The 54684-nt window shown below is 73.9% G+C and carries 57 protein-coding genes (2 of these 57 only partly in view); 31 read left to right on the top strand and 26 right to left on the bottom strand.

The window, feature by feature from the left end; genetic code table 11:
• Positions 1 to 120, bottom strand: the start of a protein-coding gene (locus tag KBB57_RS01795; RefSeq protein WP_290745861.1) for a choice-of-anchor Q domain-containing protein. 1908 nt of this gene lie to the left of the window's left edge; the window shows 120 of its 2028 coding nt (coding positions 1–120); its start codon is at positions 118 to 120; its stop codon lies beyond the left edge, outside the window.
• A gap of 178 nt (positions 121 to 298) precedes the next feature.
• On the opposite strand from KBB57_RS01795, the gene KBB57_RS01790 reads away from it, so the two are divergent.
• From KBB57_RS01790 to KBB57_RS01780, 3 genes are all read left to right on the top strand, one after another.
• Positions 299 to 2710 (top strand): circularly permuted type 2 ATP-grasp protein, encoded by a 2412-nt coding sequence (locus tag KBB57_RS01790; RefSeq protein WP_290745858.1) that lies wholly within the window; start codon positions 299 to 301, stop codon positions 2708 to 2710.
• Between the two features lie 119 nt (positions 2711 to 2829).
• Positions 2830 to 3717 carry a transglutaminase family protein gene (locus tag KBB57_RS01785; protein ID WP_290745855.1) on the top strand — a complete coding sequence of 296 codons (888 nt, stop codon included), beginning with the start codon at positions 2830 to 2832 and terminating at the stop codon, positions 3715 to 3717.
• A 561-nt stretch (positions 3718 to 4278) separates the two neighbouring features.
• Positions 4279 to 4524, top strand: coding sequence for a hypothetical protein (locus KBB57_RS01780; RefSeq protein WP_290745852.1), 246 nt, complete (start codon positions 4279 to 4281; stop codon positions 4522 to 4524).
• A gap of 365 nt (positions 4525 to 4889) precedes the next feature.
• On the opposite strand, the gene aroQ is transcribed toward KBB57_RS01780, so the two are convergent.
• From aroQ to KBB57_RS01755, 5 genes are all read right to left on the bottom strand, one after another.
• Complete coding sequence (gene aroQ, locus KBB57_RS01775) at positions 4890 to 5339, bottom strand: type II 3-dehydroquinate dehydratase (RefSeq protein ID WP_290745849.1); 450 nt, start codon at positions 5337 to 5339, stop codon at positions 4890 to 4892.
• 79 nt (positions 5340 to 5418) lie between these two features.
• Positions 5419 to 5847 (bottom strand): VOC family protein, encoded by a 429-nt coding sequence (locus tag KBB57_RS01770; RefSeq protein WP_290745846.1) that lies wholly within the window; start codon positions 5845 to 5847, stop codon positions 5419 to 5421.
• Between the two features lie 56 nt (positions 5848 to 5903).
• The gene (locus KBB57_RS01765; protein WP_290745843.1) at positions 5904 to 6728 is read right to left on the bottom strand and encodes a 1-acyl-sn-glycerol-3-phosphate acyltransferase; all 825 of its coding nucleotides are present in this window, start codon (positions 6726 to 6728) and stop codon (positions 5904 to 5906) included.
• 10 nt (positions 6729 to 6738) lie between these two features.
• Positions 6739 to 7533 carry a GNAT family N-acyltransferase gene (locus tag KBB57_RS01760; RefSeq protein WP_290745841.1) on the bottom strand — a complete coding sequence of 265 codons (795 nt, stop codon included), beginning with the start codon at positions 7531 to 7533 and terminating at the stop codon, positions 6739 to 6741.
• A 127-nt stretch (positions 7534 to 7660) separates the two neighbouring features.
• Complete coding sequence (locus KBB57_RS01755) at positions 7661 to 7849, bottom strand: DUF3553 domain-containing protein (RefSeq protein ID WP_290745838.1); 189 nt, start codon at positions 7847 to 7849, stop codon at positions 7661 to 7663.
• 24 nt (positions 7850 to 7873) lie between these two features.
• On the opposite strand from KBB57_RS01755, the gene KBB57_RS01750 reads away from it, so the two are divergent.
• The gene (locus tag KBB57_RS01750) at positions 7874 to 8491 is read left to right on the top strand and encodes a histidine phosphotransferase family protein (protein WP_290745836.1); all 618 of its coding nucleotides are present in this window, start codon (positions 7874 to 7876) and stop codon (positions 8489 to 8491) included.
• Positions 8492 to 8563: 72 nt separating this feature from the next.
• On the opposite strand, the gene KBB57_RS01745 is transcribed toward KBB57_RS01750, so the two are convergent.
• The 3 genes from KBB57_RS01745 to KBB57_RS01735 are packed head-to-tail and all read right to left on the bottom strand — an operon-like array spanning position 8564 to position 10666.
• Positions 8564 to 9112, bottom strand: coding sequence for a gamma carbonic anhydrase family protein (locus tag KBB57_RS01745; protein ID WP_290745939.1), 549 nt, complete (start codon positions 9110 to 9112; stop codon positions 8564 to 8566).
• 8 nt (positions 9113 to 9120) lie between these two features.
• Entirely contained in the window at positions 9121 to 9762 is a 642-nt protein-coding gene (gmk, locus tag KBB57_RS01740; protein ID WP_290745937.1) for a guanylate kinase, read from the bottom strand.
• A gap of 4 nt (positions 9763 to 9766) precedes the next feature.
• Entirely contained in the window at positions 9767 to 10666 is a 900-nt protein-coding gene (locus KBB57_RS01735; RefSeq protein WP_290745833.1) for a YicC/YloC family endoribonuclease, read from the bottom strand.
• A 193-nt stretch (positions 10667 to 10859) separates the two neighbouring features.
• On the opposite strand from KBB57_RS01735, the gene KBB57_RS01730 reads away from it, so the two are divergent.
• On the top strand, positions 10860 to 11501 hold the full coding sequence (locus KBB57_RS01730; RefSeq protein WP_290745829.1) for a PAS domain-containing protein: 642 nt from the start codon (positions 10860 to 10862) through the stop codon (positions 11499 to 11501).
• 316 nt (positions 11502 to 11817) lie between these two features.
• On the opposite strand, the gene KBB57_RS01725 is transcribed toward KBB57_RS01730, so the two are convergent.
• Positions 11818 to 12225, bottom strand: coding sequence for a hypothetical protein (locus KBB57_RS01725; protein WP_290745827.1), 408 nt, complete (start codon positions 12223 to 12225; stop codon positions 11818 to 11820).
• Between the two features lie 96 nt (positions 12226 to 12321).
• Between KBB57_RS01725 and argS the strand changes: the two genes are divergently transcribed.
• The 7 genes from argS to KBB57_RS01690 all read left to right on the top strand — a co-directional run bounded on the left by argS (position 12322) and on the right by KBB57_RS01690 (position 19742).
• Positions 12322 to 14067 (top strand): arginine--tRNA ligase, encoded by a 1746-nt coding sequence (argS, locus tag KBB57_RS01720; protein ID WP_290745824.1) that lies wholly within the window; start codon positions 12322 to 12324, stop codon positions 14065 to 14067.
• Positions 14068 to 14242: 175 nt separating this feature from the next.
• Positions 14243 to 15226, top strand: coding sequence for an SPOR domain-containing protein (locus KBB57_RS01715; RefSeq protein ID WP_290745821.1), 984 nt, complete (start codon positions 14243 to 14245; stop codon positions 15224 to 15226).
• Position 15227: 1 nt separating this feature from the next.
• Positions 15228 to 16235, top strand: a complete 1008-nt coding sequence (gene nagZ, locus KBB57_RS01710) for a beta-N-acetylhexosaminidase (RefSeq protein ID WP_290745817.1) — start codon at positions 15228 to 15230, stop codon at positions 16233 to 16235.
• Positions 16228 to 17007 carry a ScpA family protein gene (locus KBB57_RS01705; RefSeq protein WP_290745815.1) on the top strand — a complete coding sequence of 260 codons (780 nt, stop codon included), beginning with the start codon at positions 16228 to 16230 and terminating at the stop codon, positions 17005 to 17007. The genes nagZ and KBB57_RS01705 overlap by 8 nt, the downstream gene beginning before the upstream one ends.
• On the top strand, positions 17004 to 17627 hold the full coding sequence (scpB, locus tag KBB57_RS01700; RefSeq protein ID WP_290745811.1) for an SMC-Scp complex subunit ScpB: 624 nt from the start codon (positions 17004 to 17006) through the stop codon (positions 17625 to 17627). The genes KBB57_RS01705 and scpB overlap by 4 nt, the downstream gene beginning before the upstream one ends.
• A gap of 46 nt (positions 17628 to 17673) precedes the next feature.
• Complete coding sequence (locus tag KBB57_RS01695) at positions 17674 to 18795, top strand: DNA cytosine methyltransferase (protein WP_290745808.1); 1122 nt, start codon at positions 17674 to 17676, stop codon at positions 18793 to 18795.
• A complete protein-coding gene (locus KBB57_RS01690; RefSeq protein ID WP_290745805.1) occupies positions 18792 to 19742 on the top strand; it encodes a DUF4928 family protein in 951 nt (316 codons plus the stop codon). The genes KBB57_RS01695 and KBB57_RS01690 overlap by 4 nt, the downstream gene beginning before the upstream one ends.
• Here KBB57_RS01690 and KBB57_RS01685 read toward each other — a convergent pair.
• From KBB57_RS01685 to KBB57_RS01655, 7 genes are all read right to left on the bottom strand, one after another.
• Positions 19737 to 21395: an acyl-CoA dehydrogenase family protein gene (locus tag KBB57_RS01685; protein ID WP_290745802.1), complete on the bottom strand. Its 1659-nt coding sequence runs from the start codon at positions 21393 to 21395 to the stop codon at positions 19737 to 19739. The genes KBB57_RS01690 and KBB57_RS01685 overlap by 6 nt on opposite strands.
• Before the next feature lie 152 nt (positions 21396 to 21547).
• Entirely contained in the window at positions 21548 to 22267 is a 720-nt protein-coding gene (locus KBB57_RS01680) for a sulfate ABC transporter ATP-binding protein (RefSeq protein WP_290745799.1), read from the bottom strand.
• Positions 22268 to 22288: 21 nt separating this feature from the next.
• Entirely contained in the window at positions 22289 to 23173 is an 885-nt protein-coding gene (gene cysW / locus KBB57_RS01675; RefSeq protein WP_290745796.1) for a sulfate ABC transporter permease subunit CysW, read from the bottom strand.
• On the bottom strand, positions 23166 to 23483 hold the full coding sequence (locus KBB57_RS01670) for a hypothetical protein (RefSeq protein WP_290745793.1): 318 nt from the start codon (positions 23481 to 23483) through the stop codon (positions 23166 to 23168). The genes cysW and KBB57_RS01670 overlap by 8 nt, the downstream gene beginning before the upstream one ends.
• Positions 23476 to 24315 (bottom strand): sulfate ABC transporter permease subunit CysT, encoded by an 840-nt coding sequence (gene cysT, locus KBB57_RS01665; protein ID WP_290745790.1) that lies wholly within the window; start codon positions 24313 to 24315, stop codon positions 23476 to 23478. Before cysT ends, KBB57_RS01670 begins: the two co-directional genes overlap by 8 nt.
• Positions 24316 to 24320: 5 nt before the next feature.
• The gene (locus KBB57_RS01660; RefSeq protein WP_290745787.1) at positions 24321 to 25502 is read right to left on the bottom strand and encodes a sulfate ABC transporter substrate-binding protein; all 1182 of its coding nucleotides are present in this window, start codon (positions 25500 to 25502) and stop codon (positions 24321 to 24323) included.
• Between the two features lie 95 nt (positions 25503 to 25597).
• Positions 25598 to 26059, bottom strand: a complete 462-nt coding sequence (locus KBB57_RS01655) for an Rrf2 family transcriptional regulator (RefSeq protein WP_290745782.1) — start codon at positions 26057 to 26059, stop codon at positions 25598 to 25600.
• Between the two features lie 192 nt (positions 26060 to 26251).
• Between KBB57_RS01655 and KBB57_RS01650 the strand changes: the two genes are divergently transcribed.
• Positions 26252 to 26677 carry a cupin domain-containing protein gene (locus KBB57_RS01650; protein ID WP_290745780.1) on the top strand — a complete coding sequence of 142 codons (426 nt, stop codon included), beginning with the start codon at positions 26252 to 26254 and terminating at the stop codon, positions 26675 to 26677.
• A gap of 186 nt (positions 26678 to 26863) precedes the next feature.
• Here KBB57_RS01650 and hisG read toward each other — a convergent pair whose 3' ends face one another.
• From hisG to mazG, 4 genes are all read right to left on the bottom strand, one after another.
• Entirely contained in the window at positions 26864 to 27577 is a 714-nt protein-coding gene (gene hisG, locus KBB57_RS01645; RefSeq protein ID WP_290745777.1) for an ATP phosphoribosyltransferase, read from the bottom strand.
• On the bottom strand, positions 27574 to 28716 hold the full coding sequence (locus tag KBB57_RS01640; RefSeq protein ID WP_290745774.1) for an ATP phosphoribosyltransferase regulatory subunit: 1143 nt from the start codon (positions 28714 to 28716) through the stop codon (positions 27574 to 27576). Before KBB57_RS01640 ends, hisG begins: the two co-directional genes overlap by 4 nt.
• A 3-nt stretch (positions 28717 to 28719) precedes the next feature.
• On the bottom strand, positions 28720 to 30222 hold the full coding sequence (gene hisS, locus KBB57_RS01635) for a histidine--tRNA ligase (protein ID WP_290745771.1): 1503 nt from the start codon (positions 30220 to 30222) through the stop codon (positions 28720 to 28722).
• Positions 30223 to 30504: 282 nt separating this feature from the next.
• Positions 30505 to 31335, bottom strand: a complete 831-nt coding sequence (gene mazG, locus KBB57_RS01630; RefSeq protein WP_290745768.1) for a nucleoside triphosphate pyrophosphohydrolase — start codon at positions 31333 to 31335, stop codon at positions 30505 to 30507.
• A 156-nt stretch (positions 31336 to 31491) separates the two neighbouring features.
• Here mazG and KBB57_RS01625 point away from each other — a divergent pair, with 156 nt between their 5' ends.
• The 7 genes from KBB57_RS01625 to KBB57_RS01595 all read left to right on the top strand — a co-directional run bounded on the left by KBB57_RS01625 (position 31492) and on the right by KBB57_RS01595 (position 38504).
• The gene (locus KBB57_RS01625) at positions 31492 to 32538 is read left to right on the top strand and encodes an RluA family pseudouridine synthase (RefSeq protein WP_290745765.1); all 1047 of its coding nucleotides are present in this window, start codon (positions 31492 to 31494) and stop codon (positions 32536 to 32538) included.
• Positions 32535 to 33215 carry an HAD-IA family hydrolase gene (locus KBB57_RS01620; protein ID WP_290745762.1) on the top strand — a complete coding sequence of 227 codons (681 nt, stop codon included), beginning with the start codon at positions 32535 to 32537 and terminating at the stop codon, positions 33213 to 33215. Before KBB57_RS01625 ends, KBB57_RS01620 begins: the two co-directional genes overlap by 4 nt.
• The gene (locus tag KBB57_RS01615; protein ID WP_290745759.1) at positions 33212 to 33922 is read left to right on the top strand and encodes an ATP12 family chaperone protein; all 711 of its coding nucleotides are present in this window, start codon (positions 33212 to 33214) and stop codon (positions 33920 to 33922) included. The genes KBB57_RS01620 and KBB57_RS01615 overlap by 4 nt, the downstream gene beginning before the upstream one ends.
• Before the next feature lie 165 nt (positions 33923 to 34087).
• Positions 34088 to 35098, top strand: a complete 1011-nt coding sequence (locus KBB57_RS01610; protein WP_290745756.1) for an amino acid ABC transporter substrate-binding protein — start codon at positions 34088 to 34090, stop codon at positions 35096 to 35098.
• Positions 35099 to 35177: 79 nt separating this feature from the next.
• Complete coding sequence (locus tag KBB57_RS01605; RefSeq protein WP_290745753.1) at positions 35178 to 36392, top strand: ABC transporter permease subunit; 1215 nt, start codon at positions 35178 to 35180, stop codon at positions 36390 to 36392.
• A gap of 1 nt (position 36393) precedes the next feature.
• Entirely contained in the window at positions 36394 to 37686 is a 1293-nt protein-coding gene (locus KBB57_RS01600; protein ID WP_290745750.1) for an amino acid ABC transporter permease, read from the top strand.
• An 11-nt stretch (positions 37687 to 37697) separates the two neighbouring features.
• Positions 37698 to 38504 (top strand): amino acid ABC transporter ATP-binding protein, encoded by an 807-nt coding sequence (locus KBB57_RS01595; protein WP_290745747.1) that lies wholly within the window; start codon positions 37698 to 37700, stop codon positions 38502 to 38504.
• 633 nt (positions 38505 to 39137) lie between these two features.
• Here the strand turns inward: KBB57_RS01595 and KBB57_RS01590 are convergent.
• Positions 39138 to 39719, bottom strand: a complete 582-nt coding sequence (locus tag KBB57_RS01590) for a calcium-binding protein (protein ID WP_290745744.1) — start codon at positions 39717 to 39719, stop codon at positions 39138 to 39140.
• Positions 39720 to 39891: 172 nt separating this feature from the next.
• Between KBB57_RS01590 and KBB57_RS01585 the strand changes: the two genes are divergently transcribed.
• Genes KBB57_RS01585 through KBB57_RS01575 form a run of 3 tightly spaced genes read left to right on the top strand, consistent with a single transcriptional unit; the run spans position 39892 to position 42243 of the window.
• Positions 39892 to 40245, top strand: a complete 354-nt coding sequence (locus KBB57_RS01585; RefSeq protein ID WP_290745741.1) for a PepSY domain-containing protein — start codon at positions 39892 to 39894, stop codon at positions 40243 to 40245.
• A 4-nt stretch (positions 40246 to 40249) separates the two neighbouring features.
• Positions 40250 to 40918 carry a response regulator transcription factor gene (locus tag KBB57_RS01580; protein ID WP_290745738.1) on the top strand — a complete coding sequence of 223 codons (669 nt, stop codon included), beginning with the start codon at positions 40250 to 40252 and terminating at the stop codon, positions 40916 to 40918.
• The gene (locus tag KBB57_RS01575; protein ID WP_290745735.1) at positions 40915 to 42243 is read left to right on the top strand and encodes a sensor histidine kinase; all 1329 of its coding nucleotides are present in this window, start codon (positions 40915 to 40917) and stop codon (positions 42241 to 42243) included. The genes KBB57_RS01580 and KBB57_RS01575 overlap by 4 nt, the downstream gene beginning before the upstream one ends.
• 9 nt (positions 42244 to 42252) lie before the next feature.
• Here the strand turns inward: KBB57_RS01575 and parE are convergent, their stop codons facing one another.
• The gene (gene parE / locus KBB57_RS01570; protein WP_290745732.1) at positions 42253 to 44238 is read right to left on the bottom strand and encodes a DNA topoisomerase IV subunit B; all 1986 of its coding nucleotides are present in this window, start codon (positions 44236 to 44238) and stop codon (positions 42253 to 42255) included.
• Positions 44239 to 44337: 99 nt separating this feature from the next.
• On the opposite strand from parE, the gene KBB57_RS01565 reads away from it, so the two are divergent.
• Together KBB57_RS01565 and KBB57_RS01560 are read left to right on the top strand one after the other, a co-directional pair.
• On the top strand, positions 44338 to 45141 hold the full coding sequence (locus KBB57_RS01565; protein WP_290745730.1) for a DUF3445 domain-containing protein: 804 nt from the start codon (positions 44338 to 44340) through the stop codon (positions 45139 to 45141).
• On the top strand, positions 45138 to 45833 hold the full coding sequence (locus KBB57_RS01560) for an NAD-dependent deacylase (protein WP_290745934.1): 696 nt from the start codon (positions 45138 to 45140) through the stop codon (positions 45831 to 45833). The genes KBB57_RS01565 and KBB57_RS01560 overlap by 4 nt, the downstream gene beginning before the upstream one ends.
• Positions 45834 to 45875: 42 nt before the next feature.
• Here KBB57_RS01560 and KBB57_RS01555 read toward each other — a convergent pair whose 3' ends face one another.
• Together KBB57_RS01555 and KBB57_RS01550 are read right to left on the bottom strand one after the other, a co-directional pair.
• Positions 45876 to 46361 (bottom strand): flavin reductase family protein, encoded by a 486-nt coding sequence (locus KBB57_RS01555; protein WP_290745727.1) that lies wholly within the window; start codon positions 46359 to 46361, stop codon positions 45876 to 45878.
• A gap of 68 nt (positions 46362 to 46429) precedes the next feature.
• Positions 46430 to 46723: a hypothetical protein gene (locus KBB57_RS01550; RefSeq protein WP_290745724.1), complete on the bottom strand. Its 294-nt coding sequence runs from the start codon at positions 46721 to 46723 to the stop codon at positions 46430 to 46432.
• Between the two features lie 175 nt (positions 46724 to 46898).
• Here KBB57_RS01550 and KBB57_RS01545 point away from each other — a divergent pair, with 175 nt between their 5' ends.
• From KBB57_RS01545 to KBB57_RS01535, 3 genes are read left to right on the top strand one after another with little or no spacing between them, the layout of a single operon-like run.
• Complete coding sequence (locus tag KBB57_RS01545) at positions 46899 to 49298, top strand: transketolase (RefSeq protein WP_290745721.1); 2400 nt, start codon at positions 46899 to 46901, stop codon at positions 49296 to 49298.
• Positions 49295 to 50095, top strand: a complete 801-nt coding sequence (locus tag KBB57_RS01540) for a creatininase family protein (RefSeq protein WP_290745717.1) — start codon at positions 49295 to 49297, stop codon at positions 50093 to 50095. The genes KBB57_RS01545 and KBB57_RS01540 overlap by 4 nt, the downstream gene beginning before the upstream one ends.
• 3 nt (positions 50096 to 50098) lie before the next feature.
• Positions 50099 to 50872, top strand: coding sequence for an ABC transporter ATP-binding protein (locus KBB57_RS01535; protein ID WP_367272644.1), 774 nt, complete (start codon positions 50099 to 50101; stop codon positions 50870 to 50872).
• Between the two features lie 151 nt (positions 50873 to 51023).
• Here the strand turns inward: KBB57_RS01535 and KBB57_RS01530 are convergent, their stop codons facing one another.
• Positions 51024 to 51590, bottom strand: a complete 567-nt coding sequence (locus KBB57_RS01530; protein WP_290745714.1) for a gamma-glutamylcyclotransferase — start codon at positions 51588 to 51590, stop codon at positions 51024 to 51026.
• 57 nt (positions 51591 to 51647) lie between these two features.
• On the opposite strand from KBB57_RS01530, the gene KBB57_RS01525 reads away from it, so the two are divergent.
• From KBB57_RS01525 to KBB57_RS01515, 3 genes are all read left to right on the top strand, one after another.
• Complete coding sequence (locus tag KBB57_RS01525; protein ID WP_290745711.1) at positions 51648 to 52664, top strand: DUF2125 domain-containing protein; 1017 nt, start codon at positions 51648 to 51650, stop codon at positions 52662 to 52664.
• Positions 52661 to 53794, top strand: coding sequence for an aminotransferase class V-fold PLP-dependent enzyme (locus KBB57_RS01520; RefSeq protein ID WP_290745709.1), 1134 nt, complete (start codon positions 52661 to 52663; stop codon positions 53792 to 53794). The genes KBB57_RS01525 and KBB57_RS01520 overlap by 4 nt, the downstream gene beginning before the upstream one ends.
• Before the next feature lie 287 nt (positions 53795 to 54081).
• Positions 54082 to 54684: the 5' portion of an HlyD family efflux transporter periplasmic adaptor subunit gene (locus tag KBB57_RS01515; RefSeq protein WP_290745706.1), read on the top strand. It continues 393 nt past the right edge of the window; the window shows 603 of its 996 coding nt (coding positions 1–603); it begins with the start codon at positions 54082 to 54084; its stop codon lies beyond the right edge, outside the window.

The following is a 54684-nucleotide window of genomic DNA, read 5'->3' as shown; positions in this document are numbered from 1 at the left end:
GTCGAAGTCGGCGGAGAAGCGGATCACGTCCCCGCCCCTTCGCGCGTTCGCCTGCTCGACCGCGTCGCGCAGCGACCCCGCGCCGTCGTCGTCCGTATTCGTCACCCAGAACGTCGCCATCGCTCTCTCCCTTCCCTGACAGGGTCCACCCCGGCGTACAGTGGCATGCAGTCCAGCCGCACAAAAGCCCCCTCGTCTCGGGTGCGTGGCTGGGACCGCGGCTCGGGCGCATCGACTTGTCCTTCCTGCGGGCTTCGGCATAGGCTCGCGGCGTCAGACGCAACAAGGCTGTCTCCGGTTGGGCCACGACGTCGCAGCTTCGCCAGCCGTCGATCCGGTCCGCCGGCTCCTCGCGGACTACTTCCCGCCGGAAGGCACCGCGGACGAGATGCTCGACCGGCGCGGGCGGGTGCGGCCGGTCTGGCGGCAGTTCGTCGAGCACTTCGCCCAGCTCTCGCCCGACGACATCGACCGGCGCTTCGCGCGCGGCGACCAGTACCTGCGCGACGCGGGCGTGTTCTTCCGCCAGTACGGGGCCGCGGGCTCGACCGAGCGGTCCTGGCCGCTCGCGCATGTGCCGGTGATCCTCGCGGAGGCGGAGTGGCGCGGCATCGCCGAGGGGCTGGTGCAGCGCGCCGACCTGCTCGAGGCGGTGGCGGCCGATCTCTACGGGCAGAACCGCCTCGTCGCCGAGGGGCACCTGCCGGCGGAGCTGGTGGCGGGGAGCCGGGAATGGCTGCGGCCGCTCGTCGGCATCACGCCGCGGGGCGGGCATTTCCTGCACTTCGTCGCCTTCGAGATCGGGCGGGGGCCGGACGGCGCCTGGTGGGTGCTCGGCGACCGGACCCAGGCCCCCTCCGGCGCAGGCTTCGCGCTGGAGAACCGGGTGGCGACGACGCGGGTCTATTCCGACCTCTTCGGCGAGGCGCGGGTGGAGCGGCTGGCCGGCTTTTTCCGCGCCTTCCGCGACGCGTTGCAGGGGCTCGCCAACGATCCCGCGGCGCGCACCGCGATCCTGACGCCGGGGCCGCTCAACGACACCTATTTCGAGCACGCCTACATCGCCCGCTACCTCGGGCTCGCGCTCCTCGAGGGCGAGGACCTGACGATCGACGAGGGGCGGGTGAAGGTGCGCACCGTCGCGGGGCTCCGGCCGGTCAACGTGCTGTGGCGTCGCATGGACGCGGCCTTCGCCGACCCGCTGGAGCTGGCCGCGGAGAGCCGGATCGGCACGCCGGGGCTGGTCGGCGCGGTGCGGCGGGGGGCGGTGACGCTGGTCAACGCGCTCGGCTCGGGGGTGCTGGAGACGCGGGCGCTCCTCGCCTTCCTGCCGCGGATCGCGCCGGTGGTGCTCGGCGAGCCGCTGAAGCTGCCGAACATCGCCACCTGGTGGTGCGGCGGCGAGGCGGAGCGGGCGCATGTGCGCGCCGAGATCGACCGGATGATGATCGGCTCGGCCCATGCCACCCACCTGCCCTTCGAGACGATCGAGACGACCGTGCATGGCGGCCAGTTCCGCGGCCCGGCCCGGGCCAACGTCGAGGCCTGGCTGGAGGCGGAGGGGCCGCGGCTGGTGGGTCAGGAGGCGGTGACGCTGTCGACGACGCCGGCCTGGGTCGACGGCGCGCTGGCCCCGCGGCCGATGAGCCTGCGGGTGTTCCTCGCCCGCACCGCCGGCGGCTGGCACGCGATGCCGGGCGGCTTCGCGCGGATCGGGCGGACGGCCGACCCCTCGGCGATCGCCATGCAGCGCGGCGGCTCGGCGGCGGACGTCTGGATCGTCAGCGAGCGCCCGGTCGAGCCGGTGAGCCTGATGCCGGAGCGCGGCACGGCGCCCTTCGCGCGGGCGACGCCCTCGGCGCTGCCGAGCCGGGCGGCGGACAACCTCTACTGGCTCGGCCGCTACGTCGAGCGGGCGGAGGGGGTGATGCGGCTCCTGCGCGCGCTGCACGTGCGGCTGGCCGAGACCGGCGACCGCGCGGCGCCGCTCGTGCTCGTCCTCGCCGACGAGCTCGACGCGATGGGGGTCGACGCGGAGCAGAACCTGCCCGACGGGCTGCAGGACATCCTGCGCTCGGCGATCTTCAGCGCCGGCAACGTGCGCGACCGCTTCTCGATCGACGGCTGGATGGCGCTGAACGATCTCGCCCGGACCGCCGGGCGGATGGCCGAGACGGTGGCGCCGGGCGACGACGCCGCCCGGGCGATGGGGGTGCTGCTGCGCAAGATCACCGGGTTCTCCGGCCTCGTCCACGAGAACATGTACCGCTTCACCGGCTGGCGGTTCCTGACGATCGGGCGGTCGCTGGAGCGGGCGCTCTACACGGTGGCGAACCTGCGCGCGCTCGCCGACCCCGACGCGCCGGAGGGGGCGCTCGACCTCGCGGTCGAGGTGGGCGACAGCGTGATGACGCATCGCCGCCGCTACACGGTGGCGACGAACCGCGAGACCGTGGTCGATCTGCTGGCGCTCGACGCGATGAACCCGCGCTCGGTGCTGTATCAGCTCAGCGAGTTGAAGGAGCACGTGGCGACGCTGCCCGGGGCCGAGGTGAACGGCCAGATGTCGGCGCTGTCGCGGGCGGTGCTGCGCACCCATTGCGGGCTCGCGGTGATGACGCCGGAGGAGCTCGACGGCGCCCGGCTCCGCGGCGTCGCCGACGAGATCGAGGCGGTGTCGGAGCTGCTCTCCGACGCCTACATGCGCTGACCCCATGCTCCACATCGGCCTGACCCGCACCTGTTCCTGCCTCAGCCCGGCCATCGCCGGGCGAGGCCCGCTCCGGATGCGGCGCCCCGGCTTCTCCGACGCCTCCAGGCGCTGACCCCATGCTCTACGACATCGGCCTGACCATCACCTATTCCTACGACAGCCCGGCGATCGCCGGGCGACACCTGCTCAGGATGCTGCCGGCCGACCTGCCCGGGGCGCAGCGGCGGGTGAACGGCTGGCTCGACGTGGCGCCGGAGCCGGCGGAGCGGCAGTCCTTCACCGACTTCTTCGGCAACGAGGCGGTGGAGATCGTCTTCCGCGAGGCCCACGACGAGATCGCCTTCCGCGTGGGCTCGCGGGTGGAGCGGATCGCCCGGCCCCCGGCGCTCGACATCTCGCCCGACCTGGCGCGGCTGGCGCGCGAGGCGGCGGAGTGGCGCGGGCTCGGGCCGGAGGCGCCGCACCACTTCCTCGGCCCCAGCCCGCGGGTCGGCCGGCTGCCCGACGCCGCCTCGTTCGCCCGGGGGCTGATCGCGCCGGAGATGACCGCCTTCGCGGTGGTGCGCACGCTCGGCGACGCGCTTCACGCCGAGATGGCCTACGACCCGGACGCGACCACGGTCGACACCCCGCCGGCCGAGGCCTTCGCCCGGCGCCGCGGCGTGTGCCAGGATTTCGCTCATATCATGATCGGGGCGCTCCGCGGCATCGGCGTGCCGGCGGGCTACGTCTCGGGCTTCCTGCGCACCATCCCGCCCGAGGGCCAGCCGCGGCTGGAGGGCGCGGACGCGACGCACGCCTGGGTGCGGGCCTGGTGCGGCTGGGAGACCGGCTGGGTCGAGTACGACCCGACCAACGCCGTCGCGGTCGGCGCCGACCACATCGAGATCGCCCGCGGCCGCGACTACGGCGACGTGGCCCCGGTGGTGGGCGTGCTGCGCATCTCCGGCGCGCAGACCACGGAGCAGGCGGTGGACGTGCTCCCGGTGACGGCGCCGGGGTGAGGGGCGACGGCGGTCGCGGCGGGTCGCGTCGGTTGACGGCCACGTGGCGCCGTTCGACTCACTTGAAGCTTGCGCCCTCCCCTGCCCCGCCCGCTCCGCTCTCCTGACCCTTCCATCCAGCTTGTGCTCCGACAACATTTCGTCAGGGCGACGCAGAGCAAGGCGGGGGACCTGATCTCGGTCTGCACGCAGCGGGCGGCGATCAAGGACCTGACCGACAACCGCCTGCACATCGCCGACGACGCGCATCGCGACGTTCCCGACCCCGGAGCTCGACACGATCTTCGCGCAGGCGGAGCCGGCCGCCGTGGCGGGTGGCGAAGCTGCCGTTCCGGCGGCGGTCGACGGCGTCGCGGCGCTGGCGAACTGAGGTGCGGGGCGGGCGGAACCGGCGGCGGCTGCCGCGCGTCTTAACCACGGCGCGCCGCGGGCCTGCGGGATTCGCCGCGGCGGCGCCATGGTTCGCATTCGAGCGAACGCTCGGGGGGCGTGTAACGGAGCCGTCACACTCGGACTGCTAGAGCGGCGGCAGACGGAGCGCCCAGAAGGGAGGGACGAGCGATGGACGACATGGGGATGCATCGCTTCGCGCAGGTGACGTATCGCGCCACGCTGCCGGACGGACGGGAGGCCGGGCTCGAGTTCGCCCTCGATCCCGCCGCGGCGACGGTGCATGACGCCTTCGCCCGGCTGACCGCGGTCTACGGCGCGGTCGACCCGCGGACGCTGGAGATCGAGGTCCGCCGCCGCGCCCTCCGCCCCCACCGCCCCGCCTGGCGCCGCCTGCCCGCGCTGCGGGTGGCGTGACAGGCGCGCCTGGTCCCTTCTGTTGATCGGCAAGGATCGACGGGCCCGGACGTCTTGATCTCGATCCGGCGGGAAATTGACCGATTTCATCCCGCCGGCATGAACGAGACAAGATAACATAAATTCTTCGCGAGAATTTTGAACTTACTCGCAAGTGTATTTCGAAATACTTTTGAACGGTGGAAATCATTGCATCGTTAGCAGCGCCGCATTTCGCGGGGCCGTTAGACTCACTTCGAGGTTCCGCCGTCCCCGCGCCGCGTCGAGCCGGGAGACATGCGCATGTCTCCCGGCGGGCGCCGTCGCGGGGCAGACCTTGCCGCTCGGGCGCCGGAGTCCGCGCAGACCCTGCCCTCGCGCAGGGCTCAGGCCTTGCCCGCCGCCGCCACCGCCGCCACGCGGCGCAGGCCGAAGCCATAGCCCTGGGCGCCGCAACCGGCGATGACGCCGTCGGCGCGCAGCGACACGTAGGAGTGGTGGCGGAAGCTCTCGCGCTTGTGGACGTTGGAGATATGCACCTCGATCACCGTCCCGTCGAAGGCGTTGAGCGCGTCGAGCACCGCCACCGAGGTATGGGTCAGCGCGCCCGGGTTGATCACGATCCCCGCCGCCGCCTCGCGCGCCTCGTGGATCCAGTCGACGATCTGCCCCTCCCAGTTCGATTGCAGGAAGCGGATCTCGAGCCCGAGCTCGGCCGCCAGCGCCGTGCAGTCGCGCTCGACGTCGGCGAGCGTCTCGTGGCCGTAGATGTGCGGCTGGCGCTTGCCGAGGAGGTTGAGGTTCGGTCCGTTCAGCACGTAGACGAGGCGGGGCATCGGCGGGGCTCCATGGCGGGCTTGCGCTCCTTTTGGCCGGTCGCGGGCGGCTTGGGTAGCCCCGTCTCGCGGGGCGCGGTCAGGCCGGGAAGCCCCAGAGCCGCGGCTCGGCGAGCTCGACCGAGTTGCCGGCGGGATCGCGGACGTAGATCGACCGCGCCCCGGGCGCGCCGTCGCCCCCCGGCCAGCGGAAGTCGGCCTCGATCGCCACGCCCGCCTCCTCCAGCCGAGCCCGCCAGCGGTCGAGCTCGGCCCCGGAGGCGGCGAAGGCGACGTGCCCGGGCCCGTGCGCGCCATGCGGCGGCACCGGCAGCCCGCCCGGGCTCGGCGGCAGCGCCGTCGCGGCGGGGTTGAAGACGAGGAGCATGGCGGCGTCGAGGCGGAAGAACACATGCCGGCTCCCCGCCCGCGCCGCCGTCTCGAGCCCGAGCACGCCCCCGTAGAACCCCGCCGCCGCGTCGAGGTCGGTCGCGTAGATCGCGGTCTCCAGAATGGCTCTCGGCGTCATCGCGGCCTCCGTGCGCTGGGGATTCTTGTGCGCCGGCGGCGGAGCCGCACGCAAGCTCAGGACGCGGCGCCCGAGCGGACCGACGCCTCGGCGGCGGCGGCGAGGGGCTTGCGGTCGGGGAAGGCGGCGGCGGGGAGCGGGGGGTGGAAGGCGACCTCGACGACGCCGCCGGTCGAGCGCATCAGCAACATCTTCAGATGGCTGCCGAAGTCCATGTCGCCCCACCAGCCGTAGAGCGTCGGCGGCAGGCCCGGGCGCGGGGCGTAGCGCAGGGTGACCGGCTGCACCCAGAGCGCGTCGTGCAGGTCGGGCGCGAGGAACACCGCGAAGAGCGCGGTCTTGAACGGCAGGACCTGCCGGCCGTCGCTGGAGGTGCCCTCGGGGAAGATCGCCAGCCGGTCGCCGCGGGCGAGGCGCGCGTGCAGCGCCGCGGTCTGCCGCTTCGCCTCGGTGGCGCGGCGCTCGATGAACATCGTGCCGATCGCCCGGCCGATGGCGCCGATCACCGGCCAGCCGGCGACCTCGGCCTTGGAGACGAAGAACACCCGCGTCGCCGCCTGGAGCGTCACGATGTCGAGCCAGCTCGAATGGTTCGCCACCAGCGCGCCCGGATGCGCCATCGCCGCGCCGCGCAGCACCGGCCGCAGCCCGAGGAGCCGCAGCGCGCCGCGCGCCCAGACCAGCACCAGCCACGGCGCGAGCGCGGGCGGCCGCCGCCGGGCGACGCGCCGCGCCGCGAGGTCGGCGCCGCGGCAGGCGAGGAAGACCGCGAAGCAGAGCGCCAGCCAGAGCACGGCGAGCGGCGCGCGCCACGCCAGCCGCAGCCGCTCCGCCGCCCCCGGCGGCGGCAGCGCCGGCGGCTCGGCCTCGGCCCAGGTCATCGGCGCGCCCTCACCCGAGGCTCCGGTTGCGCTCGTAGAAGGCGCGGCGCTGCGCCTTCATCCGGTCGGTGTCCATGACGAGGCAGACGTCGATGGTGTTGAAGGCGTCGTCGCGCCAGGCCCCGTCTCCGACCACGCCGCCGAGCCGCAGATAGGCCTTGAGCAGCGGCGGGATCGCCCTGAGCGCGCGGGCCGGGTCGATCGCCTCCGCCGGCATGAGGTCCATCTCGATCCGCCGCGGCCGCTGCGCCCGCACCCGCAGGTCGGGGGGCGCGAGGTGGCGGTGGTGGAGGAAGCTCAGCGCCTCGGCGTAGGGGGCGGGATCCGTGCCGGCGAAGCTCGCCGCGCCGAAGAGGATGCCGATGTCGCGGGCGAGCACGTACTCGGCCAGCGCGTTCCACATCAGGTGCATCGCCGCGCCGCCGCGATGCTCCGGCGCGACGCAGGTGCGGCCGAGCTCGACGCTCTCGCGCGGGCTCGCCTCGATCAGGCCGAGGTCGTATTCCATGGCGCCGTAGAACCCGCGCCCCGCCCGCGCCGCGGTGCGGGTCATCAGCCGGTAGACGCCGACCACCCGGTCGAGCGGATCGGCGACCGGCGCGTCGGGCGGCCCGTCCCAGATCAGGATCAGCTGCTCGAAATACGGGTCGAACGCGTCCCACTCCCGCCGGACCGCGCGCTGCGCCGGGCTCGCCGCCGCGCCCATCTCCTCGACGAAGACGCGGTAGCGCAGCCGCTGCGCGGCCTGCCGCTCCGCCTCGGTCTCGGCGAGCTTCACCCGGTAGGAGGCCGCGTCGGTCTGCATCGCAGCCCCTTTAGCGAAGCCCGCCCGCGCAGGCAAATCCCGCCGCTCGACCGCCGCACAACCCAAGCCCGCCAACGCGCCCCGGGGACTCGCCCTTAACGCGATCTTAAGGTAAGCTGGCGTCCTCTCAACCCCCGGCCCCGGGCCGGTCCGGCTCCAGGAGGAGCGTGATGCGGGAACCGTCGATGACCACCTTGCCGGCATGCTCGAAGTTCACGGTGATGCGCTTGCCGATCACCGACTGCACCTGCCCCAGCCCCCAGTCCTCGCGGTCGGGATGGCGCACCAGGTTGCCCGGCTCGAGGAACTCGTTCACCGTCCGCCTCCCGGAGCCCCGGCCGTGAGCGCGCCCGATCTCAGCGCGCTGGTCTCGGCCCGGCTCTGCCACGACCTGATAAGCCCGATGGGCGCCATCGGCAACGGCCTGGAGCTGATGCAGCTCTCGCAGACCGCCGGCTCGGCCGAGCTCGACCTCGTCGCCGGCTCGCTCGGCTCGGCGCTGGCGAAGCTGCGCTTCTACCGCCTCGCCTTCGGCCCCGCCGACGCCCAGGGCCGCCTGTCGCTCGACGAGATCCGCTCGGTCACCGAGGCGATGTTCTCCGGCCGCTTCGCCGTCGCCTGGGGCCCCGGCCCGGCCGACCTGCCGCGCGGCGCCGTCAAGCTCGCCTTCCTCGCGCTGCTCTGCCTCGAGAAGAGCCTGCCGATGGGCGGGACCGCCCGCGTCGTGGTCGAGGGCGAGACCATGGCGCTCGCCGTCGAGGCCCGCCGCACCGCGCCGCCGGCCGAGCTCTGGGACCTCGTCGTCCGCGGCGCCGCGCCGGAGGCGCTGCGCCCCGACGGCATCCAGTTCGCCCTGCTCCGCCAGGAGCTCGACGCCGCCGGCCGCGCCGCCGAGATCGCCTTCGCCGAGACCGGCGCGACGCTCAGGATGACCGCCCCGGAGCCCCTGCCCGCCTGACAGACGACCGCGCCCGAGACCGCGCCGCGTTCCGCCGGACGCCGGTCGCCCTCGCCGGGACCGGCGCCACGCTCAGGATGACGGCCCCGGACCCCCTGCCGGCCTGAGCCCCGCCCGGAACCGCGCCGCGTTGGCGCGGTAGCCGGCCGCCGAGGCCCTGAGCCCCGCGATCTCCGCCCCGGTCAGGTCGCGCACCGGCTTCGCCGGCCGGCCGACCGCCAGCACGCCGCCGGGGATCTCGCGCCCCTCGGTGACGAGCGCCCCCGCCCCCACCAGTGTCGACGGCCCGATCCGCGCCCCGCTCAGCACCGTCGCGCCCATGCCGATCAGGCTCGCCTCGCCGATCACGCAGCCATGCACGATCGCCGTGTGCCCGATCGTGCAATGCGGGCCCACGAGGCAGGGACAGCCGCGGTCGGTGTGCAGGACCGCGCCGTCCTGCACGTTCGTCCCCTCGCCCACCTCGATCGGCTCGCCGTCGCCGCGCAGCACCGCGTTGAACCAGACCGAGGCGCCGGAGCCGAGCCGCACCCGCCCGATCACCCGCGCGCCGGGGGCGATCCACACCTCGCCGTCGGCCGGCAGCTCCGGGACCACGCCGTCCAGCTCGTAAAGGCTCATGGGGAGACTCATGCCGTCCGCTCCTCGAATTCCCGGTTCAGCCGGGTGACGAAACCCATCAGCCCCGGCTGGCGGTCGCGGCGCAGCCGCTCGGCGCGGATGATGGCGCGCAGCTCGCTCTCGCATTGCCGCAGGTTCTCGTTGACCAGCACGTAATCGTATTCCGCCCAGTGGCTGATCTCGTCGCGCGATTTCTCCATGCGCCGCTCGACCACCTCGGGATGGTCCTGCCCGCGGGCGCGCAGCCGCGCCTCCAGCTCGGCGATCGACGGCGGCAGGATGAAGATCGACACCACCGCCTCGCGCAGCGTCGAGTTGCGGATCTGCTGGCCGCCCTGCCAGTCGACGTCGAAGAGCACGTCCTGCCCCGCCGCCGTCGCCGCCTCGACCGGGGCGCGCGGCGTGCCGTAGAGGTTGCCGAACACCTCGGCCCATTCCAGCATCTCGCCCGATTCCGCCATCGCCTCGAACTCGCGACGCGAGCGGAAGTAGTAGTCGCGCCCCTCCGCCTCGCCGGGGCGCGGCGGCCGCGTCGTCGCCGAGATCGAGAAGCGCACCTCCGGGTCGGATTCGAGCAGCCGCCGCGACAGCGTCGACTTGCCCGCGCCCGAGGGCGAGGAGAGGATGATCAGGAGGCCGCGGCGCGCCAGGGGATCACTCGACATTCTGCACCTGCTCGCGGAGCTGGTCGACGACGACCTTGAGCTCGAGCCCGATCGCGGTCAGCTCGGTCGACTGCGCCTTGGAGCACAGCGTGTTGGCCTCGCGGTTGAACTCCTGGGTCAGGAAGTCGAGCTTGCGCCCCACCGGCCCGTCCGCCTCGACCAGCGCCCGGGCGGCCGCGACATGGGCGCCGAGCCGGTCGAGCTCCTCCGAGACGTCGAGCTTCACCGTCATCAGCGCCAGCTCCTGCGCCAGCCGGCCCTCGTCGACCACCGGCCCGGCGGCGAGCGCCGCCTCGACGCGGGCGCGCAGCGTCTCGGCCTGGCGCGGCGCCCGCGCCTCCGCCGCCACGCGGGCGGCGGCGACCAGCGTCTCGATCCGGTCGAGCTGCCCGGCGAGGATGCCGGCGATCGCCGCGCCCTCCGCGTCGCGCGCGGCCCGCAGGGCGGCGACCAGCGCCGCCGCGTCGGCGACGAGCGCCGCGACCACCGCCGGGTTCTCGCCGGGGAGGTGCGTCTCGAGGTCGATGACGCCGCGGAGCCCGAGCAGGTCGGCCGCCGTCATCGGCGCGAGGTCGAGCCCGCGCGCCGAGGCCGCCTCGGCGGCGGCGAGCGCCGCCTCGATCGCGGCGGCGAGCGCCTCGCGGCTCACGCGCGGCAGCGCCCCCGCCCGCCCGGCCTGGCCGAGCCGCAGCGCGACGCTGACCGAGCCGCGGGCGAGCCCGGCCGTCAGCGCGGCGCGCAGGGGGGCCTCGACCGCCTCCAGCCCCTCGGGCAGGCGCAGCCGCAGGTCGAGCCCGCGGCCGTTGACGCTGCGCGCCTCCCAGGTCCAGGCGACCCCCTCGGCCTCTCCGGCCAGGTCGGCGAAGCCAGTCATCGAGCTCAGCGGCATCGTCCGTCCCCTCCCGCGGAAGGCGAGTCCGCTCTCGCCTTCACACCCGTTTTGCGGTAAATTAATGACACAGGCGCAGGACGCGCGACTTTGCGGCGACGCTGGTGTAGCGTATGAAGACTTCGTTTACCAAGGGACGTCCGCACGTGCGCGCCGAGGTAAGCCGCGGTCGGGTAGCTGGTCAAGATTCCACATGAACGATCTCATGCTCTCCTCCCTCAAATCGTACTGGGAGCGGCTCCGGGCGGGGCGCATCGCGCCCTATCGCGCCGAGATCGACCCGCGCCAGTTCGAATCCGCGCTGGAGAACATGTTCATCGTCGAGCGCATCTCGCCCGACAACATGCGCATCCGCCTCGCCGGGATGAAGATCTGCGAGATGATGGGCATGGAGGTCCGGGGGATGCAGCCCGGCTACTTCATGGACGAGGCGGACCGCGTCCGCTTCGAGCGGCTGCTGAACGTGGTGATGGCCGAGCCCGCCGTGGTCGAGCTGAAGCTCACCGCGGCGAACGGGCGCTACCGCGCCACCATGCTGCTGATGCCGCTGCGCAGCGACTTCGGCGACATCAACCGGGTGCTCGGCTGCGCCTCCGGCCAGCCGGACCTGTTCTCCGCGCCCCTCGCCTTCCGGATCGAGGACGTGACGATGACCCCGATCGAGCCGAGCGCCACGGCCGAGCCGCGCGAGGCGATGCCCGGCTTCGCCGAGGAGCGCGCCGCCTTCGAGACCGCCCCCGCCGGCCCCCGCCTGCGCACGATCGAGGGCAACCCCAACGCCCCCGCCAAGGGCAAGGCCGGCCTGCGCAAGTTCCGGGTCATCGACGGCAAGTAGGCCCCCTTCCTGCGGCACGACGGTGGCGGCAAGGGTCGATCCGCGGCGCGGCCTCGCCTCGCGACGGCGCCCCTGCTCGACGCGGAGCGGTCGGAGCCGGGAGAGTGCAAGCTTCAAGTGAATCGAACGGCGCCGCGAAATGCGGCGCTGATGACTGTGCATCTGCCCGGACCCGTCCAACGTCAGCGCAGGCGATTGGCCATCAGGCGCACGGCCCTGGCGCAGCGCGCCGCCCGTTTCCGCGCCACGGACCCGTCCTATACAAATCAATGGCTTAGCGAATATTCACGCGTGAACACCGCGCCGCGTCCCGGTCTCAGCTGCCGACCTCGGGCCCCGGGCAGTCGAGGGGCGCGGCGTCGATGTGGTCGAGCTTCAGCCGGAAGCCGGTCTCCGCGCCGCCCTCGACCAGCGCTGCGGCGTGGCCCGCCCCGGTGTCGAGGAAGCGCCAGCAGATCGCGCCCTCCATGCCCTCGTAGGCGAAGCAGATCGCCGCGCCCTCGGCCCGCCACACCCCGCGCTGGCAGCCCTCCTCGGCATAGCGCCAGAGGGTGCGGCGCCCGGGGAAGAACTGCTCCGACCCGAAGGGTTGGCCGTCGAGGGTGAAGTGCAGGGTCCGCCCCACCGACATCGCCTCGAAGGCGTCGGGCGCGACGACGCTCTCCGCGAGGCCCGGGGAGGCGGCGGCCGCGACGAGGAGGGCGACGAGGGGGGCGCGGGTCATGGCCTGCTACTTAGGCCGGCGCCCCGTCCGGCGCCAGCGATTGCCGCCGCCCCTCGGGGCGTGCTAACCCGCGGCCGGTCAGGGGGAGGCCAGAGCATGGACGTTTTCGCCGAGGTCAGGGCCGAGGTCGCCGCCGCCGTCGCGCGGCTCGCCGCGCAGGGCAGGCTGCCCGCCGGGCTCGATCTCGCCGCCGTCGCGGTCGAGCCGCCCCGCGACGCCGCCCACGGCGACATGGCCTCGAACGCCGCCATGGCGCTCGCCCGCCCCGCCGGCCTGCCGCCCCGCGACATCGCCGTCGCGCTGGCGGCCGAGCTCGCCGGCGCCCCCGGCGTCGTCGGCGTCGACGTGGCCGGCCCGGGCTTCCTCAACCTCCGCCTCGCGCCCGCCGTCTGGTTCTCGGTCCTGCCGGCCATCCTCACCCAAGGCGCCGGCTTCGGCCGCTCCGAGCTCGGCGCCGGCCGCAAGGTCAACGTCGAGTTCGTCTCGGCGAACCCCACCGGCCCGATGCATGTCGGCCACGCCCGCGGCGCCGTCTTCGGCGACGCGCTCGCCAGCCTCCTCGGCTTCGTCGGCTTCGACGTCACCCGCGAGTACTACATCAACGACGGCGGCGCCCAGGTCGACGTCCTCGCCCGCTCCGCCTTCGAGCGCTACCGCGAGGCCTGCGGGCTCGAGCCCGAGATCGCCGGGGGGCTCTATCCCGGCGACTACCTGATCCCGGTCGGCGAGGCGCTGAAGGCCCGCTACGGCGACAGCCTCCTCGACAAGGGCGAGGCGGTCTGGCTCGCCGAGGTCCGCGACTTCGCCACCTCCGCGATGATGGCGATGATCCGCGAGGACCTCGCCGCCCTCGGCGTCGGGATGGACCATTTCTTCTCCGAGAAGTCCCTCTACGGCACCGGCCGCATCGAGGCCGCCCTCGCCGCGCTCGAGGGCAAGGGCCTCCTCTACGAGGGCGTGCTCGAGCCCCCCAAGGGCAAGACCCCCGAGGACTGGGAGCCGCGCCAGCAGACCCTTTTCCGCGCCACCGCCTTCGGCGACGACGTCGACCGCCCGGTGAAGAAGTCCGACGGCAGCTGGACCTACTTCGCCCCCGACATCGCCTATCACTTCGACAAGGTCGAGCGCGGCTACGACGAGCTGATCGACGTCCTCGGCGCCGACCACGGCGGCTACGTCAAGCGCCTGAAGGCCATCGTCGCCGCGCTCTCCGACAACCGGGTGCCCCTCGACGTCAAGCTCATTCAGCTCGTCAAGCTCACCAAGGGCGGCGAGCCGGTGAAGATGTCCAAGCGGGCCGGCACCTTCGTCACCTTGCGCGACGTGGTGGACGAGGTCGGCCGCGACGTCGCCCGCTTCGTCATGCTGACCCGCAAGAACGACGCGGCGCTGGACTTCGACTTCGAGCGTGTCCTGGAGCAGTCGAAGGACAACCCGGTCTTCTACGTCCAGTACGCCCACGCCCGCGCCTTCTCGGTGGCGCGCCGCGCCGGGGAGGCGGGCTTCGCCCTCGACGACGCCGCGCTGGCCGCCGTCGACCTCGCGCCCCTCGGCGCGACGGGCGAGCTCGCGCTGGCGAAGAAGCTCGCCGAATGGCCGCGCTTCGTGGCGCTCGCCGCGCAGAACCACGAGCCGCACCGGATCGCCTTCTATCTCTATGACCTGGCCGGCGTCTTTCACGCCTTGCAGCACCAGGGCAAGATCGAGCCGGAGCTGCGCTTCGTGCAGGCCGAGGCCCCGGAGACCACCCGCGCCCGCCTCGCCTTGGTGCGCGCAACGGCCACGGTGATCGCCGCCGGCCTCGGCATCCTCGGAGTCGCCCCGATGGACGAGATGCGCTGACGGGCGCCGCCGCGCCCTGCCCATCACGGCGCCATCACGGCGGTTGTCATCCGTGCTGGCCTTGCTATCCTTCGCACACCCCGATGGGCGAGATGCGTTAAGCGTCCGTTAGACATTTAGGGGTTGGAGCAGAGGCACACACAAGCTATGGTGTGTGAAAACAGGCAAGGCCCCCATGAGCGAGCTTTACGCCGACGAATATGATTCCCTTGCCGCCGGTTCCGGCCGGCTGGTCTCCGACGGGGCGCGGCGGGTGGCCGGCGCGGTCCTGTTCCTGGCGCTGATCGGGGGGCTCGGGCTCTGGGCCTACCGGCTCGGCACCCGCGACGCGGGCGAGGTGCCGATCATCCGCGCCATGGAGGGCCCGACCCGCATCCAGCCCGAGGAGCCGGGCGGCCTGCGCGCCGCGCATCAGGGGTTGGAGGTCAACGGCGTCCTCGCCGGCCGGCCCGCGAAGGACCCGGGCGCCGACACGACGATCGCCGTGACGCCGAACCCGCTCGCCGACGAGGACGCGCCGCAGGGCGAGCTGGTCGTCGCCGCGCCGGCGGTGACGGGGGAGGACGCGCTGCCCGCGGGCGAGGACCTGCGGATGCCGCTCCCGGACGACGGCCCGTCCGGCGTGGCCGCTGCGCCGGCTTCGCCCGCCGCCACGCCGGAGAATGCCGTGATGGCCGCCGTCGCCGAGGCCGTGGCGGCCCAGTCGGGGGCCGACCCGGCGGCCGTCCCTGCCGATCCGGCGGCGACGCCCGATCCCGCGGCGACCGCCGCCGCGACCGGGCCCGGCCCGATGCGCCGGCCCTCCGGTCTCGTGCGGATCACCGCAGCCGCGCCGGCGGCGACCGCCACGCCGGCCGCGGCGAAGGCGGCCGCCGCGCCTGCGGCGCGGGAGGTGGCGAGCGTCAAGTCCGGCACGCGGCTCGTCCAGCTCGGCGCCTTCGACAGCGAGGGCATCGCGCGGCAGGCCTGGAACATCCTGTCGCGGCGGCACGCCGACCTGCTCGGCTCGAAGAGCCTCTATGTCGAGCGCACCACCGCGAACGCGCGCGTGTTCTACCGCCTGCGGGTCGCGGGCTTCGACAGCGCCGACCAGACCCGGCAGATGTGCGAGGCGCTGCGCGCCCGCGGCGTCGACTGCATCCCGGTCACGCTGCAATAGCATGGCGCCCCGGGCGGTCATCCTCGGCTGCCTCGGCCCGGACCTCGGCGCCGGGGAGCGCCGGTTCCTCGCCGAGGCCGACCCCTGGGGCTTCATCCTCTTCGCCCGCAACGTCGTCGACGCGGGGCAATTGCGCCGCCTGACCGGCGCGCTGCGCGAGGCCGTGGGCCGCGACGCGCCGATCCTGATCGACCAGGAGGGCGGCCGCGTCGCCCGCCTGCGCGCGCCGTGGCGGGAATGGCTGCCGGCGCTCGACGAATGCGCCCGCCAGCCGGACGCCGCCCGCGCGGCGGAGGCGATGCGCCTGCGCTACCGCCTGATCGCGCACGAGCTCGCCGCCGTCGGGATCGACGTCGACGCCGCGCCGGTGCTCGATCTGGTGCATCCCGAGACGCACGCGATCATCCGCAACCGCGCCTATGGGCCGGATCCCGCCGCGGTCGCCATCATCGGCCGGGCGGTCGCCGAGGGTTTGCTCGCCGGGGGCGTGCTGCCGGTGATGAAGCACATGCCCGGCCACGGCCGCGCCGGGCTCGACAGCCATCTCGCCCTGCCCCGCGTCGCCGCCGGCCGTGCGGCGCTCGCCGCCGATTTCGCGCCGTTCCGGGCGCTCGCCGATCTGCCGATGGCGATGTCGGCGCATGTCGTCTTCGAGGCGATCGACCCGGACGCCCCGGCCACGCTGTCGCCGGCGGTCATCCGGGCGATCCGCGAGGAGATCGGCTTCGACGGCCTGCTGATCACCGACGACCTCTCGATGCGCGCCCTCGACGGCCCGTTCCGCGCCCGAGCCGAGCGCGCCGTCGCCGCCGGGGCCGACATGCTCCTGCACTGCAACGGCAACCCGGCGGAGGCGGCCGAGGTCGTCGCCGGCGCGCCCCGCCTCGCCGGCAGGGCCGCCGCCCGGGCCGCGGCGGCGCTGGCGCTGCGGGGTCGCGCCATGACGGAGGAGGCCGCCGCCCTCGACGCGGCCTTCGCCGCGCTGACGGGAGCGCCCGCCGGTGCCTGACGATTTCTTCGACCCTGCCGGCGAGCGCCGCGCCGCCGAGGCGCTGGTGGTCGACGTCGGCGGGTTCGAGGGACCGCTCGACCTGCTGCTGACGCTCTCCCGCGCGCAGAAGGTCGATCTCCGCCAGATCTCGATCCTGCGCCTCGCCGAGCAGTATCTCGCCTTCGTCGAGACCGCGCGGGCGCTGCGCATCGAGCTGGCCGCCGACTACCTCGTGATGGCCGCCTGGCTCGCCTACCTGAAGTCGCGGCTGCTGCTGCCGCCCGACCCGACCGAGGAGGGCCCCTCCGGCGAGGACCTCGCCGCCCATCTCGCCTTCCAGCTGGAGCGGCTCGAGGCGATGCGCGGGGCGGCGGCGCGGCTGATGGCGCGCGACCTCCTCGGCCGCGACGTCTTCGCCCGCGGCGCGCCGGAGGCGGTGACCAGGGAGACCCGCGTCATCCACGAGGCGAGCCTCGTCGACCTGCTGCGCGCCTATGCGCGGATCAAGACCAGGGACGCCTTCCAGCCGCTGCACCTGGAGCGGGGGCCTGTCTACACCATGGAGCTGGCGCTGGAGCGGCTGCGCGGGCTGATCCCGGCGGCGATGGAATGGACCGAGCTCTCGGCCTTCCTGCCCGGCGACTGGGCGGCCGATCCCGTCAAGCGCCGCTCCGCCACCGCCGCGAGCTTCGCCGCCGCGCTAGAGCTGGTGCGCTCCGGCCGGCTCAGCATCCGCCAGGAAGGCGTCTTCGCGCCGATCTACCTTCGCGCCAGGGGAGGCGAGGAATGAACGAGACCACGTCGCGCTTCGCGATCGACTTCGCGATCCCGCCGATGCCGGAGCAGGAGCGCATGGTCGAGGCGGTGCTCTTCGCCGCCGCCGCGCCGCTCAGCTCGCGCGAGATCGCCGAGCGCCTGCCGGAGGGATGCGACGTGCCCGAGGCGATCGCCGGGCTGCGCCGCCGCTACGAAGGCCGCGGGGTGGAGCTGCGCCGCCTCGGCGACGCCTTCGCCTTCCGCACCGCGGGCGATCTCGGCTTCCTGATGGCCCGCGAGGCGGTGGAGACGCGCAAGCTCTCGCGCGCCGCCGTCGAGACGCTGGCGATCATCGCCTACCACCAGCCGGCGACCCGGGCCGAGATCGAGGAGATCCGCGGCGTCGCCGTCTCGGGCGGCACCATCGACCTCCTGATGGAGCTCGGCTGGGTCAAGTTCGGCCGCCGCCGCGACACGCCCGGCCGGCCGATGACCTTCGTGGTCACGCCGGCCTTCCTCGACCATTTCGGCCTCGAATCCGCCGGCGACCTGCCCGGCGTGGCCGAGCTGCGCGCCGCGGGCCTCCTCGACAACCGCCCTGCCCCGGGCCGGCCGCAGCCCGAGCTGGCGCTTGAGCAGGACGCGGAAGAGTGAGAACATAGGCGGAACGAGCGCCGAATCGGCGGGAGGGCGGACGGCGATGGCGGGCGGCGGCTACTACGAGTTCTTCGCGGGCGGCGGCATGGCGCGCGCCGGGCTCGGCGCGGGCTGGCGCTGCCTCCTCGCCAACGACCTCGACGCCAAGAAGGCCGCCGCCTACGCCGCGAACTGGGGGGCGGAGCACCTGCGCGTCGCCGACGTCGCCACGCTGGCAGCGGCCGACCTGCCCGGGGTTCCCGACCTCGTCTGGGCCTCGTTCCCCTGCCAGGACCTGTCGCTCGCCGGGGCGGGCGCCGGGCTGCGCGGCGCGCGGTCGGGGACGTTCTGGCCGTTCTGGAAGCTGGTGACCGACCTGCGCGCCCAGGGCCGGGCCCCGCGCCTCGTGGTGCTGGAGAACGTCGTCGGCGCGCTCACCTCGCATGGCGGCCGCGACTTCGCCGCGATCGGCCGGGCGCTGGCCGAGGCCGGCTACCGCTTCGGCGCGGTGGTGGCGAACGCGGTCGACTTCCTGCCGCAGTCGCGGCCACGGCTGTTCTTCGTCGCGGTGGAGGACGACGGCCCGCTGCCCGAGGGGCTGGCGGCGCGCCGGCCGCTGCCGCGCTGGCATCCGCCGGCGCTGGTCGAGGCGCGCGCCGGGCTCAAGGGCTGGGTCTGGTGGCGCCTGCCGGCGCCGGCGCCCCACGGGCAAAGCCTCGCGGGCGTCATCGAGGACACGCCCTCCGGCGTCGCCTGGCGCGCCGGGGCGGAGACGGAGCGGCTCCTCGCCTCGATGAGCCCGGTCAACCGCGCCAAGGTCGCGGCGGCGCAGGCTGCCGGCGGCCGGCATGTCGGCACGGTCTACAAGCGCACCCGCGCCGGCGTGGTGCGGGCCGAGGTGCGGTTCGACGACGTCGCCGGCTGCCTGCGCACGCCGGCCGGCGGGTCGAGCCGCCAGACGCTGCTGCTCGTCGAGGACGGACGCGTCCGCTCGCGGCTCCTCTCCCCGCGCGAGGCGGCGCGGCTGATGGGGCTGCCGGACAGCTACCGCCTGCCCGCGAACTACAACGAGGCCTACCACCTCGCCGGCGACGGCGTCGCCGTACCGGTGGTGCGCTTCCTCGCGGCGCACCTGCTGGAGCCGCTGCTCGCCGCCGCCCCCGACCGGGCGCGCGCCGCCGCGTGACGCAGGCGCTGCGGGACGCGCTCGCCCGCTTCCGCGAGGCGCACCGCGCCTTCCGCGGCAAGGGGCCGCTCTCCGTGGCGCTGGTCGTCACCCGCCACGCCGTCGAGCACGGCCTGCCGCTCGATCCCGACCGGCTGCTGACCGGGCGCGGCGGGCAGGTGCTGGGGCTCGGCTTCGCGGCCGTGCAGGCGATCCTCGCCGACCACGGCGAGACGCGCGTGCTGGCGCGCGAGGCCGGGCGCACCAGCCGCGGCAGCATCGAGAACATGCGGAGCTACGTCGCCTGCCTGAACGCGCTGGCCGCGGCCGGGCCGGTGGACCTCGCGGCGGCGGAGGCGTTCTGGGTCGGCGAGGTGCGCGCCTTCCTCGCGGCCAAGCCGTTCCGCCTGCGGCTCGACCCGGCCCGCGGCCTGCGCCCGGCGCTGGCCGACCTGCTGCGGCAGGCGGCCGAGCGCCAGCGCGAGACCCCGGGGATGCAGCATGCCGGCGCGATGCTCCAGCACCTCGTCGGCGCGGCGCTGGAGCGCTCGGTGGGCGCCGGCGCGGTGACGCATCACGCCTTCTCCACCGCCGACGCCGCGCTCGGGCGCGCGGGCGACTTCCTCGTCGGCGACGTGGCGGTGCATGTGACGACCGCGCCCGGCGAGGCGGTGATCGCGCGCTGCCGCGACAACGTCGAGGCGGGGCTCCGCGCCGTGCTCGTCACGCTCGACCGCCGGGTCGCCGTCGCCGTGGCGCTGGCCGAGAACGCCCGCGTGGCGGAGCGGATCGACGTGCTCGGGGCCGAGCAGTTCCTCGTCGCGGCGCTGATGGCGGACGGCGGCTTCAGCGCCGCCGGACGGCGGGCGACGCTGGCCGGGCTGGTTGCGCGCTACAACGGCATCATCGCGGCGTGCGAGACGGACCCGAGCCTGAGCATCATCCTAGAATATCGCACTATATCATAATCTTGCCGATGTTTCCTCCGACGGCTCCGCACGTCGGGCGAGCGCGGCCGCGTCGACCCCCGCAGGCAGCGCGCCGAAGGCGACGCCCCGATCCGGCGCGAGTCGAGAGGCCACAAAGGCTTCCGCCACGGCTGGATCGCCATGGCGCAGCAGCAGCGCCGCGGAGAGGACCACGGCGAGGCGCTCCGCGACCCGACGGGCCTCTCCTTCGCCGGCTTCCGCCAGCGCGGGCTCGGCTGCGGCGAGCGCCCGGTCGTAGGCGGGAAGGCGGCCGCGGGCGGCGCGGAGCTCGTCGAGGAGCAGGCCGACGCTCTCGGGGTCGCGGGCGGCGGCGCGCAGCATGTCGAGGCAGATGACGTTGCCCGAACCCTCCCAGACGCCGTTCAGCGGGGCCTCGCGGTAGAGGCGCGCCATCAGGTGGTCCTCCACGAAGCCGTTGCCGCCGTGGCATTCCAGCGCCTCGGCCACGACGGCGGGCACGCGCTTGCAGATCCAGTACTTGGCGATCGGGGTGATCAGGCGGCCGAGGCGGCGCTCCGCCTCGCCCCCGGCGCCGGCCGGCGCGTCGAGGCTGGCGGCGGCGCGGAAGGCGAGCCAGGCGGCGGCCTCCGCCTCGAGCGCGAGGTCGGCGATCACCGCCTGCATCAGCGGCTGGTCGATCAGCCGGCGCTGGAAGGCCGAGCGGTGCGCGGCGTGCCAGGCGGCCTCGGCGACGGCGAGGCGCATGTGCCCGGCCGAGGCGAGCGCGCAGTCGATGCGGGTGAGGTGGCCCATCTCGAGGATCGCGGCGATGCCGCGGCCCTCCTCGCCCAGCATCGTGCCGAGGGCGCCCCGGAACTCGACCTCGGAGGAGGCGTTCGAGCGGTTGCCGCACTTGTCCTTGAGCCGCTGCAGCAGCAGCCGGTTGCGCGCGCCGCCCGGCAGCCAGCCGGGCAGCGCGAAGCAGGTGACGCCCTTCGCGGTGCGGGCGAGCGCGAGGAACAGGTCCGACTGCGGGGCCGAGAAGAACCACTTGTGCCCGGTCAGCGCCCAGAGGCCGCCGCCGGCGGGCTCGGCGATCGTGGCGACCTGCCGGAGGTCCGAGCCGCCCTGCTTCTCGGTCATCGCCATGGCGCAGGTCGCGCCGTGCTTGCCGGCGGCCGGCATCTGGCGCCCGTCGTAGTCCGGCGACAGCAGCAGCGCCTCCCAGGCCTCGCGCAGCGCCGGGTCGCGGCGGATCACCGGGATGGCGGCGTGGGTCATGGTCAGAGGGCACATGATCCCGGCCTCGCCCTGCGCCCAGAGATAGGCGAGCCCGGCGCGGGCGACCTGCGCGCCGGGGCGCGCCGCGGTCCAGGCGAGGGAATGGACGCCATCGGCCATGGCGCGGCGCATCAGCTCGGCCCAGGCGGGATGGAACTCGATCCGGTCGACGCGATGGCCGAAGCGGTCGTGGGTGACGAGCTCCGGCGGGTTGCGGTCGGCCTGCCGGGCGAGGCGGCGGATCTCGGCCGAGGCGACGGTCGCCCCGGCGCGGGAGAGGCGCCCGGCGGCCCAGTCGCCGCCGAAGGCGGCGAGGATGACGGGGAGCGCCGGATCGGCCGCGAAGGCGTCGTAGTCCTCGAGCGGCGGCGGCTGGTTCAGCACCTCGTGGGTGGCGTAGGGCTCCGTCATCGCGGCCTCCCTCCCCCTCGGCGCGGGAGTCTAGTCCGCGAGGCCGGGCGCGTCGAGGAAGGTCGCCGGCGGGCGGCGCGGCCGGAAACGCGGAGCGCCGCCCGGGCGGGGACCGGGCGGCGCGGTTTCGTCGCGGGCGCCTGCGGCCGGGGTCAGGCCGCCAGGAACTCGCGCACGAAGCGGGTGGCGGGCCGGGCGCGGATCGCGTCGGGCGCGCCGGTCTGCTCGATGCGGCCCATCGACATCACCACGACGAGGTCGGCGAGCTCCATCGCCTCGTCCTGGTCGTGGGTGACGAAGACCGTGGTGAGCCCGGTCTGGTCGTGGATCTCGCGCAGGCCCGTGCGCAGCTCCTTGCGGACGCGGGCGTCGAGCGCCCCGAAGGGCTCGTCGAGGAGCAGCATCCGCGGCTCGATGGCGAGCGCGCGGGCGAGCGCCACGCGCTGGCGCTGGCCGCCGGAGAGCTGCGCCGGGTAGCGCCGAGCGATGTCGGGGAGCTGGATCAGGCCGAGGAGCTTGTTCACCCGCCGGTCGATCTCGGCGCCGGTGGGGCGCTCGCGGCGCGGCCGGGCGCGGAGCCCGTAGGCGATGTTCTCGAACACCGTCATGTGCTTGAAGAGCGCGTAGTGCTGGAACACGAAGCCGGCGCGGCGCTCCTGGACCGAGAGGTTGGTGGCGTCCTGGCCGTCGAACAGCACCCGCCCCTGGTCGGGCCGCTCGAGGCCGCCGAGGATGCGCAGGAGCGTGGTCTTTCCCGATCCCGACGGCCCGAGCAGCGCGACGAGCGCGCCCGAGGGGATGGCGAGGCTCACCGGATGGAGCGCGGTGGTTGTCCCGAACTCCTTGGCGAGGTCTTCGATCTCGATATGCATGGTGCTACCCCCGGATACTGGTCAATGGCGACGGCTGGCCGCGAGCTGGTCGGCGTAGCGCCACTCGAGGCCGGACTTGAGGACGAGCGTGACGAGCGCCAGCGCCGCGAGGAGCGCCGCCATGGTGAAGGCGGCGACCGAGAGGTACTCGTTGTAGAGCATCTCGATCATCAGCGGCATGGTCGCGGTCTGGCCGCGGATGCGGCCGGACACGACCGCAACGGCGCCGAACTCGCCCATGGCGCGGGCGTTGCAGAGCAGCACCCCGTAGAGCAGCGCCCAGCGGACGTTCGGCAGCGTCACCGTCAGGAAGGTCCGCCAGCCCGAGGCCCCGAGCGTCAGCGCCGCCTCCTCCTCGGAGCGGCCCTGCTCCTGCATCACCGGGATGAGCTCGCGGGCGACGAAGGGGAAGGTGACGAACATCGTGGCGAGCACGATCGCCGGCACGGCGAAGACGACCTGCACCCCGTGGGCGACCAGCCAGCCGCCGAGCGCCGAGTTGGCGCCGAAGAGCAGCACGAGGCTGAGGCCGGCGACGACCGGCGAGACCGAGAACGGCAGGTCGATCAGCGTGATCAGGAACGCCTTGCCGCGGAAGTCGAACTTGGCGATCGCCCAGGCGGCGGCGAGGCCGAAGGCGGCGTTGAGCGGCACGGCGATCGCCGCGGTGATCAGCGTCAGCCGGATCGCCGACAGCGCGTCGCGCTCGCCGAGGGCGGAGACCGCGGCGACGATCCCGTCCTTGAACGCCTCGGCGAAGACCGTGACGAGCGGGGCGAAGAGCGCGATGGCGAGCAGGCCGACGACGATGGCGATCAGGCCGCGGCGGACCCAGGCGGGCTCCTCCGTCGGCGAGGCGCCCCGCCAGGCGGCCGCGCGGGGCGCGGGATAGGTTGCGTCAGTCATGGCGGAGCCTCCGGGCGACGGCGCGCACGGGCGCCGGGGCGGGCTGCGGCCCGGCGGCCGCGGCGTGGAGCAGGCAGAGCGAGGCGAGGCATCCTGCCGCGAGCGCCGCGGGGACGATCCCGGCGGCGGCGAGCGTCACGGCGGCGAGGGCCGCCGTCGCTGCTGGAGTCACGGCGGCGAGGGCCGCCGTGGCTGCGAGGGGGATGCCGGCCCCGGGCTTCGCGGGGTCGCTGGCGACCCGGGACCGGCGGTTGACGGCGCGAGCGGCGGGGACCACGGGCGCCGTGTCGGAGGCGGCGAGGCTACGCATCGGCGAACCTCCTGCGACTCCAGACCTGGATGAGGTTGATGGCGAGCAGCATCGCGAAGGAGATCGCCAGCATGGCGATGGCGATGGCGACCGCCCCGTCGTAGTCGAACTCCTCGAGCCGGATGACGATGAGGAGCGGCGCGATCTCGGTCACGTTCGGCAGGTTGCCGGCGATGAAGATCACCGACCCGTACTCCCCGACCGAGCGCGCGAAGGCGAGCGCGCCCCCGGTGAGCAGCGCCGGCGCCAGCGTCGGCAGGACCACCCGCACGAAGGTGCGCGCCCGCGACGCCCCCAGCGTCGCCGAGGCCTCCTCGACCTCGCGCTCGAGCTCCTCGATCACCGGCTGAACCGTGCGGACCACGAAGGGCAGCCCGACGAAGACCAGCGCCACGAAGATGCCGAGCCGCGTATAGGCGACCTGGATGCCGAGCGGCGCCAGCGCCGCGCCGAAGACCCCGTTCGGCGCGTAGAGGGTGGTGAGCGCGATGCCGGCGACCGCCGTCGGCAGCGCGAAGGGCAGGTCGACGGTGGCGTCGATCAGCTTGCGCCCCCAGAAGCGGTAGCGCGTCAGCGTCCAGGCCACGGCGAGGCCGAAGACGAGGTTGAAGAGCGCCGCGTAGAGCGACGTCATGAACGACAGCTCCAGCGCCGACCAGACCCGGGGACGGTTGATCGTCTCCCAGAGCCCGACCGGCCCGACGAGCGCGCCCCTGAACAGGAGCGCGCCGATCGGCAGGAGGACGACGCAGGACAGCATCGCCGCGGTGATGCCGAAGCTTATCCCGAAGCCCGGCAAGGGCGACGAAGCGCGAAAGGCGACCCCTCGCATCGCGCTTACTGCCCGACGTAGATCTGGTCGAACACGCCGCCGTCGGCGAAGTGCTCCGGCTGCGCCTTGCCCCAGCCGCCGAAGTGGTCGATCGAGACCAGCTCCAGCTTCGGGAAGCGCGCCACGTCCTCGGGATTGGCCTCCGAGGTGTCCCAGGCGCGGTAGAAGTTCTTGAAGGCGATGGCCTGGCCCTCGGGCGAGTAGAGGAAGTCGAGATAGGCCTTGGCCGCCTTCGCCTGCTCCTCGCTGTGGATGTTGCTCTCGACGATCGCCACCGGCGGCTCGGCGAGCATGGAGACCGTCGGCACGACGATGTCGAACTTGTCGTCGCCGAGCTCCTTCAGCGCGAGATGCGCCTCGTTCTCCCAGGCGAGCAGGACGTCGCCGATGCCGCGCTGCGCGAAGGTGGTCGTCGAGCCGCGGGCGCCGGTGTCGAGGACCGGCACGTGGCTGAAGAGCTTGCCGACGAAGCCGCGCGGGTCCTGGCCGTTCTGCTCGGCCCAGGCCCAGGCCGCGAGGTAGTTCCAGCGCGCGCCGCCCGAGGTCTTCGGGTTCGGGGTGATGACCTGCACGCCGTCGGCGATCAGGTCGTCCCAGTCCTCGATGTGCTTCGGGTTGCCCTCGCGGACGAGGAAGACGATCGTCGATGTGTAGGGCGACGAGTTGTGCGGCAGCTTCGACTGCCAGTCGGCCGGGATCTTGCCCGACTTCGTCGCGATCGCGTCGATGTCGGAGGCGAGCGCCAGCGTCACCACCTGCGCGTCGAGCCCGTCGATCACCGCGCGGGCCTGGCTGCCGGAGCCGCCATGCGAGGCCTCGACCTCGATCGCCGGGTTGCCGGCCGCCGCCCACTCCTCGGCGAACGCGGCGTTGATGTCGCGGTAGAGCTCGCGGGTCGGGTCGTAGGAGACGTTGAGGAGCGTGAGCGCCGCCTGCGCCGCCGCCGGGTGGGGCGCGAGGCCGGTCGCCAGCAGGGCCGCGGCGAGCGCCGTGGCGCTGGCCGCGCCGAAGGGCCAGCGCCGCCGCGGCGCGGGCGGCGCGTCGGAACGGCGCACGGGCTGGGGAGCGAGATGCACGCCGCCGAACATGTCGAAGACGAGGGTCACGGTCTCGGGGGCGGTCTCGGCGTCGAGGGCGGCGGCCGGGTTCGCCTCGGCGCGCGCCTCTCGGGGCAGATAGCTGTCCATGGAAGCCTCCAGTGATTTCCCCATTATCACGACAGACTCTATCGTGTTTCACAAGTAGAAAATCCCCGGAGTGTTAACGCAGCCTTTTCAGATGGTTAGATCTCTACCGGCGTCGCCTCGCCGGCCGCGATGATCGAATCGTCGGTCAGCAGGTCGGCCAGCGTCAGCGATTCCAGCATGAGGAGGTAGCCGGCGAAGAGCTCGCCGAAGACCTTGCGGAGCCGGCAGGTCGCCTCGTCGGCGCAGTCCTCGCAGCGGCGGTAGGCGAGGCGGGAGAGGCACGGGAGCGGCGCGATGGGGCCGTCGACGAGGCGGAGGACCTCGCCGATCGCGATCTGGCGCGGCTCCTTGATCAGGAAGTAGCCGCCGTCGCGGCCGCGGCGGCTGCCGATGTAGCCGCCGTTGCGGAGATCGATCAGGATGTGCTCGAGGAAGCGCTTGGGGGTGCCGCCGCGGTCGGCGACCTCCTCGATCCGCAGCGAGCCGCCGCCGCGGGCGCGCTCCTCGCCGAGGACGATCAGGGCCTTGATCGCGTATTTCGTCTTGAGGGACAGCATCCTGCGACCCGAAGTAGGACATCGGGCGCGCGATTGAAAGCCCCGCGGAGGCGGGATGCGCCGCCCGGCGCGCCCGGCCTCGCCGCGGCCCGGACGAGCGGCGCGGTCGGGCGCCGCGCCGCGGCGGCGCCCTCAGGAATCGCGCTCCGGGCGCTATGATCCGGGGAGACGATTCGGGAGAGGAGCACCCCCATGTCCGACGCGCCCGAGGACTGCACCCTGATCCGCCCCGGCGGCAGCTACCACGGCAAGCAGGGCTTCGACTACGTCGCCGGCGTCTCCGCCGAGACCGCCGGATCCCGCGGCGTCTGCATGCACCTCCTGACCATCCCGCCGGGCGGCCGGGCCAACGCCCATCTTCACGAGAGCCATGAGACGGCGATCTACATGATCGAGGGCGTGACCGAGATGCGCTACGGCCCGCGGCTGGAGCGACGGATGACGGCGCGCGCCGGCGACATGGTCTACATTCCGGCCGGGATGCCGCACCTGCCGTGGAATCCCGGCCCCGGCCCCGCCGTCGCCGTCATCGCGCGCACCGACCCCAACGAGCAGGAGAGCGTCGTCCTCCTGCCCGAGCTCGACGCCCTCGTCGCCGCGGAGGAGGGCAGCGCATAGACCCTCTCCGCCCGGCCGCCGGACTCACCCGGCAGCCACGTCCGACCCCTGCAAGCCATCGTCAACCTTCGTGACGAAAGGGTTGACGGTTTTGGAATTATCCTTAAATTACAGTAGCTTGACCTTGCTAACACGCGTGTTAGCGCGTGATATCGGCGGGCGGGCCGCGGCGCCCACCCCGGCCGCTCAGGCCCCGGCCGGCGCGGCGAGGCCCAGCCGGGCCGCGAGCGCAATCCGGAGGGCGCGGCGCTCCGGCGTGTCCCGGCCCGCCCGGCTCGCGAAGAGCGTCGCCTGGCTGCGCAGGATCAGGCCGTCGTCGAGGACGCGCAGGTGGTTGTCCCGCAGCGTCTCGCCCGTGCTGGTGATGTCGACGATCGCCTCCGCGGTCAGGTTCTTGACGCTGCCCTCGGTCGCGCCGGCGCTGTCGACGAGGGCGTAGTCGGCGACGCCGTGGCGGCGGAAGAACTCCCGCGCCAGCCGCCGGTACTTCGTCGCCACCCGCAGCCGCCGCCCGTGCCGGGCCCGGAACGCCGCCGCCGCCGCGTCGAGGTCGGACATGTCCCGGACGTCGATCCAGAAGGCCGGCACCGCGACGACGAGGTCGGCGAAGCCGAAGCCCATCCCGGCCAGCTCCTCCATCCGCTCGGCCCAGCCGGGGATCTCCTCGCGCACCAGATCCTGCCCGGTCACCCCGAGGTCGAGCCGCCCGGCGGCCAGCTCGCCCGGGATCTCCGCCGCGGCGAGCAGGACGAGCGCCAGCTCCGGCGCGCCCTCGACCCGGCCGGCATATTCCCTCCCCGCGCCGGTGCGCGCGATCGTCACGCCGCGCGCGCCGAACCAGGCGATGGTCTCCTCCTGGAGCCGCCCCTTCGACGGGATGCCGAGCCGGAGCCGGGTCACGCCTCCGCCTCCGAGAGCGCCAGCAGCGCCTCCGGCCGGACGATGCCGCCGACCGCGGGCACGCCCCGGCCGCCGCCGAGGATGCGCGTCAGCGTGTCGTAGCGGCCGCCGCTGGCGATCGGCGGCAGGTCGGCGCGCCCGCGCGCCACCGCGCCGAAGACGAAGCCGTCGTAGTATTCGAGCGTCGTCCGCCCGAAGCTGCCCTCGAAGCGCAGCGTGGCCGGCTCCACCCCCCGCGCCGCGATCGCCTCGAGCCGCGCGTCGAGCCGCTCCGCCGCCGGCGTGAGCCCGGGCAGGTCGACCGCTATCTCGCGCAGCCGCGCCAGCGCCGCCGGGGCGGGGCCGGCCACGGCCAGCACCGCCTCGAGCCCCGCCACCGCGCGCGGATCGAGCGGCGGCGTCCCCGCCTCGACCCGCAGCCGCGCCAGGCGGTCCAGCACCTCGTCCTCGCCGCGCGCCCCGACCGGCGCCCCTGCCCCGGCGACCAGCGCCTCCGCCCCGCCCGCCGCGATGGCGGCGAGGAGCCCGGCCCGTCCCGCGGTCACCTCGGCGTGCCGCGCCCCGTAGCGCTCCAGCATCACGTGGAAGCGCGCCGGCCGCCACAGGTGCCGCCGCAGCGCCGCCTTGCGCGCCGCCGGCGTGTCGAGCGCGTCGATCACCGCGAGCGGCAGGCCGAGGTCGCCGACCACGAGCTCGACCGGCGCGTCGCCGAGCGCGTCGAGGATCCGCCGCAGCGCCTCGGCGTCCGCCGCGGCGGCGTCGGCGCCGCCGAAGAGCTCGACCCCGGCCTGGAGATACTCGCGCCCCTGGTCCGAGCCGCCGTCCTGCCGCCGCCAGACCGGCCCGCAATAGGCGTAGGCCCCCCGCGCCCGCCCGGTCTCCATGTGGAGCCGCACGATCGGCACGGTGAAGTCCGGGCGCAGCATCATCTCCGCCCCGTCGTCGGCGGTGACGAAGGCGCGGGCGCGGATGTCCTCGCCGTAGAGGTCGAGGAGCACGTCCGCCGGTTGCAGCGCGGCCAGCTCGACATAGTCCGCCTCGCGGCCGAGCGCCGCCACCACGCGCGCCGCCGCCTCCTCCAGCCGGGCGAGGCCGGGCCCGAGGCGCGCCCCGGGCAGATGCGGGCGGTCGGAAACCATCCCCTAGCCGCCCGTCCGGGCGAGCATCTCCCGCACCGCGGCGACGAGGCCCGCGCGCGGCGCCTCGACCTGCGCCGGCTGCGCCTTCCAGGCCCCGTGGTCCTCGATCTCGGCCGCGAGCCGCGCCCCGAGCGCGAGGTCCTTGAGCTGCACGACGCCGCGCGCCCGCTCGTCCTCGCCGGCGATCACCGCCACCGGCGAGCGCCGCTGATCGGCGTACTTGAGCTGCCGGCCGACGTTGCCGCCGCCGAGGAACACCTCGGCGCGGACGCCCGCGGCGCGCAGCTCGGCCGCCATCGCCTGGTACTCGGCCATGGCGTCGCGGTCCATCACCGTCACCACCACCGGCCCCGGCTCCGCGGCGCCGGCGCGGCCCCTGGCGGCCAGCGCCGCCAGCAGCCGGTCGACGCCCACCGAGACGCCGGTCGCCGGCACCGCCTGCCCGGTGAAGCGCCGGACGAGGTCGTCGTAGCGGCCGCCGCCGGCGACCGAGCCGAACTGCCGCGGCCTGCCCTTGTCGTCGAGGATCTCGAAGGTCAGCTCCGCCTCGCAGACCGGCCCGGTGTAGTAGCCGAGGCCGCGCACCACGGCGGGGTCGATCACGACGCGGTCGGGCCCGTAGCCCTGCGCCTCGAGGAGCTCGGCGATGGCGGCGAGCTCCTGCACGCCCTCGACGCCCACGGGCGAGCCGGCGACGATCTCGGCGAGGCGGGCGCAGGTCGCCGCCGCGCTGTCGCGGCGCGCCTCGCTGAGCCCGAGGATGCAGGCCGCCTGCTCGTCGGAGAGGCCCGCGCCGGGGGTGAAGTCGCCGCTCTCGTCGCGCCGCCCCGCGCCGAGGAGCGCGCGCACCCCGTCGGTTCCCAGCCGGTCGAGCTTGTCGACCGCGCGCATGACGATGCCCCGCCGCTCCGCCCCCGCCTCGGGGTCGGCCGGGTCGAAGAGGCCGGCGGCCTGCAGGGCGCCGTTCAGCACCTTGCGGTCGTTGATGCGCACCACGTAGTCGCCCCGGGCGATGCCGGCCGCCTCGAGCGCGTCGGCGAGCATCGCCGCCATCTCGGCGTCGGCCGCGACGGTTCCCGCGCCGACGGTGTCGGCGTCGCACTGGGTGAACTGGCGGAAGCGTCCCGGGCCGGGCTTCTCGTTCCGCCAGACCGGGCCAACCTGGTAGCGGCGATAGGGGGTGGGCAGACTGTTGCGGTGCTGCGCGAACACGCGGGCGAGCGGCGCCGTCAGGTCGTAGCGCAGCGCCAGCCAGCCCTCGTCCGGGTCGTCCCAGGCGAAGACGCCGCCCTGCGGCCGGTCGACGTCGGGCAGGAACTTGCCCAGCGCCTCGACGGTCTCCACCGCGCTCGTCTCCAGCGGGTCGAAGCCGTAGCGGTGGTAGACCCCGGTGATGCGGTCGAGCATCGCCGCGCGGGCGCGCACCTCGGCCCCGAACCAGTCGCGGAAGCCCCGCGGCGTCTCGGCGCGCGGGCGTCGGGGCTTCGGATCCTTGTCCTTCGGCATGGGGGCTCTCCGCTTCGGGCGCCCCTTAGCCCATGCGCCCGGATGCGGCAAGCGCGCGCCCCGCGGCCACGCCCCGGCCGCCTGGAGCCTCGCGTCGGACGCCGGCAAGGCCTGCGGCCCCCGGCCCGACCGGCCCTATCACGCGTGATAGCCGGACCTAACACGCGTGATAGCCGGATCAAGTCACTGTATTATAATTACAATCTCATAGCATCAACCAATTGGAAAGGAAGGTTGACGCCCTTTCGGTCCGGTCGCGCGCCGCCCCGGAGGCCCGCGCCCTCAGCCCGTCCGCTCGGCCGCCTTGGCGGCGTTCCAGAGGGCGTCCATCTCGGCGAGGTCGGACTGCTCGGGGCCGCGGCCGTCGCAGGCCAGCGCCGCCTCGATGGCGTGGAAGCGCCGGGTGAACTTGGCGTTGGCGGCGCGCAACGCCGCCTCGGGATCGACGCCGAGGTGGCGGGCGAGGTTCGCCATCACGAACAGGAGGTCGCCGAATTCCTCCGCGACCTTGCCCGCGTCGCCGGCGTCGCGGGCCTCGACCAGCTCCGCCGTCTCCTCGGCGATCTTGTCGAGCACCGCGCCGGCGTCCGGCCAGTCGAAGCCGACGCGCGCCGCGCGGTTCTGCAGCTTCACCGCGCGCAGGAGCGCCGGCAGCCCCATCGCCACCCCGTCGAGCGCGCTCGGCCGCACCGGCCGGGCGGCGCGCTCGGCCGCCTTGATCGCCTCCCAGTCGCGGGTCTGCTCGGCGGCGCTCTTGTCGCGGCTCTCGGCGCCGAAGACGTGGGGGTGGCGACGGATCATCTTGTCGGAGACGCCGCGCGCGACGTCGTCGAAGCCGAAATGGCCGGCCTCGCGGGCCATCTGGGCGTGGTAGACCACCTGGAGGAGCAGATCGCCCAGCTCGTCGCGCAGCTCGCCCATGGCGCCGCGCTCGATGGCGTCGGCGACCTCGTAGGCCTCCTCGATCGTGTAGGGGGCGATCGTGGCGAAGTCCTGCTCGAGGTCCCAGGGGCAGCCGCGCTCGGGGTCGCGCAGGCGCGCCATGATGGCGACCAGCCGCGGCAGGCCGCCGTCGGGGTCGAGGAGGAGCGGGTCGTCGTCGGGCTCGGCCATGGCGGGCCACCCTAGCGGGCGCGGCGGGCGGGCGGAAGGGGAGGCGGAAGGGGAGGCGCGCGCTTGACAAAGCGCGGCGCGGGAGGCCTTTGGGGGCGAAATCCGGGAGCCCGCCTTGTCCCTGCCTCGACCGATCGCGCCGCCGCGCCGGGCCGCATGAGCGGCGTCCGGCAGATCGTGCTCGGCGAGGACGCGGACGGCCAGCGCCTCGACCGCTGGCTGCGGCGGCTGCACCCGCATCTCGGCCAGGGGTTGATCGAGCGGATGTGCCGCAAGGGCGAGATCCGGCTCGACGGCGGGCGGACGCAGGCCTCGGCGCGGCTGGCGCCCGGGCAGACGCTGCGGCTGCCGCCGATCCCGGAGGGCGAGGCCCCTGTCCCGCCGGGCGCGCGGGCGGCGGTCTCGGACGAGGACGCGGCGATGATCCGCGCCGCGGTGATCTATCGCGACGACGACGTGATCGCGCTCAACAAGCCCGCCGGGCTGGCGACGCAGGGCGGCACCGGCACGACCCGGCATGTCGACGGGCTCGCCGAGGCCCTGCGCTTCGGCGCGGACGAGAAGCCCCGGCTGGTGCATCGGCTCGACCGCGACACCTCCGGCGTGCTGCTGCTGGCGCGGAGCGCGCGGGCGGCGGCGGGGCTCGCGAAGGCCTTCCAGGCGCGGGACGCACGCAAGATCTACTGGGCGGTCACCGCCGGGGCTCCGAAGCCGCCGGCGGCGACGATCCGCTACGGCCTCGTCAAGGCCGGCGGGCACGGCGCCGGCGGCGAGGGCGAGAAGATGCGCATCGTCCATCCCGACGCGGTGGCGACGACCGAGGGGGCGAAGCGCGCGACGACCGACTACACCACGATCGACGCGGCCGGGCGGCGCGCCGCCTGGGTGGCGCTCGCGCCGCTGACCGGGCGGACGCACCAGCTCCGCGCCCACATGGCGGCGATCGGCCATCCGATCGCCGGCGACGGCAAGTACGGCGGATCGGGACAGGAGAACGCCGGCGAGGGCTGGGGGGCGCAGCTCGGCGGCTCGGTCAGCCGCAAGCTGCACCTGCATTCCCGCTCGCTCGCCCTCGTCCACCCGGCCACCGGCAAGCGGCTGGCGCTGGTGGCCGAGCTGCCCGAGCACATGGCGCGGACCTTCGCGCTCTTCGGCTGGCGGCCCGGCGACGCGCCGGCGGATCCGTTCGAGGAACGCCCGTGACCCGGCAGCTCGTCGTCTTCGACGTCGACGGGACGCTGGTCGACAGCCAGCACGTCATCCTCGCCTCGATGGACGCGGCCTTCGCCGCCATCGGGCGGGCGCGGCCGGGGGACGCGGACGTGCTCGCCATCGTCGGCCTGTCGCTGCCCGAGGCGATGGCGGCGCTTGCCCCCGAGCTCGACGCCGCCGCTCGCGGCGCGCTGGTCGAGGGGTATCGCAGCAGCTTCCTCGCCGCCCGCGCCGCCGGCGGGGGGGAGTCGGCCGCGCCGCTCTATCCCGGCGCGCGGGCGGCGCTCGAGCGGCTGTCCGCCGATCCGGCGACGCTGCTCGGGGTGGCGACGGGCAAGGCGCGGCGGGGACTCGACCACGTGCTGCACGCCCATGGCCTCGCCGGGCTCTTCGCCACCGCGCAGACCGCGGACGGCCACCCCTCGAAGCCGCATCCCTCGATGCTGCGCGCGGCCCTCGCCGAGACGGGATGCGCGCCGGAGGCGGCGGCGATGGTCGGCGACACGGCGTTCGACATCGAGATGGGCCGCGCCGCCGGCCTCGCGACGATCGGCGTCGCCTGGGGCTACCACCCGCGCGCCCGGCTGGAGGCGGCGGGCGCGGATGTGGTGATCGAGGACTTCGGCGCGCTCGACGCGGCGCTCGACCGGCTGCGGGCGCGGCCGTGAAGCCGGGGGACCGCAGGTTCTGGACCGAAGCGACGGTCGAGCCGGCCGCGGACGGCTTCGGCGTGAGCCTCGACGGCAAGCCGCTGATGACGCCGGCCGGCAAGCCGCTCGCCGCGCCTGCCCGCGCGCTCGCCGAGGCGGTGGCGGAGGAGTGGCGCGCCGTCGAGGGCGCCATCCGACCCGAAGCGATGCCCTTCACCCGCGCGGTCAACGTCGCGGTCGACCGGATCGATGCGGCGCGCGCGGCGGTTGTCGAGCAGATCGCCGCCTACGGCGAGAGCGACCTGCTCTGCTACCGCGCGGCGGCGCCCGAGGCGCTGCGGCGGCGGCAGGAGGCGGCCTGGGACCCGGTGCTCGCCTGGGCCGCCGAGGCGCTCGCCGCGCGGCTCCTGACCGGCGAGGGCGTGATGCACCGGCTCCAGCCGCAGGCGAGCCTCGACGCGCTCGCGGCCGCGCTGATCGGCGAGGACGCCTTCGCGCTGACGGCGCTCCACGAGCTGACCACGCTCTCGGGCTCGCTCGTGCTGGCGCTCGCGGTGCGCCGCGGCGCGCTCGACCCCGACGAGGCCTGGGCGCTGTCGCGGGTCGACGAGGCCTGGCAGGCCGAGCAATGGGGCGAGGACGCCGAGGCGGTCCAGGCGGCCGCGCGGCGCCGGCAGGACTTCCTGAACGCCGCCAAACTGCTGGAAATGCTCGCAAGCCGCTGATCGTTCTGCATCCACGGCGTCATTCCGCGCTCCGTTGACCGAAACCGGGCAGAGCGCCTTGACGCACGCCGGTTTGGCGGCAAGCATGACGGAGCGCTCGAAACTACGCCTCCGGGCCCTAGGTCCAAACGACGGCGAGGTGCGCCAACAGGGAAGAGGACGTTCATGACCAGAACAGCATTACTGGCCGGCGCCGCGCTCGCAGCGTTCGCGGCCGCCGCCTCGGCGGGGACGCTCGACGACGTGAAGGCGCGCGGCGTGCTCAAATGCGGCACCAACGCGGGCCTCGCCGGCTTCGCGGCGCCGGACTCCAGCGGTCGCTGGGACGGCTTCGACATCGCCTATTGCCGCGCGCTCGCGGCGGCCGTGCTCGGCGACGGCGAGAAGATCGAGTTCACCCCGACCACCACCGAGACGCGCTTCACCGCGCTCTCCTCGGGCGAGGTCGACGTGCTGGCGCGCAACTCCACCTGGACGCTGTCGCGCGACGCCGACCTGAAGCTGACCTTCGTCGGCGTCAACTACTACGACGGCCAGGGCTTCATGGTGCCGGCGGAGCTCGGCGTCACCTCGGCGCTGGAGCTCGACGGCGCGACGATCTGCATCCAGACCGGCACGACGACCGAGCTGAACCTCGCCGACTTCTTCAAGGCGAACAACATCAGCTACCAGCCGGTGCCGATCCAGACCAACGCGGAGGGCAACCAGCAGTACCTCGCCGGCGCCTGCGACGCCTACACCACCGACATCTCCGGCCTCGCGGCGAGCCGCGCCACCTACGAGGATCCCTCGGCGCACATCATCCTGCCGGAGGTGATCTCCAAGGAGCCGCTCGGCCCGATCGTGCGCCACGGCGACGACCAGTGGGCCGACATCGCCCGCTGGACGCTGAACGCGCTGGTCGCCGCCGAGGAATACGGCGTCACCTCCGCCAACCTCGAGGAGATGAAGGCCTCGCCGAACCCGGAGGTGAAGCGCCTGCTCGGCACGGAGGGCGACCTCGGCGCCATGCTCGGCCTCGACAAGGACTGGGCCGTGCGCGCGATCAGCGTCGGCGGCAACTACGGCGAGATCTTCGCCCGCCACATCGGCGAGGGCACGCCCTCGAACCTCGCCCGCGGCCTCAACGCCCAGTGGACCGAGGGCGGCCTGCAGTTCTCCCCGCCGTTCCGTTGATCCCCGGCGCGCCCGGACGCCCCGCTCGCGGGCGTCCGGGCCGCTCCCGCCGCGGCGCCGACACCTCAGGAGGACCGTGATGGCCAGCATCGACTACGGCGAGCGGCCGTTCCGCCTCGGAATGCTGCTTTCGGACACGCGCTACAGGTCGATGACCATCCAGGTCGTCGCGGTGATGGCCTTCATGCTCGTCATCGCCTGGCTCGTGAACAACACGATCCAGAACCTCTCCGCCCTCGGCAAGACGTTCGACTTCGGCTTCCTCTCGTCGCGCGCCGGCTACGACATCAACCAGGCGCTGATCCCCTACACCAACGACAGCACCCATGGCCGCGCGGCGGTGGTGGGGATCCTGAACACCATCCTCGTGGCGGTCCTCGGCTGCATCCTCGCCACGGCGATCGGGGTGCTGATCGGCGTGCTGCGGCTCTCGAACAACTGGATCGTGTCGCGGCTCGCCGGGGCCTATGTCGACATCTTCCGCAACGTGCCGGTGCTGCTCTGGATCCTCGCGCTGATGGCGGTCATCACCGACCTGACGCCGGCCCCGGCCGCGTTCCGGGGCGAGAACGCCGCGGCGCAGATGCTGTTCAACGACTCGGTGGCGGTGACGAACCGCGGCCTCTTCATCCCCTGGCCCGTCTTCGGGCCCGGCTGGCAGGTGGTGGTCGGGGCCTTCGTGCTGTCGCTCGTCGCCATCGTGGTCTTCGGGCGCTGGGCCGCGGCGCGGCAGGAGGCGACCGGGCAGGCGCTGCCGACGCCGTGGATCAAGCTCGGGCTGCTGATCCTGCCGACGCTTCTCGTCGACATGGCGATGGGCGGCCCGATCTCGCTCGATTATCCGGTGCTGCAGCGGTTCAACTTCCAGGGCGGCGGCTTCGTCGACAAGGCGCTGGTGGCGCTGACGCTGGCGCTCTCGCTCTATACCGGCGCCTTCATCGCCGAGAACGTTCGCGCCGGCATCCAGGCGGTTTCGCGCGGGCAGTCCGAGGCGGCGGCGGCGCTGGGGCTCCGGCCGAACCGGATCATGAGCCTCGTGGTGCTGCCCCAGGCGCTGCGGGTGATCATCCCGCCGCTGATCTCGCAATACCTGAACCTGACCAAGAACTCCTCGCTCGCCATCGCGGTCGGCTACATGGACGTGCGCGCGACGCTCGGCGGCATCACCATGAACCAGACCGGCCGCGAGCTCGAATGCATGCTGCTGCTGATGGGGTTCTACCTGCTCGTCAGCCTGACGGTGTCGTCGGCGATGAACTGGTACAACGCCCGCGTCTCGCTGAAGGAGCGGTGAGATGACCGACGTGACCTTCGTCCGCGGCGAGATGCTGCCCCCGCAGACGGCGCCCGGCGCGACCCGCGGGCCGGTCGGCTGGGCGCGCGCGAACCTGTTCTCGTCCTGGCTGAACGCGATCCTGACCCTCCTCGCCGGCGGCGCCGTGCTGTGGCTCGTCGCCCATGCCTGGCCCTGGTTCGCGCATTCGGTCTGGAACGCGGGCTCGCTTGCCGAATGCCGCGAGACCATCAAGGCGACCTGGGGGCCGGACGCATCCGGGGCCTGCTTCGCGGTGATCCGGCAGCGCTGGCACCAGTTCCTGTTCGGGTTCTACCCGCCCGCGCTCTACTGGCGGCCGACGCTCGCCTTCGCGCTCCTCTTCGTCGCGCTGGCCCCGATCCTGTTTCCGCGGGTGCCGCGGGGGCTGCTGTGGTTCTCCATCGCCTATCCCGGCGTGGCCTACTGGCTGCTGTGGGGCGGGCCGATCAGCGTGCCGCTCGCCGTTTACGCCGGGTTCGGCGTCGGCGCGCTGGCGATGCGGCTCGTCGCGCCGCTGTCGTCGCGGCTGCTCGCCGTCATCGTGGCGGTGCTCGTGACGATCGTGTGGTGGCTCTATCTCGCCGGGCCGGTCGCGCGGGCGTTGCCCGTCCTGCCGCTGACGCCGGTCGCCTCGAAGCAGTTCGGCGGGTTCATGCTGTCGATCACCATCGGCGTGACCGGCATCGCCTTCTCGCTGCCGCTCGGCATCCTGCTGGCGCTGGGGCGGCGGTCGCACATGTTCTTCGTCAAGACGATCTGCGTCGGCTTCATCGAGTTCATCCGCGGCGTGCCGCTGATCACGCTGCTGCTCGTCGCGACGTTCCTGCTCAACGTGTTCCTGCCGCCGGGGACGAACTTCGACATCATCCTGCGCGTCATCATCATGGTGACGCTGTTCGCCGCCGCCTACATGGCCGAGATCGTGCGCGGCGGCCTCGCGGCGCTGCCGCGCGGCCAGTACGAGGCGGCGGACGCGCTCGGGCTCGACTACTGGCAGGCGATGCGGCTGATCGTCATGCCGCAGGCGCTGAAGGTGTCGATCCCGAACATCGTCTCGAACTTCATCTCGCTCTTCAAGGACACCACGCTCGTCGCCATCATCGGGCTTCTCGACCCGATCGGGCTCACCACGTCGATCCGCGCCGACTCGAGCTGGAACGGCATCGTCTGGGAGCTCTACGGCTTCGTGGCGCTGGTGTTCTTCGTTTGCTGCTACGGCATGTCGCTCTATTCCAAGCATCTGGAGCGCAGGCTCCGCACCGATCATCGCTAGGAGGCCTCAGAATGTCCGAGCCCCACCCCGTCGACGCCGCCGAGCTCGAGCCGGTCGATCCGCGAAAGCTGAAGGTCTCCGAGGAGGTCGCGATCGAGATCGTCGGCATGAACAAGTGGTACGGCCAGTTCCACGTGCTGCGCGACATCAACCTGACGGTGAACCGGGGCGAGCGGATCGTGATCTGCGGGCCCTCGGGGTCGGGCAAGTCGACGCTGATCCGCTGCATCAACCGGCTGGAGGAGCACCAGAAGGGCAAGATCATCGTCGACGGGATCGAGCTGACCACCGATCTCAAGAACATCGACAAGATCCGTTCCGAGGTCGGGATGGTGTTCCAGCACTTCAACCTGTTCCCGCACCTGACCATCCTCGAGAACTGCACCCTCGCCCCGATCTGGGTCCGCAAGACCCCGAAGAAGGAGGCCGAGGAAACCGCGATGCATTACCTGCGCAAGGTGAAGATCCCCGAGCAGGCCAGCAAGTATCCGGGCCAGTTGTCGGGTGGTCAGCAGCAGCGCGTGGCGATAGCGCGGTCGCTCTGCATGAAGCCGAAGATCATGCTGTTCGACGAGCCCACCTCGGCGCTCGACCCGGAGATGATCAAGGAGGTGCTCGACACCATGATCGAGCTCGCCAAGGAGGGGATGACGATGCTCTGCGTCACCCACGAGATGGGCTTCGCGCAGGCGGTGGCGAACCGGGTGATCTTCATGGACCAAGGGCAGATCGTCGAGCAGAACGAGCCGCTGGCGTTCTTCTCCAACCCGCAGTCGGAGCGGACGAAGCTGTTCCTGAGCCAGATCCTCGGGCACTGACGGCTGGACGCCGGCGCGGCCCGGCAACCCCCGGCGAGGCTTGGGAAAAACCCGGGCTGGAACGCAGCTGGCACACTGCACGACACTTGTCTGCCCTGCTGGATCCACGGGGCGCGCGCGAGCGCCGAGCGACCGAAGCGGGCTTGCCCGCGAGGCCCGGCGCGACAGGCGAAAGCACGGCTTTCGCCGCGCCGACGGCTGGAGCGCGTTGGCGCGGAAGCCGTGAGGGGCGCCGATTTCTCCGGGAGCGCGCCATCCGTCCGTGAGCGCCCCGGCGAGCGCCGCAACGCGCTCGCCCCCCGCAGGGGCGATCGCGGACGGATTTGCCACGGGTCAAATCCGTCGGGCGTCAGTGTCGCGGCCAGCCTCGGGCCGGGCTTCCTCTCCACTGTCGTGCAGTGTGCGCGGCTGGAATCCGGCTTGCCGCTTTTTAACGGCGCGTTGACGCGGGGCGGTCGACGGGGCGCGGCGCGCCGGCTCGGGTGACCGCGTCGGACTTCCGTCCCGCCCGGGCTCCCGCGCCGGCGGTTGCACCCGGCCCCGGGGATATCTCACGGGGCATCGGCGGGGATGGCGGCGGCGGCCTCGGGCGAGGCGACCGGGCCGCTCCGGCCCGGCCGCCGCAGCGCGACTTCAGAAGATGAAGTCGCTCGCGCCGAGCTGGGAGAGGTCGATGTCGACGAGGGTCAGGCTGCCGCCGGCGCCGAAGTCGAAGACCACGTTGTCGCCTTCCTGCTCGGCATAGGCGAGCGCCTGGCTGGCGGTGCGGAAGTTGAAGTCGTCGAAGTCGATGCGGTCGTAGCCGTCCTGGAAGTCGGTGATCGTGTCGTTGCCGTCGCCGCGCTCGAACTCGAAGACGTCGGAGCCCGTGCCGCCGGTCAGCCGGTCGTCGCCCGCGCCGCCGTCGAGCCGGTCGTTGCCCGACCCGCCGTAGAGCCGGTCGTTCCCCGAGCCGCCGTCGAGCTCGTCGCGGCCGGTGCCGCCGTAGAGGCTGTCGTTGCCCGAGCCGCCGTCGAGCTCGTCGTCGCCGTCCTCGCCGTGGAGGATGTCGTTGCCGGCGCCGCCGTCGAGCTCGTCGTTGCCCGTGCCGCCGTAGAGGCGATCGTTTCCGCTGCGACCCTCGATCTCGTCGTTGCCGCCGAGGCCGCGGATGATGTCGGCCAGGGTGGTGCCGGTCAGCTCGTTGCCGCGGTCGTTGCCGGTGATCGTCGCCATGGTGTTCTCCTTCTTCGTGTCTGTCCCGGCGGCTCTTGCGCCCCGGAGGCTGCTCGCGGGTCCCGACCTCTTGCTGCGGTCCCGACGACGCCGATATGCAGCGAGTCGCCTGACGGCCGCCTGATGGCCCGCGTCAGCGTCCCGTCAGGTTCCCTCAGGCATGGTGTCCGCCATGCGACGCCCTGCCCTCCCCCTCGCCGCGCTCTGCGCCGCCGCCCTCCTCGCCCCCCTGAGCGCGGACGGACAGGGCGCGCCCGCCCCCGCGACGCCGGACACCGCGACGCTCGACCCGGACTTCGAGCAGGCGCTCGGCGCGGTGCAGCGCGGCGAGATCCGTCGGCTGAGCGACATCCTGCCGCAGGTCGAGGCGCAGTTCGGCGGCCGCGCCATCGAGACCGAGATCGAGACCGACGACGGCCGCTGGGTCTACGAGATGGAGATCCTCACCGCCGACGGCCGCCTTTTCGAGGTGGACGTGGACGCCGTGACGGGCGAAGTGATCGACGTCGAGGAGGAGGTCGATTGAGCCCATGCGGGCGCTCGCCGTCGAGGACGATCCGCGCATCTCGCGCGACCTGGTCGCTGCGCTGACCGCGGCGGGATTCCGCGTCGAGACCGCGTCCGACGGCGAGACGGCGTGGTTCCTCGGCGACACCGAGGACTACGACCTGATCGTGCTCGACCTCGGCCTGCCGCGGATGGACGGGCTCGCGGCGCTGAAGCGCTGGCGGGCGAACGGGCGCGAGACGCCGGTGCTGATCCTCTCGGCCCGCGGCGCCTGGTCCGAGCGGGTCGACGGCATCGACGCCGGGGCGGACGACTACCTGCCGAAGCCCTTCCGCATGGAGGAGCTGGTCGCGCGCGCCCGCGCGCTGGTGCGCCGCTCGGCCGGGCGCGGCGGCGCGGTGCAGGAGGTGGGCGGCCTCGTCATCGACACGACGCGGATGAGCGTCGCGCTGAACGGCCGGCCCCTCGTGCTCTCGGCGCTGGAGTACCGGCTGGTCGCCTTCCTCGCCCTGCAGCCGGGCAAGGTGGTGCCGCCGACCGAGCTTCTCGAGCATCTCTACGGCGACGACGACGCGCGGGAGGCGAACGCGCTCGAGGCGCTGGTCGCGCGGGTGCGCCGCAAGGTCGGGCCCGGGGTGATCGGCACGCGCCGGGGCTTCGGCTACTTCCTCGAGGAGGGGGCGGCGGGGTGAGCCGCGGCTCGCTGCGGCTGCGCTTCCTGATCGCCGGCGCGGCGGCGCTGACGGCGACGCTCGCCGTCGCCGCGCTCGGGCTGGCGCTGCTCTTCGACCGCCATGTCGAGCGGATCGCCGTCGTCGACCTGTCGGCCGAGCTCGACCATCTCGCCGCCGGGCTCGGCCAGGGGCCGGAGGGGCTGACCGTGGCGCGTCCGCTGTCGGACCCGCGCTACGTCCAGCCGCTCTCGGGGTCCTACTGGCAGGTGGAGACCGGGGGCCGGACGCTGCGCTCGCGCTCGCTCTGGGACGCGACGCTGGCGCTGCCGCCGCGGACGGCGGCCGACCCGAACCTGCGCGAGCTGCACCTGGCCGGGCCGCGGGGCGAGCCGATGCTGGTCGCCTCGCGGGCGCTCCGCCTCGGCGATCGCACCGCCGAGGCGACGGTGGCGATGGACCGCGGCGACCTCACCCGGGCGCGCCGCGCCTTCCTGCGCGACCTCGCACCCTATCTCGGCCTCCTCGCCGCGGCGCTCCTCGCGGCGGGCTGGGCGCAGGTGAGCGTCGGCCTGCGCCCGCTGGCCCATATCGGCGAGCGGGTGGCCGCCCTGCGCTCGGGCGGCGCGGCGCGGCTCGGCGAGGATTTCCCGGCGGAGGTGCGCCCGCTCGCCGCCGAGATCGACGCGCTGATCGCGGCGCGCGAGGCGGACGTCGCGCGGGCGCGGGCGCGGGCCGGGGATCTCGCGCACGGGCTGAAGACGCCGCTCCAGGCGCTGATCGGCGAGGCGGCGAGGCTGCGCGCCGCGGGAAGCCCGTCGGCGGCGCAGGGGATCGAGGACGTCGCCCGCGCCATCGACCGCCATGTCGAGCGCGAGCTGGCGCGCGCCCGCGTCGCCGGGGCCGCGCGCGCCGCCTCCGCCGACCCGGCCGCCGCGATCGCCGGGGTGCTCGCGGTGCTGAAGCGCACGCCGGAGGGGCGGCGGGTGGCCTGGGACGTCCGCGTCGAGCCGGCGCTGCGGGCGCGCATCGACCAGGCCGACCTGATCGAGGCGCTCGGCGCGCTCGCCGAGAACGCCGCCCGCCACGCCGCGAGCCGGGTCACCCTGATCGCGGCCCGCCGGGGCGCGCTGGCGGCCGTGGGCGTGCGCGACGACGGGCCGGGGGCGCCGCCCGAGGCGCTGGCGCGGATGCGCGCGCGGGGCGAGCGGCTCGACTCCCGCTTCCCCGGCCAGGGCCTCGGCCTCGCCATCGCCGCCGAGATCGCCGAGGGCGCCGGCGGCAGCCTCGACCTCGCGGACGCGGGGCCGGGGCTGGAGGCGACGCTGCTGCTGCCGGCGGCCTGAAGGCGGCGGTCAGACGTCGAGCTCCTCGACGAAGCGGGCGTTCTCCTGGATGTACTGGAAGCGCAGCTCGGGCTTCTTGCCCATCAGGCGCTCGACGAGGTCGCCGGTGGCCGCGGCCTCCTCGCCGACGGTGACGCGGATGAGCGTCCGCGAGGCGGGGCTCATCGTCGTCTCCTTGAGCTGGGCGGGCATCATCTCGCCGAGGCCCTTGAAGCGCGAGACCTCGATCCTGCCGCGGCCGCCGAGGCCCTTCGCCAGCAGGCGGTCGCGCGCGGCCTCGTCGCGGGCGTAGACCGAGCGGGCGCCCTGCGTCAGCCGGAAGAGCGGCGGGGCGGCGAGGAAGAGCCGGCCCGCGTCGATGAGGGGGCGCATCTGGGTGAAGAAGAACGTCATCAGGAGCGCCGCGATATGGGCGCCGTCGACGTCGGCGTCGGTCATGATGACGATCTTCTCGTAGCGCAGATCTTCGAGGTTGAACCGCGTCCCGGACTGCACGCCCATGGCGAGCGCGAGGTCGGAGAGCTCCTGGTTGGCGGAGGCCTTCGAGGCGGCGGCGCCGAGAACGTTGAGGATCTTGCCGCGGAGGGGGAGGACCGCCTGGAACTTGCGGTCGCGCGCCTGCTTGGCGGAGCCGCCGGCGCTGTCGCCCTCGACGAGGAAGAGCTCGGATCCGTCGCGCGTCGCGCCGGAGCAGTCGGCGAGCTTGCCGGGCAGGCGGAGCTTCTTGACCGGGGTCTTGCGCGCCGTCTCCTTCTCGGCGCGGCGCTTCAGCCGCTCCTCGGCGGTCAGCACGAGGTAGTCGAGGACGGCGCCGGCGGTGCGGGTGTCGGCGGCGAGCCAGTTGTCGAAGCGGTCGCGCACCGCGCCCTCGACCAGCCGCGCCGCTTCCTGCGTCGCGAGGCGGTCCTTGGTCTGGCCGACGAACTCGGGCTCGCGGACGAAGACCGAGATCATCGCGCAGGCGGCCGCGGCGACGTCGTCGCGGGTGACCTGCGCCGCCTTGCGGTTGGAGACGAGGTCGCCGTAGCTGCGCAGGCCCTTGAGGATCGCCGCCCAGAAGCCCTGCTCGTGGGTGCCGCCCTCCGGCGTCGGGATGGTGTTGCAGTAGGAGGAGACGAAGGGGTCGTGCTGGGGCGTCCAGTTGATCGCCCATTCGACCGAGCCGACCGTGCCGTCGCCGAAGCGCTCGCCGAAGTCGACCTTGCCGGCGAAGGGCTTCTCCGCATAGGTCTGCGCCCCTTCCAGCCGCTCGCCGAGGTAGTCGGAGAGGCCGCCGGGGAAGTGGAAGACCGCCTGCTCGGGGGTGTCCTCGCCCGCGGGGATGCAGGACGGATCGCAGCGCCAGCGGATCTCGACGCCGGAGTAGAGGTAGGCCTTGGAGCGCACCATCCTGAGCATCCGCGCCGGCTTCAGGTGGGCGTTCGCGCCGAAGATCTGCGGGTCGGGGTGGAAGGTCGTCGTGGTGCCGCGGCGGTTCGGGGTGGGCCCGAGGCTCGCCAGCGGGCCGGTCGGATGGCCGCGGCTGAACTCCTGCGCCCAGAGCTGCTTGCCGCGGGCGACCTCGACGCGGAGGTGGTCGGAGAGCGCGTTCACCACCGAGACGCCGACGCCGTGCAGGCCGCCGGAGGTCTGGTAGGCCTTGTCGGAGAACTTGCCGCCCGCGTGGAGGGTGCAGAGGATCACCTCGAGCGCGGACTTGTCCGGGAAGCGCGGGTGCGGGTCGACCGGGATGCCGCGGCCGTTGTCGCGGACGGTGACCGAGAAGTCGGCGTGGAGCTCGACCTCGATGCGGTTGGCGTGGCCGGCCACGGCCTCGTCCATCGAGTTGTCGAGCACCTCGGCGACGAGGTGGTGGAGCGCCCGCTCGTCGGTGCCGCCGATATACATCCCGGGCCGCTTGCGGACCGGCTCCAGCCCTTCCAGCACCTCGATCGCCGAGGCGTCGTAGGCGCGGGATGCGGCGTCGTCGCCGAAGAGATCGGGGGCGTGGACCATGCGAGGCCTTTTCTTTCTCGCGCGCCTTGGCCAGTCTGCGGCGCGGGACTGCTCCCTGCCTCTATATCTTGAAGGGCCTTCCCGGCAAAGGGGTTCGACATGCCGACCGTCCTGCAGGAGAGCCTGCCGCTCGCACCGTGGATGAGCGAGCACATGCTGCGCCTGCCCGGGACCGGCCCGATCCCGCTCGCCGAGTGGCTCCAGCGCGACGACGCCTATGCCGCGCAGATGGCCGCCCGGGACGCGCTGGTCGCGGAGCGCGCCGACGCCGTCCATGGGCTGCTGCCCGGGGCGGAGGCGGCGGCGGAGGAGCTGCTGGGGCTCGTGCTCGCGCATCTCGACGGCGTGGCGGGGTATGTCCGGGAGGGGGACGCGGTGACCCGGCCGGACGGCGTGCGGGTCGGGCTCGACGGGCCGCCGCTCCTCGTCGCCGGGCGGCTGGTGCAGGAGGACCTGTGCCTGCTCGACAAGGCGGCGGGCGAGGAGGAGCACCGGCTGGTCGGGGCGATCCTGTGCTTTCCGTCGAACTGGACGCTGGCGCAGAAGCTCGGGGGCACGCTCGGGCGCATCCACCTGCCGATCGAGAGCTACGACGCGGGGGTCGCGCGGCGGGTGCAGCGGATGTTCGACCTGATCCGGCCGGAGGCGCCGGTGATGCGGGCGAACCTGATCGTCTACAGCGAGGGCGACCTCCACAACCCGCGGGCGGAGTTCGAGCGCCACACGCCCGCGCCCGGGACGGGGCGGTTCGTGCGCGTCGAGCGGCAGACCATGCTGCGTCTGCCGCGGACGCGGGCGATGGTGTTCTCGATCCACACCTACATGGTGGCGCTGTCGGCGCTGACCCCTGAGCAGCGGGCGGGGCTCGAGGCGGCGCGGCCCGGCGCCTTCGAGCCCGCCTGATGCGGGTCTTCGTGCTGACCGGCGCCGGGGTGTCGGCGGAGAGCGGGCTCGGCACGTTTCGCGACGCGGGCGGGATCTGGGCGCGGTTCGACCCGATGAAGCTGGCGACGCCGGAGGCGTTCGCGGCCGACCCGGAGACGGTGCATGAGTTCTACAACCTGCGAAGGCGGAACCTGATCGAGGCGGCGCCGAACGCGGCCCATGCGGCGCTGGCGCGGCTCGCCGGCGGGGTGGAGCTGTTCCTCTGCACGCAGAACATCGACGACCTGCACGAGCGGGCGGGGAGCCCGCAGGTGCATCACATGCATGGCGAGCTGCTGGTCGCCCGCTGCGGCTGGTGCGGCCGGCGGGAGGAATGCCGGGGCGACCTCTCGGTCGAGACGATCTGCGAGGGGTGCTGGCGGGTGGGCGGGATGCGGCCGGACGTGGTCTGGTTCGGGGAGATGCCCTATGGGCTCGACGTGATCGAGGCGCGGCTGGCGGAGGCGGACCTGTTCGTCGCGGTCGGCACGTCGGGCGCCGTCTATCCGGCGGCGGGCTATGTCGCGATGGCGCGGGAGCTCGGGATCCGCACGGTGGAGATCAACCTCGCCCCTTCGGACAACGCCGGCGCCTTCGACGAGCGGCGGTACGGGCCGGCCACGACGGAGGCTCCGCGCTTCGTCGCGGAGCTGCTGGGCCAGGGCGGATAGGGGCGCTTCGGGCGTCGGCTGACGCGACCCCGGGCGCCGGTTTCAGAGCTTTGCGCCCTGCCCCGCGAAGCCGCGATACTGCCCCCGGTGGAAGAGCAGCGGCGGACGGTCGGCGGCGGCGAGGCGGCGGACCTCGCCGACGCAGATCAGGTGGTCGCCGCCGTCGAAGCGGGCGGCGTGGAAGCACTCGAAGCGCGCCGCGCAGCCGTCGAGGAGCGGCGCGTCGCCGAGGCCGGGCGTCCAGGGGGCGCCCTCGGCCCAGGGCCGGGAGGCGAAGGCGACGGCGAGGTCGCGCTGGTCCTCGGCGAGGACGTGGACGGCGAAATGCGTGGCCGCCTCGAAGGCGCGGAAGCGGCTCGACCGCCGCGCCGGCGACCACAGCACCAGCGGCGGGTCGAGCGACAGCGAGGCGAAGCTGTTGGCGGTGATGCCGAGCGGGCCGGAGGCGGCCATCGTGGTGACGACGGTCACGCCGGTCGCGAACCGCCCGAGCGCGTCGCGCAGCTCCCGCTCGCTGAAATCGGCCACGCCGCCCTCCCGCCCTTGCGTCCGGGTTCTCTAGGCCGCGTGGCCGCCGCTGTCGACCGGCGGAAGGCTCAGCCCTTGCCGAGGATCTTGCCGGCGATCCCGGTCAGCGCCCCGCCGCCGACGACGGCGCCGACGATCTGGACGATGAGCTGGCCCATGTCGAGCGAGCCCGCCGCCGCCGGGTCGACGGTCCCCGAGCCGAAGAGCGCCCCGAGGATCGAGCCGCCGGCCACGCCGCCGATCGCCCCGGACAGGAGCTTCGGCAGCACCGCCATGCCCACGGTCTTGACCATCTGCCCGGCGATGCCGCCGCCGACCATGCCGGCCACGGCCTGGACGATGATCGCCACGATCCCTTCCATCGCGTATCTCCCCTCGCGCGTCATGGTTTTCGCGCGCCCGAGCATACGCCGGCCCCGGCGCCTGTCCAGCGTGACGCGGGGGGCGCGCAGGACGGCGGACAAAGCGTTTGAACCCCGCGCCCCGCTGTGCTTGTCTCGGCGCGGCGCCGCGGGCGCCCGATCCGGGAGACCGCCCATGACCGACCGCCGGCGCATCGCCCCGGAGCTGGAGGCCCTGAGCGCCAAGGCGCTGTGGCTCGCCTGCTGGATGATCCACAACGCCAACCACCTGCGGCCCAACCCCGACGGGCTGAAGGTGGGCGGCCATCAGGCGAGCTCGGCCTCGATGGTCGAGCTGATGTGCGGGCTCTACTTCCGGGCGCTGCGGCCCGAGGACCGCGTCGCGGTCAAGCCCCATGCCGGGCCGGTGTTCCACGCGATCCAGTACCTGCTCGGCGCGCAGACCCGGGAGAAGCTCGAGGCGTTCCGCGGCTGGGGCGGCGCGCAGTCCTATCCGTCGCGCACCAAGGACAGCGACGACGTCGATTTCTCGACCGGCTCGGTGGGCCTCGGGGTGGCGATCACCGCCTTCGCGAGCCTGATCCAGGACTACGTGCGCGCCCGCGGCTGGGCCGAGGGGCCGGAGGGGCGGATGATCGCCTTCGTCGGCGACGCCGAGCTCGACGAGGGCAACATCTACGAATGCCTTCAGGAGGGCTGGAAGCACGGCCTGCGCAATTGCTGGTGGATCATCGACTACAACCGCCAGAGCCTCGACGGGGTGGTGCGCGAGGGGTTGTCGGGGCGGATCCGCGGCATCTTCGAGGCCTTCGGCTGGGACGTGCTGACGCTGAAATACGGCGCCCTGCAGCGCGCCGCCTTCGAGGAGCCGGGCGGCGCGCGGCTGCGCGCGTGGATCGACGCCTGCCCGAACCCGCTCTATTCGGCGCTGACCTACCAGGGCGGCGCGGCGTGGCGGGCGCGGCTGATGGACGAGATCGGCGACCAGGGCGCGCTGACGGCGCTCCTCGACCGCCGCTCCGACGCGGAGCTGGCGCGGCTGATGGAGAACCTCGGCGGGCATTGCCCGGAGACGATCGCCGAGGCCTACGACCGCGCCGCGGCCGACGACCGGCCGAAGGCGATCCTCGCCTATACGGTCAAGGGCTACGGCACGCCGCTCGCCGGCCACAAGGACAACCATGCCGGGCTGATGACGCCGGCGCAGATGGCGGAGCTGCAGGCGCGGCTGCGGGTGCGGCCGGGGCACGAATGGGACCGGTTCGAGGGGCTCGACCTCGCGCCGGAGCGGTTGCAGGCCTTCCTCGACGCCGTGCCCTTCGCGCAGGGCGGGAAGCGGCGGCGGCGGGCGGAGCGGCTGCCGGCGCCGGCGCTTGCGCCGCCCTCGGAGGCGACGACCTCGACGCAGGCGGCCTTCGGGCGGGTGATGGACGCGCTCGCCAAGGCGGGCGGGCCGCTCGCCGACCATGTGGTGACCACCTCGCCCGACGTGACCGTCTCGACGAACCTCGGGCCGTGGGTGAACCGGCGCGGGCTGTTCGCGCGGGCGGACATTCCCGACACCTTCCGCGACGAGCGCATCCCCTCGGCGCAGAAGTGGCGGTTCTCGCCGCAGGGCCAGCACATCGAGCTCGGCATCGCCGAGATGAACCTGTTCCTGCTGCTCGGGGCCGCCGGGCTGTCGCAGTCGCTGTTCGGGGCGCGGCTGATCCCGGTCGGCACGCTCTACGACCCGTTCATCGCCCGCGGCCTCGATGCGCTGAACTACGCCTGCTACCAGGACGCGCGGTTCCTGCTGGTCGCCACGCCCTCGGGCGTCTCGCTCGCCGGCGAGGGCGGCGCGCACCAGTCGATCGGCACGCCGCTGATCGGGATGAGCCAGGACGGGATCGCCGCCTTCGAGCCGGCCTTCGCCGACGAGCTTTCCATCGTCATGGACTGGGCCTTCGACTACCTGCAGCGCGACGCCGCGGGCCACGCCGACCTGACCGACGAGCGCACGTGGCTGCGCGACGAGAGCGGCGGGTCGGTCTACCTGCGCCTCTCCACCCGGCAGCTGGAGCAGCCGCGGCGCGACCCGGCGGCGATCCGGCAGGGGGTGATCGACGGGGCCTACTGGCTGCGCGAGCCGGGGCCGAACTGCGAGGTGGTTCTCGCCTATCAGGGCGTGCTCGCTGCCGAGGCGATCGCGGCGGCGGGGATGGCCGCCGAGGGCAGGCGCGACGTCGGCGTCCTCGCCGTCACCTCGGCGGACCGGCTGAACGCCGGCTGGCAGGCGGCGCAGCGCGCCCGGTCGCGCGGGCGCGACGCGACGAGCCATGTCGAGCGGCTGCTCGGCCGCCTGCCCCGGCATTGCACGCTGATCACCGCAATCGACGGGCATCCGGCGACGCTGAGCTGGCTCGGCGCCGTGGCGGGACACCGCACCGCGGGGCTCGGGGTCGAGCATTTCGGGCAGACCGGGACGGTGACGGACCTCTACCGGCACTACGGGGTGGATCGCGGCTCGATCCTCGCGATGATCGAGGCGCTGTCGCCGGGGCGGCCGCTCCGCGCGGTGGGGGACGGGGCATGAAGCGGTTCTGGGCGGACTACACCTCCTACGACTTCGCGCGGATGGGGCGGACCAACATGGTCGCCGTCCTGCCGGTCGCGGCGATCGAGCAGCACGGGCCGCACCTGCCGCTCTCGGTCGATCGCGACATCCTCGAGGGGCTGATCGCGGCGACGCTGCCGAAGCTCGCCGACGACCTGCCGGTGGTGTTCCTGCCGACGCAGGCGATCGGCAAGTCCGACGAGCACGCGCGCTATCCCGGAACGCTGACCATCGACGCCGGGACGCTGATCCGCGCCTGGTGCGAGATCGGCGGGGCGGTGGCGGCGGCGGGGGTGAAGCGGCTGGTCATCCTCAACTCCCATGGCGGGCAGATGTCGGTCGTCGACATCGTCGCGCGCGAGCTGCGCATCCGCCACGACATGATCGCGGTGGGGGCGAACTGGTTCGGGCTGGGGCTGCCCGAGGGCGTGATCTCCGACCACGAGCGCCGGCACGGCATCCATGCCGGCGAGATGGAGACGGCGATGATGCTGGCGCTGCACCCCGAGAAGGTCGAGATGGAGCGCGCCCGCAACTTCGAGTCGCTCTCCGACCGGCTGGAGCGCAACTTCGCCCGGCTCGGCATCGGCCCGGGCGCGCGCATCGGCTGGCAGTCGCAGGACCTGAACCCGGCCGGCGCGGTCGGCGACGCGGCGGCGGCGACGGCGGAGACGGGGCGGGCGGTGATCGAGCATGTCGCGACCGCGCTCGCCGAGCTCTTCGCCGACGTGCACCGCTTCCCGGTGTCGCTCCTGCACAACCCGACGGAGCTCTGAGCCTTGGGCCGTCCGCTCATCCGCATGGACCGGGTGCGGAAGCAGTTCGGCGGCGGCACGCTCGCCGTCGCCGACATGAGCGTGACCATCGGCGAGGGCGACTTCGTGGCGCTGCTCGGGCCCTCGGGCTGCGGCAAGTCGACGGCGCTCCGGATGATCGCGGGGCTCTTGCCGGTCACCGCGGGCACGATCGCCATCGAGCCGGGGAGCGGCGGCTCGGAGCAGGACCTCGGCTTCGTCTTCCAGGAGCCGACGCTGATGCCCTGGGCGAGCGTCTTCGACAACGTCTGGCTGCCGCTCCGCCTCGCCGGCCGCTCGCGGGCCGAGGTGGCGCAGCGGGTGACGGACGCGCTTTCCGAGGTGGGTCTGTCGCGGTTTGCAGCGGCTTATCCGCGCGAGCTCTCGGGCGGCATGAAGATGCGGGTCTCCATCGCCCGGGCGCTGGTCACCCGGCCGCGCATCCTGCTGATGGACGAGCCCTTCGCGGCGCTCGACGAGATGACGCGGATGAAGCTCAACAACGACGTGCTGCGGCTCTGGGCCGAGCATGGTCTGACGGTGGTCTTCGTCACCCATTCGGTGTTCGAGTCGGTCTATCTCGCCAACCGCGTCCTCGTCATGGCCGCCCGCCCCGGCCGCGTCGTCGCCGACCTGGCGGTGACCGCCCCCTGGCCGCGCGACGACGCCTTCCGCGCCGACCCCTCCTACGTGGCGCAGGCGGCCCACGTCTCCGATACGCTCCGCGCCACCCTCGACAGCGCGGGGGTGGATCACTGACCGACGGTCCGCCTCCCCCCGCCGCCGCCGGCCTTGCGGCCGCCGCCGCCGGGCGGACCCGGGCGCCGCGTCGACGTCCCGCCGGCTCCACCGTCGCGCCCGCGGCGCGCTGCGCGGTGGCGCGGGCGGCGCCGTCTCCCGGCCCCGGGGGTCAGTCGCGCGGCAGGCGGACCAGCTCGGCGAGGCGCGAGAGGTCGGGGTCGTCGATGCCGAGCGCGGCGAGGCTCGCGATCGTGTTCATCAGGTACTCGACGTTCGGCCCCATCGGCCCGACGGCGCGGGCGATCACCGCCGCCTGCTCGTCGAGGCCGAGGCCGCCGCGGTATTGCGGATGCGCGCGGTTGGTCACGTAGGCGAGCGCCTCGACCTCGCGGCCGTCGTCGAGACGCACCGGCAGGCGCATCTCGTCGTAGGCGTAGGAGACCAGCTCGCGCTCGCGGAGATAGGCGACCACCGCCTCGGCCCGCGCCGCCTCGACCCGGTAGGCGAGCCCCGCGCAGCGGCCGCCCGCTTCGGCGTCGAGCGCGAGGACGAGGCCGGGGGCCTCCGGCGTGCCGCGGTAGTGGATCGAGGTCATGCAGAACGCCCGCCGCCAGCCCTGAAGCGTCGCGGGCCGGCGCTCGGCGAAGTCGAAGCCCGGCCGCCACAGCAGCGAGCCGTAGGCGAAGACCCAGACGCCCTCGGAGGCGGTCGGGTCGGAGGGGGCGGCGTCGGGCAAGCGGCGGCTCCTCTTCCGGGCTTGCGCTCGGCCCGGCGGTCGGCGAGGAGGTAGGCCATGCGCAAGCTCTACGCAATGCTCGGGGTCATCGTCGCGGCCATCCTCGGCTGGACCGCGTGGTGGTTCTTCATCGCCACCGCCAAGGACCGCGCGCTGGAGGCCTGGCTCGCCGCCCGCCGCGCCGACGGCTGGGTGGCCGAGGCCGCCGCGATCGACGTCGGCGGCTTCCCCTACCGCGTCGACACCACGATCCGCGACCTCGAGCTCGCCAATCCCGAGGGCGGCTGGAGCTGGAAGGCGCCGGAGTTCCAGTTCACCGCGCTCGCCTACCAGCCGAACCACCTGATCGCCTTCTGGCCGCCGGAGCAGACCGTCTCCACGCCGTTCGGCGCGACGCAGGTCACCTCGCAGACCCTGCGCGGCTCGGTGATCTTCCAGCCGAACCCCCGGCTCGGCCTGCGCCGCGCCACGATCGAGCTGAAGGACGTCGTGCTCGCCGGGGCGCAGGGCTGGCGGGTCGGGCTCGCCGACGGCATCCTGGCGCTGCGCGAGGCCGAGGCGCCGGACGCGCCGCCCAACGCCTACGACGTCGCGCTCGACGCGCACGGCGTCACGCCGCCCGCGGCGATCGCGCGGAGCATCGCCTCGGGCGTGCTGGCCGAGCGCATCGACGCGGTGAGCTTCGAGGCGACCGCGGTCTTCGACCGCCCGCTCGACCGCGAGGCGGTCGAGGGCGCGCGGCCGTCGATCGAGCGGCTGGTCATCGACGACGCGGTCTTCGCCTGGGGCCGGCTCGACCTGCGCGCCCATGGCGCGCTCGTCGCCGATGCGGACGGCCTGGCCGAGGGGCGCATCGACCTCCGGGCGCGCAACTGGCGCGAGATGGTCGACATCGCCGAGCGCTCCGGCGCGCTCTCCCCGGGCGTCGCGAGCGCGCTCCAGGGCGGGCTCGGGCTGATCGCCCGCCTCGGCGGCGATCGCAACTCGATCGACGCGGCGCTCGACTTCGCCGGCGGCTCGGTGCGGCTCGGGCCGATCCCGCTCGGCCCGGCGCCGCGGCTCGCCGCGCGATGATCCCGAGCCAGCGCGCGCTCTTCGACCTGCCGCGCGAGGTCGCCTACCTCAACTGCGCCTATATCGGGCCGATGCTCGCCGAGGCGGTCGAGGCCGGCCGCGCCGCGCTCGCCCGCAAGGCCCGGCCCTGGACGATCCGCCCGGCCGACTTCCACGCCGAGACCGAGGCGCTGCGCCCGCTCTTCGCCCGGGTGATCGGCGCGGACGCCGAGGGCGTCGCGCTCGTGCCCTCGGCGAGCTACGCCATCGCCACCGCGGCGCTCAACCTGCCGCTCGCCCCGGGCCGCAGCATCGTGCTGGCGGCCGAGCAGTTCCCGTCCAATGTCCATCCCTGGCGGCGCGCCGCCGCGGCCGCGGGGGCGGAGATCGTCACCGCCCGCCCCGGCCCGGACGGCGACCTGACCGCGGCGCTCCTCGCCGCCATCGACGCGCGCACCGCGATCGTCGCCTGCGCGCAGTGCCGCTGGACGGACGGGGCGCTGGTCGACCTCGTGCGGGTCGGCGCGGCGGCGCGCGCCGTCGGCGCGGCGCTGGTCCTCGACCTCACCCAGTCCGCCGGCGCGCTCCCCTTCGACGCCGCCGCGGTCCGGCCCGACTTCGTCGCCGCGGCGGCCTACAAGTGGCTGCTCGGCCCCTACGCCACCGGGTTCCTGTGGGTCGCGCCGCATCGCCGCGAGGGCCGCGCGCTGGAGGAGACCTGGCTCGGCCGCGCCGGCTCGGAGAACTTCGCGCGCCTCGTCGACTACCGCGACGACCACCGCCCGGGCGCGCGGCGCTTCGACATGGGCGAGGCCCCGAACTTCGCCCTGCTGCCGCCGCTCCGCGTCGGGCTGGAGCGCATCCTCGCCTGGGACGTGTCGGCGATCCAGGCGACGCTCGCGGCGCGCACCGCGGCGATCGCCGACCGCGCCGCCGGCCTCGGCCTCCTCGCCTCGGACCCGGGCCTGCGCGCCGGGCACTTCCTCGGCCTTCGCTTCCCCGAGGGCCCGCCGCCCGACCTGCCCGACCGCCTCGCCGGGGCGCAGGTCCACGTCTCGCTGCGCGGCGACAGCCTGCGGGTCACCCCGCACCTCTACAACGACGACGCGGACGTCGACCGGCTGATCGAGGCGCTGGCGCAGGCGCTGTGACGCTCCCTCGCGGGCGCCCGCCTCCGGTCGATCACCGCGACAGGGGCTGCGGACTACCTTCCCGGCGACTCGCGGACCTCGACGGCGAGGACGGTCGGCAGGTGGCGGGCAACGGCGCCGGCCCGGCGTGCGGCTGTCGCCAATGTCCCGCGGCCCTCGCGATCACCGCCACCCTCGCCTTCGGCGGCCAGCTCCCGAGCGGCGAGGCGTAGAGACCGGCGCCGGTTCCGGGGTAGCATCGAGCCTCCCCGGACCGACCGAGTCGTCCCTCTCGCCGAGGTCTCGCATTGAAGAAGGCCCTGCCCCTCGTCCTCGTCGCCGCGCTGGCCCTGGCCGCCGGCTGGCAGTGGTGGTCGCACCGCCGGCCCGCCGAGGCCGGCGCGATCACCCTCTACGGCAACGTCGACATCCGCCAGGTCGCCCTCGCCTTCGACGGCAGCGGCCGGATCAGCGCGCTCGAGGTCGAGGAGGGCGACGCGGTGCGGGGCGGCGAGGTGATCGGCCGGCTCGACACCGAGGCGCTGCGGCTCCAGGCCAAGGCGCAGGAGGCGGCCGTCGAGGCGCAGCGCCAGTCGCTGCTCGAGCTGCGCGCCGGCTCGCGGCCGGAGGAGATCGCCCAGGCCCGCGCCACCCTCGCCGGCGCCCGGGCCGACGCGGCGCTCGCCGACCTCAACCGCGACCGCACCGCGCGCCTCGTCACCTCGGCGAGCAGCGCGGTCAGCCAGGTCGACATGGACCGCGCCGACGCGGCCTCGCAATCGGCGCGCGCGCAGGTCGACCACGCGGCCGCCGCCCTCGACCTCATGCTCGAAGGCCCCCGCGCCGAGGCGATCGCCGCGGCCGGGGCGCAGCTCCATGCGGCGGAGGCCGAGCTCGAGCTCCTGCGCTAC

It is taken from the genome of Amaricoccus sp. (genome assembly GCF_017993425.1).
Taxonomy (GTDB): domain Bacteria; phylum Pseudomonadota; class Alphaproteobacteria; order Rhodobacterales; family Rhodobacteraceae; genus Amaricoccus.
Note: the sequence above shows the minus strand (reverse complement) of the source record. Positions and strands in the feature narration are given on the sequence as shown.

Excerpts from the sequence above, each read along its gene's own strand:
- KBB57_RS01730 (WP_290745829.1), top strand. The coding sequence starts at position 10,860 with ATGAACGATCTCATGCTCTCCTCCCTCAAATCGTACTGGGAGCGGCTC.
- parE (WP_290745732.1), bottom strand. The coding sequence starts at position 44,238 with ATGGTCCACGCCCCCGATCTCTTCGGCGACGACGCCGCATCCCGCGCC.
- KBB57_RS01715 (WP_290745821.1), top strand. The coding sequence starts at position 14,243 with ATGAGCGAGCTTTACGCCGACGAATATGATTCCCTTGCCGCCGGTTCC.
- KBB57_RS01545 (WP_290745721.1), top strand. The coding sequence starts at position 46,899 with ATGACCGACCGCCGGCGCATCGCCCCGGAGCTGGAGGCCCTGAGCGCC.
- KBB57_RS01625 (WP_290745765.1), top strand. The coding sequence starts at position 31,492 with ATGAGCGGCGTCCGGCAGATCGTGCTCGGCGAGGACGCGGACGGCCAG.
- argS (WP_290745824.1), top strand. The coding sequence starts at position 12,322 with ATGGACGTTTTCGCCGAGGTCAGGGCCGAGGTCGCCGCCGCCGTCGCG.
- KBB57_RS01595 (WP_290745747.1), top strand. The coding sequence starts at position 37,698 with ATGTCCGAGCCCCACCCCGTCGACGCCGCCGAGCTCGAGCCGGTCGAT.
- cysW (WP_290745796.1), bottom strand. The coding sequence starts at position 23,173 with ATGACTGACGCAACCTATCCCGCGCCCCGCGCGGCCGCCTGGCGGGGC.
- KBB57_RS01785 (WP_290745855.1), top strand. The coding sequence starts at position 2,830 with ATGCTCTACGACATCGGCCTGACCATCACCTATTCCTACGACAGCCCG.
- KBB57_RS01780 (WP_290745852.1), top strand. The coding sequence starts at position 4,279 with ATGGACGACATGGGGATGCATCGCTTCGCGCAGGTGACGTATCGCGCC.
- KBB57_RS01760 (WP_290745841.1), bottom strand. The coding sequence starts at position 7,533 with ATGCAGACCGACGCGGCCTCCTACCGGGTGAAGCTCGCCGAGACCGAG.
- KBB57_RS01580 (WP_290745738.1), top strand. The coding sequence starts at position 40,250 with ATGCGGGCGCTCGCCGTCGAGGACGATCCGCGCATCTCGCGCGACCTG.
- KBB57_RS01610 (WP_290745756.1), top strand. The coding sequence starts at position 34,088 with ATGACCAGAACAGCATTACTGGCCGGCGCCGCGCTCGCAGCGTTCGCG.
- KBB57_RS01765 (WP_290745843.1), bottom strand. The coding sequence starts at position 6,728 with ATGACCTGGGCCGAGGCCGAGCCGCCGGCGCTGCCGCCGCCGGGGGCG.
- KBB57_RS01770 (WP_290745846.1), bottom strand. The coding sequence starts at position 5,847 with ATGACGCCGAGAGCCATTCTGGAGACCGCGATCTACGCGACCGACCTC.
- KBB57_RS01695 (WP_290745808.1), top strand. The coding sequence starts at position 17,674 with ATGGCGGGCGGCGGCTACTACGAGTTCTTCGCGGGCGGCGGCATGGCG.
- KBB57_RS01520 (WP_290745709.1), top strand. The coding sequence starts at position 52,661 with ATGATCCCGAGCCAGCGCGCGCTCTTCGACCTGCCGCGCGAGGTCGCC.
- KBB57_RS01565 (WP_290745730.1), top strand. The coding sequence starts at position 44,338 with ATGCCGACCGTCCTGCAGGAGAGCCTGCCGCTCGCACCGTGGATGAGC.
- KBB57_RS01605 (WP_290745753.1), top strand. The coding sequence starts at position 35,178 with ATGGCCAGCATCGACTACGGCGAGCGGCCGTTCCGCCTCGGAATGCTG.
- KBB57_RS01525 (WP_290745711.1), top strand. The coding sequence starts at position 51,648 with ATGCGCAAGCTCTACGCAATGCTCGGGGTCATCGTCGCGGCCATCCTC.
- aroQ (WP_290745849.1), bottom strand. The coding sequence starts at position 5,339 with ATGCCCCGCCTCGTCTACGTGCTGAACGGACCGAACCTCAACCTCCTC.
- KBB57_RS01640 (WP_290745774.1), bottom strand. The coding sequence starts at position 28,716 with ATGGTTTCCGACCGCCCGCATCTGCCCGGGGCGCGCCTCGGGCCCGGC.
- KBB57_RS01655 (WP_290745782.1), bottom strand. The coding sequence starts at position 26,059 with ATGCTGTCCCTCAAGACGAAATACGCGATCAAGGCCCTGATCGTCCTC.
- KBB57_RS01550 (WP_290745724.1), bottom strand. The coding sequence starts at position 46,723 with ATGGAAGGGATCGTGGCGATCATCGTCCAGGCCGTGGCCGGCATGGTC.
- mazG (WP_290745768.1), bottom strand. The coding sequence starts at position 31,335 with ATGGCCGAGCCCGACGACGACCCGCTCCTCCTCGACCCCGACGGCGGC.
- KBB57_RS01685 (WP_290745802.1), bottom strand. The coding sequence starts at position 21,395 with ATGACGGAGCCCTACGCCACCCACGAGGTGCTGAACCAGCCGCCGCCG.
- KBB57_RS01590 (WP_290745744.1), bottom strand. The coding sequence starts at position 39,719 with ATGGCGACGATCACCGGCAACGACCGCGGCAACGAGCTGACCGGCACC.
- KBB57_RS01670 (WP_290745793.1), bottom strand. The coding sequence starts at position 23,483 with ATGCGTAGCCTCGCCGCCTCCGACACGGCGCCCGTGGTCCCCGCCGCT.
- nagZ (WP_290745817.1), top strand. The coding sequence starts at position 15,228 with ATGGCGCCCCGGGCGGTCATCCTCGGCTGCCTCGGCCCGGACCTCGGC.
- KBB57_RS01680 (WP_290745799.1), bottom strand. The coding sequence starts at position 22,267 with ATGCATATCGAGATCGAAGACCTCGCCAAGGAGTTCGGGACAACCACC.
- KBB57_RS01745 (WP_290745939.1), bottom strand. The coding sequence starts at position 9,112 with ATGAGCCTTTACGAGCTGGACGGCGTGGTCCCGGAGCTGCCGGCCGAC.
- KBB57_RS01540 (WP_290745717.1), top strand. The coding sequence starts at position 49,295 with ATGAAGCGGTTCTGGGCGGACTACACCTCCTACGACTTCGCGCGGATG.
- KBB57_RS01585 (WP_290745741.1), top strand. The coding sequence starts at position 39,892 with ATGCGACGCCCTGCCCTCCCCCTCGCCGCGCTCTGCGCCGCCGCCCTC.
- scpB (WP_290745811.1), top strand. The coding sequence starts at position 17,004 with ATGAACGAGACCACGTCGCGCTTCGCGATCGACTTCGCGATCCCGCCG.
- KBB57_RS01725 (WP_290745827.1), bottom strand. The coding sequence starts at position 12,225 with ATGACCCGCGCCCCCCTCGTCGCCCTCCTCGTCGCGGCCGCCGCCTCC.
- hisS (WP_290745771.1), bottom strand. The coding sequence starts at position 30,222 with ATGCCGAAGGACAAGGATCCGAAGCCCCGACGCCCGCGCGCCGAGACG.
- KBB57_RS01600 (WP_290745750.1), top strand. The coding sequence starts at position 36,394 with ATGACCGACGTGACCTTCGTCCGCGGCGAGATGCTGCCCCCGCAGACG.
- KBB57_RS01650 (WP_290745780.1), top strand. The coding sequence starts at position 26,252 with ATGTCCGACGCGCCCGAGGACTGCACCCTGATCCGCCCCGGCGGCAGC.
- KBB57_RS01735 (WP_290745833.1), bottom strand. The coding sequence starts at position 10,666 with ATGCCGCTGAGCTCGATGACTGGCTTCGCCGACCTGGCCGGAGAGGCC.
- cysT (WP_290745790.1), bottom strand. The coding sequence starts at position 24,315 with ATGCGAGGGGTCGCCTTTCGCGCTTCGTCGCCCTTGCCGGGCTTCGGG.
- KBB57_RS01660 (WP_290745787.1), bottom strand. The coding sequence starts at position 25,502 with ATGGACAGCTATCTGCCCCGAGAGGCGCGCGCCGAGGCGAACCCGGCC.